Annotated in this window: 40 protein-coding genes and 2 pseudogenes (1 of these 42 running past the window's edge); 23 read left to right on the forward strand and 19 right to left on the reverse strand. The window is 60.1% G+C overall.

Annotated elements, in window-relative coordinates:
- The 5 genes in view from HNO79_RS11330 to HNO79_RS11350 are tightly spaced (at most 43 nt apart) and all read right to left on the reverse strand, a layout consistent with a single transcriptional unit that may run on beyond the window.
- Nucleotides 1-553: the 5' portion of a Rieske 2Fe-2S domain-containing protein gene (locus tag HNO79_RS11330; RefSeq protein ID WP_029329598.1), read on the reverse strand. Its footprint begins 728 nt before the window's first position; 553 of the gene's 1,281 nt are visible here — the first part of the coding sequence; it begins with the start codon at nucleotides 551-553; the stop codon falls past the left edge of the window.
- A 43-nt stretch (nucleotides 554-596) separates the two neighbouring features.
- Nucleotides 597-1,943 carry a metal-dependent hydrolase family protein gene (locus tag HNO79_RS11335; RefSeq protein ID WP_048856596.1) on the reverse strand — a complete coding sequence of 449 codons (1,347 nt, stop codon included), beginning with the start codon at nucleotides 1,941-1,943 and terminating at the stop codon, nucleotides 597-599.
- Complete coding sequence (locus tag HNO79_RS11340; protein WP_048856595.1) at nucleotides 1,940-2,800, reverse strand: alpha/beta fold hydrolase; 861 nt, start codon at nucleotides 2,798-2,800, stop codon at nucleotides 1,940-1,942. Before HNO79_RS11340 ends, HNO79_RS11335 begins: the two co-directional genes overlap by 4 nt.
- Nucleotides 2,797-3,558: an ABC transporter permease gene (locus HNO79_RS11345; RefSeq protein WP_214165267.1), complete on the reverse strand. Its 762-nt coding sequence runs from the start codon at nucleotides 3,556-3,558 to the stop codon at nucleotides 2,797-2,799. Before HNO79_RS11345 ends, HNO79_RS11340 begins: the two co-directional genes overlap by 4 nt.
- Nucleotides 3,555-4,331 carry an ABC transporter ATP-binding protein gene (locus HNO79_RS11350; protein WP_214165266.1) on the reverse strand — a complete coding sequence of 259 codons (777 nt, stop codon included), beginning with the start codon at nucleotides 4,329-4,331 and terminating at the stop codon, nucleotides 3,555-3,557. Before HNO79_RS11350 ends, HNO79_RS11345 begins: the two co-directional genes overlap by 4 nt.
- A gap of 220 nt (nucleotides 4,332-4,551) precedes the next feature.
- Here HNO79_RS11350 and HNO79_RS11355 point away from each other — a divergent pair, with 220 nt between their 5' ends.
- The 7 genes from HNO79_RS11355 to HNO79_RS11385 all read left to right on the forward strand — a co-directional run bounded on the left by HNO79_RS11355 (nucleotide 4,552) and on the right by HNO79_RS11385 (nucleotide 12,805).
- Nucleotides 4,552-5,604 carry an ABC transporter substrate-binding protein gene (locus HNO79_RS11355; RefSeq protein WP_214165265.1) on the forward strand — a complete coding sequence of 351 codons (1,053 nt, stop codon included), beginning with the start codon at nucleotides 4,552-4,554 and terminating at the stop codon, nucleotides 5,602-5,604.
- Complete coding sequence (locus HNO79_RS11360) at nucleotides 5,601-5,969, forward strand: hypothetical protein (protein ID WP_214165264.1); 369 nt, start codon at nucleotides 5,601-5,603, stop codon at nucleotides 5,967-5,969. The genes HNO79_RS11355 and HNO79_RS11360 overlap by 4 nt, the downstream gene beginning before the upstream one ends.
- On the forward strand, nucleotides 5,966-8,194 hold the full coding sequence (locus tag HNO79_RS11365; protein ID WP_214165263.1) for a N,N-dimethylformamidase beta subunit family domain-containing protein: 2,229 nt from the start codon (nucleotides 5,966-5,968) through the stop codon (nucleotides 8,192-8,194). Before HNO79_RS11360 ends, HNO79_RS11365 begins: the two co-directional genes overlap by 4 nt.
- Nucleotides 8,195-8,200: 6 nt before the next feature.
- Nucleotides 8,201-9,742 carry an aldehyde dehydrogenase family protein gene (locus HNO79_RS11370; RefSeq protein ID WP_214165262.1) on the forward strand — a complete coding sequence of 514 codons (1,542 nt, stop codon included), beginning with the start codon at nucleotides 8,201-8,203 and terminating at the stop codon, nucleotides 9,740-9,742.
- Nucleotides 9,739-10,461 (forward strand): GntR family transcriptional regulator, encoded by a 723-nt coding sequence (locus HNO79_RS11375; protein WP_048856589.1) that lies wholly within the window; start codon nucleotides 9,739-9,741, stop codon nucleotides 10,459-10,461. Before HNO79_RS11370 ends, HNO79_RS11375 begins: the two co-directional genes overlap by 4 nt.
- A 58-nt stretch (nucleotides 10,462-10,519) precedes the next feature.
- Entirely contained in the window at nucleotides 10,520-11,230 is a 711-nt protein-coding gene (gene tenA / locus HNO79_RS11380) for a thiaminase II (protein ID WP_214165261.1), read from the forward strand.
- Nucleotides 11,231-11,293: 63 nt separating this feature from the next.
- Entirely contained in the window at nucleotides 11,294-12,805 is a 1,512-nt protein-coding gene (locus HNO79_RS11385) for a type 2 periplasmic-binding domain-containing protein (RefSeq protein WP_214165260.1), read from the forward strand.
- Nucleotides 12,806-12,828: 23 nt separating this feature from the next.
- Here the strand turns inward: HNO79_RS11385 and HNO79_RS11390 are convergent, their stop codons facing one another.
- Nucleotides 12,829-13,758, reverse strand: a complete 930-nt coding sequence (locus HNO79_RS11390) for a beta/alpha barrel domain-containing protein (protein ID WP_214165259.1) — start codon at nucleotides 13,756-13,758, stop codon at nucleotides 12,829-12,831.
- Between the two features lie 185 nt (nucleotides 13,759-13,943).
- On the opposite strand from HNO79_RS11390, the gene HNO79_RS11395 reads away from it, so the two are divergent.
- The 5 genes from HNO79_RS11395 to HNO79_RS11415 are packed head-to-tail and all read left to right on the forward strand — an operon-like array spanning nucleotide 13,944 to nucleotide 18,837.
- Nucleotides 13,944-14,798: a creatininase family protein gene (locus HNO79_RS11395; RefSeq protein WP_214165258.1), complete on the forward strand. Its 855-nt coding sequence runs from the start codon at nucleotides 13,944-13,946 to the stop codon at nucleotides 14,796-14,798.
- A 21-nt stretch (nucleotides 14,799-14,819) separates the two neighbouring features.
- Nucleotides 14,820-15,821, forward strand: a complete 1,002-nt coding sequence (locus HNO79_RS11400; protein ID WP_010515297.1) for an ABC transporter substrate-binding protein — start codon at nucleotides 14,820-14,822, stop codon at nucleotides 15,819-15,821.
- 21 nt (nucleotides 15,822-15,842) lie between these two features.
- Nucleotides 15,843-16,430 (forward strand): hypothetical protein, encoded by a 588-nt coding sequence (locus HNO79_RS11405; protein ID WP_010515296.1) that lies wholly within the window; start codon nucleotides 15,843-15,845, stop codon nucleotides 16,428-16,430.
- A gap of 38 nt (nucleotides 16,431-16,468) precedes the next feature.
- The gene (locus HNO79_RS11410; RefSeq protein WP_214165257.1) at nucleotides 16,469-17,245 is read left to right on the forward strand and encodes an ABC transporter ATP-binding protein; all 777 of its coding nucleotides are present in this window, start codon (nucleotides 16,469-16,471) and stop codon (nucleotides 17,243-17,245) included.
- Nucleotides 17,242-18,837 carry an ABC transporter permease gene (locus tag HNO79_RS11415; RefSeq protein ID WP_214165256.1) on the forward strand — a complete coding sequence of 532 codons (1,596 nt, stop codon included), beginning with the start codon at nucleotides 17,242-17,244 and terminating at the stop codon, nucleotides 18,835-18,837. The genes HNO79_RS11410 and HNO79_RS11415 overlap by 4 nt, the downstream gene beginning before the upstream one ends.
- Nucleotides 18,838-18,858: 21 nt before the next feature.
- Here HNO79_RS11415 and HNO79_RS11420 read toward each other — a convergent pair whose 3' ends face one another.
- Nucleotides 18,859-19,830, reverse strand: coding sequence for a LysR family transcriptional regulator (locus HNO79_RS11420; protein WP_214165255.1), 972 nt, complete (start codon nucleotides 19,828-19,830; stop codon nucleotides 18,859-18,861).
- Nucleotides 19,831-20,314: 484 nt separating this feature from the next.
- On the opposite strand from HNO79_RS11420, the gene HNO79_RS11425 reads away from it, so the two are divergent.
- The 6 genes from HNO79_RS11425 to HNO79_RS11450 are packed head-to-tail and all read left to right on the forward strand — an operon-like array spanning nucleotide 20,315 to nucleotide 28,282.
- Complete coding sequence (locus HNO79_RS11425) at nucleotides 20,315-20,791, forward strand: hypothetical protein (protein ID WP_372380105.1); 477 nt, start codon at nucleotides 20,315-20,317, stop codon at nucleotides 20,789-20,791.
- A 10-nt stretch (nucleotides 20,792-20,801) separates the two neighbouring features.
- Nucleotides 20,802-22,058, forward strand: a complete 1,257-nt coding sequence (locus HNO79_RS11430; protein ID WP_110507268.1) for a TolC family protein — start codon at nucleotides 20,802-20,804, stop codon at nucleotides 22,056-22,058.
- Nucleotides 22,055-23,206: an efflux RND transporter periplasmic adaptor subunit gene (locus tag HNO79_RS11435; protein ID WP_214165254.1), complete on the forward strand. Its 1,152-nt coding sequence runs from the start codon at nucleotides 22,055-22,057 to the stop codon at nucleotides 23,204-23,206. Before HNO79_RS11430 ends, HNO79_RS11435 begins: the two co-directional genes overlap by 4 nt.
- Nucleotides 23,206-26,280, forward strand: a complete 3,075-nt coding sequence (locus tag HNO79_RS11440) for an efflux RND transporter permease subunit (protein ID WP_214165253.1) — start codon at nucleotides 23,206-23,208, stop codon at nucleotides 26,278-26,280. Before HNO79_RS11435 ends, HNO79_RS11440 begins: the two co-directional genes overlap by 1 nt.
- Nucleotides 26,280-26,951, forward strand: a complete 672-nt coding sequence (locus tag HNO79_RS11445) for a response regulator transcription factor (RefSeq protein WP_048856578.1) — start codon at nucleotides 26,280-26,282, stop codon at nucleotides 26,949-26,951. Before HNO79_RS11440 ends, HNO79_RS11445 begins: the two co-directional genes overlap by 1 nt.
- Nucleotides 26,948-28,282: a sensor histidine kinase gene (locus HNO79_RS11450; protein WP_214165252.1), complete on the forward strand. Its 1,335-nt coding sequence runs from the start codon at nucleotides 26,948-26,950 to the stop codon at nucleotides 28,280-28,282. The genes HNO79_RS11445 and HNO79_RS11450 overlap by 4 nt, the downstream gene beginning before the upstream one ends.
- A gap of 30 nt (nucleotides 28,283-28,312) precedes the next feature.
- On the opposite strand, the gene HNO79_RS11455 is transcribed toward HNO79_RS11450, so the two are convergent.
- The 12 genes and pseudogenes from HNO79_RS11455 to HNO79_RS11510 all read right to left on the reverse strand — a co-directional run bounded on the left by HNO79_RS11455 (nucleotide 28,313) and on the right by HNO79_RS11510 (nucleotide 46,363).
- Entirely contained in the window at nucleotides 28,313-29,875 is a 1,563-nt protein-coding gene (locus HNO79_RS11455; protein ID WP_244987524.1) for a sigma 54-interacting transcriptional regulator, read from the reverse strand.
- A gap of 105 nt (nucleotides 29,876-29,980) precedes the next feature.
- A complete protein-coding gene (locus tag HNO79_RS11460; RefSeq protein ID WP_214165250.1) occupies nucleotides 29,981-31,666 on the reverse strand; it encodes an alginate export family protein in 1,686 nt (561 codons plus the stop codon).
- Between the two features lie 130 nt (nucleotides 31,667-31,796).
- Nucleotides 31,797-32,252: a cyanase gene (gene cynS, locus HNO79_RS11465; protein ID WP_200409100.1), complete on the reverse strand. Its 456-nt coding sequence runs from the start codon at nucleotides 32,250-32,252 to the stop codon at nucleotides 31,797-31,799.
- Nucleotides 32,253-32,272: 20 nt separating this feature from the next.
- On the reverse strand, nucleotides 32,273-33,112 hold the full coding sequence (locus HNO79_RS11470) for an ABC transporter ATP-binding protein (protein WP_214165249.1): 840 nt from the start codon (nucleotides 33,110-33,112) through the stop codon (nucleotides 32,273-32,275).
- Nucleotides 33,102-33,962, reverse strand: coding sequence for a nitrate ABC transporter permease (gene ntrB / locus HNO79_RS11475; protein ID WP_010516947.1), 861 nt, complete (start codon nucleotides 33,960-33,962; stop codon nucleotides 33,102-33,104). The genes HNO79_RS11470 and ntrB overlap by 11 nt, the downstream gene beginning before the upstream one ends.
- 5 nt (nucleotides 33,963-33,967) lie before the next feature.
- A complete protein-coding gene (locus HNO79_RS11480; RefSeq protein ID WP_214165248.1) occupies nucleotides 33,968-35,245 on the reverse strand; it encodes a CmpA/NrtA family ABC transporter substrate-binding protein in 1,278 nt (425 codons plus the stop codon).
- Nucleotides 35,245-36,573: an FAD-dependent oxidoreductase gene (locus HNO79_RS11485; RefSeq protein ID WP_214165247.1), complete on the reverse strand. Its 1,329-nt coding sequence runs from the start codon at nucleotides 36,571-36,573 to the stop codon at nucleotides 35,245-35,247. The genes HNO79_RS11480 and HNO79_RS11485 overlap by 1 nt, the downstream gene beginning before the upstream one ends.
- On the reverse strand, nucleotides 36,570-37,691 hold the full coding sequence (locus HNO79_RS11490; protein ID WP_214165246.1) for an acyl-CoA dehydrogenase family protein: 1,122 nt from the start codon (nucleotides 37,689-37,691) through the stop codon (nucleotides 36,570-36,572). The genes HNO79_RS11485 and HNO79_RS11490 overlap by 4 nt, the downstream gene beginning before the upstream one ends.
- Before the next feature lie 42 nt (nucleotides 37,692-37,733).
- Nucleotides 37,734-38,276, reverse strand: coding sequence for an OsmC family protein (locus tag HNO79_RS11495; RefSeq protein ID WP_200409105.1), 543 nt, complete (start codon nucleotides 38,274-38,276; stop codon nucleotides 37,734-37,736).
- Nucleotides 38,277-39,610: 1,334 nt separating this feature from the next.
- Nucleotides 39,611-42,634, reverse strand: a complete 3,024-nt coding sequence (locus HNO79_RS17275; protein ID WP_244987525.1) for an autotransporter outer membrane beta-barrel domain-containing protein — start codon at nucleotides 42,632-42,634, stop codon at nucleotides 39,611-39,613.
- A gap of 312 nt (nucleotides 42,635-42,946) precedes the next feature.
- Nucleotides 42,947-43,729 (reverse strand): annotated as a pseudogene (locus HNO79_RS11505) (IS5 family transposase).
- 501 nt (nucleotides 43,730-44,230) lie between these two features.
- Entirely contained in the window at nucleotides 44,231-46,363 is a 2,133-nt protein-coding gene (locus tag HNO79_RS11510; RefSeq protein ID WP_244987526.1) for a hypothetical protein, read from the reverse strand.
- 806 nt (nucleotides 46,364-47,169) lie between these two features.
- Here HNO79_RS11510 and HNO79_RS17510 point away from each other — a divergent pair.
- The 5 genes and pseudogenes from HNO79_RS17510 to HNO79_RS11535 form a co-directional block, all read left to right on the forward strand.
- Entirely contained in the window at nucleotides 47,170-47,301 is a 132-nt protein-coding gene (locus HNO79_RS17510; RefSeq protein WP_408887044.1) for a nitronate monooxygenase, read from the forward strand.
- A gap of 496 nt (nucleotides 47,302-47,797) precedes the next feature.
- Nucleotides 47,798-48,445: a TetR/AcrR family transcriptional regulator gene (locus HNO79_RS11520; RefSeq protein WP_214165244.1), complete on the forward strand. Its 648-nt coding sequence runs from the start codon at nucleotides 47,798-47,800 to the stop codon at nucleotides 48,443-48,445.
- 150 nt (nucleotides 48,446-48,595) lie between these two features.
- Nucleotides 48,596-49,357 carry an SDR family NAD(P)-dependent oxidoreductase gene (locus tag HNO79_RS11525; RefSeq protein WP_214165243.1) on the forward strand — a complete coding sequence of 254 codons (762 nt, stop codon included), beginning with the start codon at nucleotides 48,596-48,598 and terminating at the stop codon, nucleotides 49,355-49,357.
- 31 nt (nucleotides 49,358-49,388) lie between these two features.
- Complete coding sequence (locus HNO79_RS11530; RefSeq protein WP_214165242.1) at nucleotides 49,389-49,841, forward strand: SRPBCC family protein; 453 nt, start codon at nucleotides 49,389-49,391, stop codon at nucleotides 49,839-49,841.
- Nucleotides 49,838-50,245, forward strand: a pseudogene (locus tag HNO79_RS11535) (SDR family NAD(P)-dependent oxidoreductase); the annotation flags it as partial. The gene HNO79_RS11530 and the pseudogene HNO79_RS11535, both read left to right, overlap by 4 nt.

Consider the following 50,245-nt stretch of genomic DNA (forward strand, 5'->3'; position numbering starts at 1 on the left):
GCTTGACCTGATGGGTGAACACCGGGCCCAGATACTCCTCCAGTGGCGGTGTCTCCTCGCAGAAGGTGCCGAAAATGGCGCCGTTCATCGTTTCCACCCGCAGGCGTTGCAGGTTGTGGCAGGCCTTGTCAAAATCGGCGGGCAGTCCGCCCACCCCCTTGATCCCCTTCTGGAACGGCACGCCGATCAGCTTGCCTGTCAGGTCAAAGGACCACTGGTGGTAGCAGCAGGTGTGCACCTTGGTATTGCCATGCAGGTTGCGCTGCACTTCCGCCCCGCGGTGGCTGCACCGGTTGACAAGGGCATGCAGGCTGCCATCGCGCGCACGGTTGACGATGACCGGCGTATCGCCCACCTCAATCAGGCGGTAATCACCCGGATTGGGAATCTCCGCTTCCAGCGCAAGGTAATTCCATATCGGGCCACGAAAGATACGTTCCTGTTCCAGTTCGAATACGTCAGGATCGCGGTACATGCCGTATGGTATGCGACTACAGTCAGCCGCGGGGAAAGTATAGCGTGACAGGGCATCAGCCCCGGCGGGTGCGGTCATGAAGGATACTCCGTATGGGTCGGTCCGGAATGTGGAAAGGGCACTATGGCAACTGCATTGGCGTATGGCCGGTGGACGCGCGGGTGTATGTCCGCGTCCAGTATCCCTGCGCGTTTTCACAGGGGTGACGTGGTATCTCCATCGGCATGTCAGGCAGCACGACACGCGCACCGCCAAGCCAGACATCCGTCATGCGTTTCCTGTCTTCAAGCTGCGTGATATCGGCCAGCGGGTCACCGTCAAACACAAGCAGGTCAGCCAGTTTTCCCGGTGCTATGCTGTCAAACTCCTGGCCACCACGCAGCAGGCAGCGGTTGCGGTGCGTTGCCGTACGCAGCACCTCGTCGGCCGGCATGCCAAGGAAGCTGACAAGGATCGACAGTTCCCGGGTTGCCCATTCGCCATAGGGCGTCATGGAGAAGCCGGTTTCGGATCCACTCAGGATCGGAACGCCTGCGTCATACGCGCGGCGCAGGTTATCGGTCGCTTCCGCCAGTTCCTGACGCTGCACGTTGGGCCACCAGTCATAGGACGGGTCATCGGGCTGGGCATACTGGATGTTGTTGACCAGCATGAGCAGGGAAGGGCAGATCGTGCAGCCTTCCCCCGCAGCGGCGCGCACGCCTTCGTCATCAATGCGGGAAGCATGATAGAGGATGTCCGCCCCGGCGCGCGCGGCATACAGCACGCCTTCGCGCCCGCGGGCATGTATGGCGACCCGGCGGCCAAGGCGGTGGGCCTCCCGGATCATGGCCGTCGTTTCATCCTGCGTGAAGGTTGCATACAGGCCACCCGAATTGCCGCCCTGTATCCCGTCCATCGCGATCTTGATGATATCGACGCCATCCTTTGTCTGCTGACGGATGGCCTCGATCGCCTCGGGAAGGGATGTGACCAGCCGGCCGGTCGAACATGGCGGGCAGCCGATCCATGATGGATAATAGTCATAAAGCCCCTGGCGGGCCGTCAGGGCCTGCCCGGCTGCGGTAATGCGCGGCCCCTGGAACATCCCGACATACAGGGCATTGCGCAGCGATGGCGTGACCAGACCCGCGCAGGCGGGGTCCAGCAGGCTGGTAAAGCCTGCGGCCAGCATGCGCTGGGCCGCCGCCAGGGCACGGATGGCACGGTATTCCAGATTGGGGTAAAGATCCACTTCCTCTTCCGAACGGGCATTGCCGTACGACAGGTGGGTGTGCAGATCGCTCAGTCCCGGCATGACCAGGTGGCGGCTGTAATCAACCACCACGTCATCAGGACCGGGAGCAGGCAGGGAGGCTGCGGGATAAAGGCCCACAATACGGCCATCTTCAATCACCAGTGCGTGATCATGGCGGTAGGTGGACTCCGTGCCGGTAAAGACACGCCCGCATTTCAGAATGGTTCTCATGCGGAATATCCGGTGGCTAGAAGCAGAAGGGAAAGCGCTGCGTCCACATCCGCTGCCCGTTCGGACATGATGGCATGACCGCAGTCGCCCAGAAGGGTCAGATCGGCATGGGGCATATGGTCCAGCACCAGTCGGGCCATGGGGCCAGGCGGACATGCCCGGTCCTGCAGGCCGTGCAGGATACGGACGGGCATGCGTATGGTGGATGCCTCCCTTGCCGGAAGGGAGGCCGCCTGCAGGCAGGCATCGGGATCGGCCAGCATGGCGGCAAAGGCGGCGCGGCGCGCGCTGTCGCCTGCGGCCTGCCAGCGGGCCTCCACCACCATGGATGGCGGGGGGGCGCAATCGGCTGTCATCGGGCGCATGGCCGCCGCCAGCGCCGCACGATCGGCTGGGGCGGACCAGAAATCACGCAGCGCAGGTGTTGCCTGCCGCTGCCCCGCCGGGGCGCCGATAACCATGACCCCACGCAGGGAAGGACGCCGTGCCGCCACGCGCAGCGACAGCGCGCCGCCGACCGAATTGCCAATCAGGTGGGCATCCGGCCCGGCATGGTCCAGCACCCGGTCAACCTGTTCGATCCACAGCGGCACATCGAAGGTACATGTCCTGCCGGGCGGCACGGCGCCGCCAAAACCGATCAGGTCGATAACATGCACGTCATGGCCGGCAGGCAACCGGGCCAGCAGGGGGGCAAAATTAATCTGCCCCGTCGTGCCCGGACCGATGCCATGAACCAGTACCAGTGGGGGAGCCCCGCCCGTGCCACGGCGGATGCGCCATGAAAAGTTGATGTCGTCCACCCTGTCATGCGCCTGGACCCACTGCTGGGCCGCGCCCTGTGCCGGGGCGTTCATCGGGCTGCCCCGCCAATGCCGGGCGCCCAGTACAGGATGCGGCGCAGGACCCGATCCACCACCGTCCAGATCAGGACCGTCATGACCGCCAGCACGAACAGGGCAGCAAACATGACATCGGTCTGTATGCGGGCATTGGCGTTCAGCATGACATAGCCCAGCCCTGCGGACGCGCCCACCCATTCACCCACGATCGCACCGATGGGCGCGATGGCCGTGGCGACACGCAGCCCGGACCCGAAGGCCGGCATGGCTGCGGGCAGCCGCACATGGCGCAGGATGGCACCCTGTTTCGCCCCCATTGTATGGGCCAGGTCCAGCCAGCCGGGATCGGTATGGCGCAACCCATCGGAAAATGCGGCGGCGACGGGAAAGAAAATGACAATGGTGGCCATGACCACCTTCGACATCATGCCGAACCCGAACCACAGCACCAGAAGCGGCGCCATGGCAAAGGCCGGGATGGCCTGGCTCAGCAGCAGCAGCGGCATGATCCAGCGCTGCAGGCGCGGGGAAAAGGCCATTGCCAGCGCACACAGGCTACCCAGAAGCGTGCCGATGGCCAGCCCGAGCGCCATTTCGGAAAATGTGGTGAATGTGGCTGACGCCAGCAGCATGCGCTGCTGCCACAATGCATGCAGCACGGCGGGCGGCTGCGGCAGCAGGTAGAACGGAATGCTGCCCAGACGTGTCACAGCCCACCATGCGCCGATCAGCACGACAAACGTGACAACGGGCCGGACCAGTGTCGGGATCATGCGCCATGTCCTTCCATGAGAATACGCATGAGGTGCCCCTGTATGTGGAGCAGCGCCTCATCATCCGGTGCGCGGGGTGTCGGTCCCGGCACTTCTATCGGGGGGCCCAGTCGCGCGGGGTGGCCGGTCAGAACCACCAGCCGGTGCCCGATGCGACAGGCTTCAAGCGGGTCGTGGGTGATGAGCAGGACGGTATGGTCCTGCAGCAGTTCGGCGGTCAGGTCCTGCACCTGCGCGCGCGTGAAGGTATCCAGTGCGGAAAAAGGTTCATCCATCAGGACAAAGGGATGGCTTTCATACAGCGTGCGCGCGATGGCGACGCGCTGACGCATGCCGCCGGACAGTTCGGAAGGCAGCGCCTTTGCCCGATCCTGCAGCGAGACACGTTCCAGCAGGTGCCGCGCACGATCGGGTTCCTGCCGCTCGCCACGCAGGCGTGCGCCCAGCATGACGTTCTCGATCACGGTCAGCCAGGGGTAAAGCAGGTCCTGCTGGCCCATATAGGCAATGCGCCCGGCCAGGGGCAGCCCGTCCGTCGCCGTGACCGTACCCGCGCTGGCGCGCGTCAGGCCGGCGACGATCTTGAGCAGGCTGCTTTTGCCCACGCCGCTCGTACCCAGCAGGACAACGAATTCACCGCCCTGAACAGTCAGGTCCAGATCGGTAAAGATGGCACGTGTGCCGTATTGCAGACCCAGTCCGGAAATGCGCAGTCCCGGCAGGTCGACCGGCTGGTGCGTGGACGGGCGGAGAGGGGCATCGTTATCGGTCATGTATACAAATTGCCAACGTCGAAACGATAACGCAACATGATTCGATGCTGATTCGAAAAAATTAATCCGTCATGTTCTGTTGTTTTCTTTATTTTACAAATAATTCTTAATCAGGACGCCACGCGTCGGTTTTCTTGTTGCGAACCCGAAATGCCTATGTATACATTTTGGTGAATGTTCTTTTTTGGCGACATGTCCGGATGAACAGAAAAGGCAGCACATGAAACAGCAATCAGGGAACGGCGCCGTACAGCGGACCACAGTGGCAGCGCCGCAGGCGGCCCGCCCGGCAGGCAGGGGAATGATCCCGCTGTCCCGGCGCGGCTTTATGGGTGGTGCGCTGGCCATGGGCGCGCTGGGAACGCCACTGGCCCCCGCGCGCGCCGCGGGAGGCGAGAAATTTACGGTCATTCTGGACTGGCTGCTCAATGTCAATCACGCGGTCCTGTTTGCCGCGCAGGAATGCGGGGCATTCACGCGCGCAGGGCTGGATGTCGAACTGATTTCCCCCTCCGACCCCGATTCCCCATCCCGGCTGGTCATGGCGGGTCAGGCGGACGTGGCGCTGGGTTACGGCACACAGATCAACCTGCTGGTGGATCGCGGGCTGCGGCTCCTGCGTTTTGGCACGCTGATTGACCGGCCGATCAATGTCATCGCGGCAATGGGAAACGGCTCCATCCGCAATCTGGCTGACCTGAAGGGCAGGCGTGTCGGCATTTCGGTCAGCGGGGTGGAAGAAAGCCTGCTGGCGGCAATGCTGCATTCCGTCGGGCTGTCGATTTCCGACGTGACGGTCACCAAGGTCAATTACCAGATGGTGACGGCATTGCTGACCAACCGGATTGACGCGGCCATCGGGGCCTACCGCAATGCCGAGGTGCTGGAGATCGAACAGACATCAGGCGTGGCCCCCGTCATTTTCGCACCCGAAGACCATGGCGTGCCGATGTATGACGAACTGATCGTCCTGACGCGACAGGACCTGCGCAATGATCCCCGCATGGCACGCTTCGTTGCAGCCATTGCACAGGGACGCGAAGCACTGGTCGCGCATCCCGATGACATGCGTCGTGCCTTTGTCGCCCGGCACCCTGAACAGGATACCCCGATCCTTGAAAAGGCGTGGGCCATGACAATCGGGTGGATACCCGAATCCCCCGGTCATCTGGACACGGCACGGTACGAAGCATTTGAAAAGTTCTGCCTGTCTTACGGCGTCATTTCAAAACTGGCGCCTCTGGACAGTTTTGCAATGGAAACCGGCGCATGAGAGCCAACGCCCCCCGGATCGATCCGGCCGACCTTGACCCGGTGCGTGAATTCCGGGCCTGCCCCATTGGTTTGCACAGCCCCGCGCTGGAAGCGATGCTGAATATCCTGCGCGCGGGAACAATGGGCGGGAAATACTGCATCATCTGCCTGGAACCCCACAGGAAATGGGCGCTGGGCCGCCTGTCGGGCATACGCGGCGTACCACCGGAGGTCGTGCCCGACGTGGAATATGACGACCTTGAAGAAGCGGAATGGGATGTTTTCCGCCGACGGTGGGAGGCGGAAACCGGCACGCGCCTGCCCCCCGAATTCGACGCCCCCCTGCGCGAAACGCCCACGAACACGGCGGGAGAAAGCCGATGAAAACCCTGCTTGGCTATGCCGACCAGATCAGCGTGACGGCAGGAGACGAAATTGCGTTCCGTGTCAGCAGCGAAACGGCCGAAGCGTATGACGCCACGATCGTGCGGATTGTAAATGGTGACCTGAACCCTGCTGGTTCCGGCTACCGCGAGGAAGAAGTGCCCGGCACCGCATGGCATATCCAGGGCCGGCCACAGAAGATTCACGCGGGTTCGTGCATCGTGGTTGACGCGGCGGTGCCGCTGGACCGCCTGGCCGATGGCTGGAGTGTCACGCTGCTGGCGCGTCCGACCCTGCCGGACAGCAGCGGGCAGGACGGGACCGGACAGGTCATGTTCAGCCTGCGCGATCGTATGTCGGGCGGCGGAATGGAAATTGGCATAAAGGGGGAAGCAGGCGCTTACGTCACGGTGCAGGGCAGTCAGGCACGCGTGACCTGTGCCGCGGGCGTGCCCATGCGCCGCCATGAATGGTACAGGCTCCGCGTCGCATTTGACGCCGCAAAGGGCGAACTGACCCTGTCGCAGGCGGCGCTGGAAAGCTGCGCCGGCATTGCCGACAGCGCGGACGTCACGGTTGCCTGCGCCGTTGAACCGGCATGGACATCCGCCGCGCGCATCATCATCGCGGCCCGCGCCACCGCCGAAGGCGAAACCATTTTCGGTGGGTTCTATAATGGCAAGCTCGAAGCGCCCTGCCTGCTGGACCACGCGGGCGCAGTGATCGGGCAGTGGGACTTTTCCATCGGGATCGACGGACAGGACATATGCGATCAGGGGCCATTCCACCTGCATGGTCATACCTGGCAGATGCCCGGACGCGCCATGACCGGCCACAACTGGAACGGCAGCATACGCGCATGGCAGGATGCGCCGGAACAGTATGGTGCCATTCATTTCCATGAAGACGATATTATTGACGCGGGATGGGCCACGGATTTTTCGTGGCAGGTTCCCGCAGGTCTGAAAAGCGGGCTTTATGCCGCCCGCCTGCGCAGTGCGACAGACGAGGACCATATCCCCTTTGTCATCCGTCGCACAGCGGGCACAGGGCATGCACCGCTGGTTTTTGTCCTGCCGACCGCAAGTTACCTGGCATACGCCAACGAACATCTTGCCATTGATGCCGCGCTGGCGGAGCGGGTGCACGACCACGTGCCCGTATTTGGCGCGTCGGACGTATTTCTGGCGGAACGGCGCGAATTCGGCGCATCGCTGTATGACCGGCACAGCGACGGGTCGGGCATCATGATATCCTCGCGCCTGCGCCCGGTGCTGAACATGCGCCCCAAATATCAGTCATGGCTTGGGGGAACCGGGTCGGGCCTGTGGCAGATGAACGCCGACACGCATATCATCGACTGGCTGGAACACGAAGGTTTTGACTACGACATCATTACCGACGAGGACCTGGACCGCGAAGGGATAAAGGCACTTTCCCCCTATCGGTGCGTCATGCTGGCCAGCCACCCTGAATATGTCTCGACCCGGATGCTTGATGCGCTGGCGGCGCACCGTGCGGATGGCGGGCGACTGGTGTCGCTGGGGGGCAACGCGCTGTACTGGCGCGTGGTCTATCACCCCACCATGCCCGGCGTGATGGAACTGCGCCGTTGCGAGGTCGGCAATGGCTGGATTACCGACCCGGGTGAAAGCTGCCATGCCTTTGGCGGTGAATATGGTGGCCTGTGGGAACGCATCGGCCGTCCGCCGCACGAAACGCTGGGATCCGGCTTTATCGGACAGGGTTTTGACAAATGCACCTATTTCCGCCGGCAGGCGGACAGCTACAACCCGCGCGTGACCTTCATATTTGACGGAATAGAGGGCGACATCATCGGGGATTTCGGGCTGATTGGCGGGGGGGCCGCAGGCATAGAACTGGACCGTGCCAACAGCGCGAAGGGCACGCCGCTGAACACGCTGGTACTGGCGCGGTCGGAAGGGCATACCAACACCTATCTTCCCTCGACCTGTGCGCTGCTGATCAATTACGCGGGGCAGGGGGCGGCGCAGTCCGACCTTGTCCGTGCCGAAATCGTATTTTTCGAGACAGCCGAAGGCGGCGCCGTCTTTTCCACCGGTTCGATCGCATGGAGCGGCAGCCTGTCCCATGCGGATTACGACAATTCCGTCTCCCGCATGACGGGCAATGTCGTGCGGCGCTTTATCGACCCGGCACCCTTTGAACTGCCTGCATCGGCAGCCAGACCCGTCTCTTTCTGAAAAAAAATGAAGATACATGATGAAAAGGATTTCGCGATGACGGCTTCCCGCATGGAACCCGACCTTGCAACCCTGCTGGGGCCGGATGCGTCCGCCATCCTGTCAGCGCCGCATCGTAATTTCATTGATGGCCAGTGGCGTGACAGCCTGTCGGGGGAAACCTTTCCCGTGACCGACCCGGCAACCGGGCAGGAAATCGCACGCATTCCCCTTTCGGGCAGCGCGGATGTCGACCTTGCAGTGGCCAGCGCGCGCCGTGCGCTGCAGGACGGACCATGGGCGCGCATGAACGGCGCGGAGCGTGGCCGCCTGCTGTGGCGGCTGGCCGACCTGCTGGCGCAGCAGACGGACGTGTTCGCCCGCCTGGAGGCGCTTGATACCGGGCGGCCGGTTTTTGAAACCCGCCTTGTGGACCTGCCCGGATCGATCGGCATGCTGGAATACATGGCAGGCTGGTCCACCAAGATAAACGGGGAAAGCATACCCGTATCCGCCCCCGGCACGTTCCATGCCTATACCGAACGTGAACCGGTTGGCGTGGTGGCGGTTATCGTGCCGTGGAATTACCCGCTGGAGCTGGCAATATGGCGCATGGCCCCGGCACTGGCGGCCGGGTGCACCGTGGTCCTCAAGCCCGCAGAACAGACGGCACTGACCACGCTGCATCTGGGCCGCCTGATCGCGGAAGCAGGCTTCCCGTCCGGTGTTGTCAATATCGTGTCGGGGGAAGGTGAAACCGCCGGGGCGGCGCTTGCCGGACATGGGGATGTCAACGCGATCTCCTTTACTGGTTCCACGCAGGTCGGGCGCGAAATCATCCGCGCGGCAGCGGGGAACATGAAGCGGGTCTTTCTGGAACTTGGCGGCAAATCGCCCATGATCGTGCTGGACGATGCCGATCTGGAACAGGCGGTGCCGGGTATTGCATCCGCCATTTTCTTCAGCGCGGGGCAGGTCTGTACGGCGGGGTCGCGCGTGTTCGTGCACGAACGCATATATGACCGCCTGCTTGATGGCATTGTCGCCTTTGCCCGCAACCTGGAAATCGGGCACGGTCTGAATGATGCCACCCGCCTTGGCCCGCTGGTTTCAGCCGAGCAGCGTGACAGGGTAGCCGGGTATCTGGCAGAAGCAGCGCGTACCGGCACACACTTCGCAACGGGTGGCGCACCGGTTGATGGCCCGGGCTATTTCATGCAGCCGACCATTGCGGTTGATGTCGACCCGCAGGCGGCACTGTACCGTGAGGAAATTTTCGGCCCGGTCCTGTGTGTCCGACGTTTTGGCGATGACCAGATCGATGATGTCGTGCGCATGGCCAATGACACGATCTACGGCCTGCACGCCAGTATCTGGACAACCGGCCTGTCACGCGCCCACACCCTGGCGCGGCGCATCAAGGCAGGCAATGTATGCATCAACACGCATAATTTCTTCGATCCCGCGTTTCCCATGGGCGGGTTCAAGCAGTCGGGCTGGGGACGCGCTGCGGGTTTCCCTGCTATAGAGCATTATACGGAACTGAAGGGAATTGTTGCGCGCCTATGACCGATGAAGATGCACTGACAGGAAACGTCACGCCGGCAACAGCCCGGGCGCGGGGCCGCCGCACCGCCCGCAAGGGGACGACGCGCGCGCCCACGCTGGCCAGTATCGTGCAGGAGCGTATCCAGAAGGCGATCGTATCCGGGGTCTTTACGCCCGGCATGTGGCTGGAGGAAGAAAGCCTGGGGCAGATGTTCAGTGTATCGCGCACGCCGGTGCGCGAGGCGCTGCGCCGCCTTGCCGCGCAGGGGACAGTTGAAATCCGCCCCCGTCAGGGCGTGATCGTCACCAAAATGAATGATGCCCGCGTATTGCAGACGCTGGAAGTCATAGCCGAACTTGAAGCAGCAACCGCAAGACTTGCGGCAGAACGTATGAGCGACGCGGAACGCGACAACCTGCATACGATCAACGAAGAACTGTCAGACATCATACGCAAGGGCAGCCGTGCCGGTTTCGACCGGCATAACGAACGCCTGCATGCCGCAATCAGGCAGGGCGCCCATAACGAGATCATGGCCGATTCCGTAGCGCAGATGCGCCAGCGCGTGCTGCCCTATACACGCGTCGAACGGATGGAATCAGTCGAACAGATGACCGTATCCCACGGCCAGCACCAGACGATTGTCTTTGCCATTCTGGAAGGACACGGCGAACTGGCCTACCAGACAATGCGCGTGCACGTCATGCAGACAGGCCAGCTGGCTGAAGACGGGGACTGAACCATCCGGCCGGCAATCCACCACAGCAGGGCACGCCAGATAGAGAAAGCATGCAGACATGAATATCCAGACAGGACCGGATACCACCCCCGAATGCATCAAGGGGACGTTTTTTGCACGGCTGCGCAACGCGGCGCCGGCCGCGTGGCAGGGTTACGTGAGACACCCGTTCGTACGCGGCATGGCGGATGGCACGCTGGATCCCGCGCGGTTCCGGGCGTTTCTCATGCAGGATTACCTGTACCTGCTTAATTACGCCCGGGCGTACGCGCTTGCGGTCTATAAAAGCGACAGTTTTGAAGAAATGCGGGAATCGGCCGATATCGTGGCGGGTATCCTGAATACGGAAATGGCCATGCATTTTTCGTATTGCGAAGGCTGGGGCCTTAGCCGCGCAGAAATGGAAGCCCATCCCCCAGCGCAGGAACTGCGTGCCTATGCGGGCTTCATCCTTGACCGCGCGCAGGCAGGCGACCTGCTTGACCTCCTGGTGGCACTTTCGGCCTGCCTGGTGGGATATGGCGAAATCGGTCTGGCGCTGGCGAATGATCCGGCGACCGTGCGCGAAGGCAATCCCTATTTCTCCTGGGTCAGCGTCTATGCCGATGAACCCTATCAGGACCTGATGCGCAGGGGCGTAAGCCGCCTTGATATCGTGGCCGCCCGGCGCGGGGGCGTGGCACGCCTGCCTGAACTGACGCGCCTGTTCACGACGGCCGTATCGCTGGAAACCGCTTTCTGGACCGCCGGACAGACGGAGATGACGTAAATATACAACGCCATCATGGCAGCATGACAGCACATGGCTACAGTACAACGACAGGATACCGGTATGTCTTCAGCAAGTAATCGCCAGCGTGTCATGCGGCCACACGATGCGCCGGTGCGACAGGGGGCGGGGCTGTGCGCCCTCATGGGAATGCTGGCGCTGCCGCATGCGGCGCTGTGCGGTGATCTGGTTGTCCGCAATACAGGCGCGGCGGATGCACAATGCCACATCGTGGACAGCGGCAGGGCGGATGCCGTCTTTACCGTAAAGGCGCAGGACACGGCGCATGTGGGCGCCCCGGCTGGCGGCATGATCAACAGTGTTGAATGCAACGGCCTGAAAACCCGTGAAATGCACATAACCCCAAAGGGAATGGACGGGTACGTCGTGCTGAACGGCAGGCAGAAGCGCGTGCTGAATGTATCGCTCTATCCATTCATTCCCAGCCTGCCAAACGGCAATTTCCAGACACTGGTCCAGCATGTCATCACCACCTATCAGGACAGCAACCCGGACGTGCTGCTGAACGCCGTAATGAGCGAGGACGTGGATATCTATAATCCCGCCCGTCTGCTGCGGCTCCTGTCCGGCAGGGGGTATGATGTCGTCGAACTGGATACATTATACATCGAATTCCTTGCCGCCCATAAACGCATCGCGCCGGTACGCATAAGCGGGGACGCCCCATGGCAACCGGGCCACGATGCCGTACTGTACCATGGCGTGACCTATGCCGTGCCAAGCTGGCTGTGTCTCGATTTCCTCTATTCCTATTCCCCGGATATCAAGGATATACATGGACTGGACCAGTTCATGTCCTACCTCAATCGCGAACCGGCGGGAAAACGCCATATTTCCGCTGATTTTTCAGGCACGACACGCCTGCCGTCCCTTTATATAGACGGATACGTGCAACGTTATGGCTATGACCATATCCGCGGTGCCTTCCGTATGCCGCCCGACCCGCAGGTCGTGAACAGCCTCATGCGCCTTGCCATTACCTGCACGGATGGGAAGGAAAACCATTGTGTTGACGGGACGCTCAGCCGCGCCGCGGATGGTGATGTCGACAGGATCTTTGCCGAAGGAAAAAGCGGTTTTGATATCGGTTTTTCTGAACAGAGCTTCTATATCAACCTGTTCAACCCCACCCATGCCGCATCCCTTGCCATGATCCCCGTGCCATGGGGCGAAAATGGCCAGACCATGCTGTACAGCGATGCCTTTGTCACGAACAGGACATCATGTTCCAGTGCGTCATGCCAGGCCGACAGCACCGCATTCACGACCATGATGACGGGAAAGGAAATAAAGACATATATCGCCTTTTCCCAGGATTTGCCGCAGGGAACGCCCGCACGACACCTTCTGGTTGGCACCCGTCCGTTCTGGGATCAGCAGCAGGTTCGTGACGATCCCGTCTACAGCCAGGTCAGGACTGTTATCGAAACGGGTCAGGCGTTTCCGCATGACCTGAATGAATCCCTGCGCGACCGGATGGCGCGGGATGTATGCCTCATGCTCAGGAAAGATATTCCCCAGTATGACTGCGACATGACGAAGGGACCTATGTAGGAGACGGGCCGGACGCAATCGCGTCATGACATGGCCAGTGCATCCTGTTCATGCTGGAGCAGGCTGCCCGCCAGGGCCCTGACCTCATCCGCCTCCCGACCGGTCAGGCTTGCGAAAAACGGTCCCATGACGCCCGTATCGGCAATCCCGGCCAGACGCACACCGTCATGCAGGACCGGGATGGGGGATATCCGGGCACGCAGGGCTTCAAATGGTGCGAACAGCGATGCAATGCGCTCCGCTTCCTCCATCTTACCAGCGCGGATCGCGGCATGGAGCTGCACTGACAGCCGTGGCGCAATGACACCGGACCCGGATGTGTAGTTCCGGACGCCATACCCGGCCGTGGCGACGATACTCTTTTCCCCGGCGCCATCAATGATACGCTCAGGACTGCCCAGCACGTCGACCAGCTGCGCAAGGTAGGGATGCGTCCCGTCGTCGTCCGCCGCTATGCCGTATTCGATCGTGCACAGCACACCATCGCGGATCAGGGCCGCGGCATCCGTCACGCACAGATAAGCCGGATCCTTGAAGAACACCATCAGCGGCTTTCCCAGCCGGTCTGTCAGGCGACGCAGGCCGGTTGCGACACCGTTGCCATTGACAGGAGCAAACGGCAGGAGGATGGCAGTGGGAAAATCCCGTTCCCGCAGGATCGCGACCTGATCCCATGCCTTGCCAAAATCAGCGCCGATGGAGGGGATGACCCACTCATCCGGCTGCGCCATGTCCTCGATCAGGTCCAGCAGCGCCCCATAGGTGCTGAGCGGCTGGTTGAACAGGTTGGCCACGCCGCCATACATGAATGAACGGACGCCGCCATCGCGCAGCCATGCGTTCAGGCGCCGGTTTTCCGTCAGGTCGAACGACCCGTCCCCATGCCGTGCAACCGGGGGCAGGGCCATGATGTCGGCGTTGATATCATTGGGGCTGATCTCGGTGGTTTTCATCGCGTATCCAGGGCTCCATGCAGATATGTCGGTATCGCCACGTCTCCATTGAGCGTGCGCCCGGCATGTCAGGCAAACATCAATTTGATGTCGTTTCGGCATCAAATTGATTGTTTGATACGCATTGCAGTGCGCTATCGTGTTTCCGAACCCACTGCCACCCTTACCCGCAGGGATATGCCGTAATGCTTCCTCCGTCTTCGGATGACATTCTGTACGAGGTCCGTGGCCCCAAATCATGGGAATGTATGACATCGGCCGAACTGGCGGGCCAGCTTGCCATGACGGACTGCGCCATCGTGCCCGTCGGCGCGGTGGAACAGCACGCCGGGCATCTGCCGCTGGGTCAGGACAATTTCCAGATCAGCGAAATTGTCCGGCGCAGCGTCCTGCAGCTTGCGCATGAAAACCGGCATGTCATTTTCGGCCCGACAATTCCGTTCGGGCCCGTATCCAATGTCCGGTTTGCGGGCTGCATCAACATCCGCCCCTCGACACTTGCGGTCCTGACCAAGGAAGTCTGCCTGAACCTGCACCGCGACGGCGTGAATACCATCGTGCTGGCCATGGGCCATGATCTGTCACTTGGCGCACTGATGGTCGCGGCACGTGAACTGACCGAGGAAACCGGGGACCGGCTGCGTGTTATCGTCGCAAACTGGCTGCCCTATGTTGTCTCCCTCCTGCCACAGGTCTTTACGGACTTGCCGCCCGGCGCGCGCGACGGGCATGGCGGCGCGGGGGAAACCGCCCGGATGCTGGCACAGCATCCCGCGCTGGTCCGCATGGACCTTGCGCGCGACTACCATGTTGCCGCCACGCGCTCCGCCACGCCATTCGCCCATCCGGTCACGGCCGGGGGCGGGGTTTACATACCGCGGGCCACCACGATCAGGGATGAGGCATTCCAGGGCATTCTGGGCTGTCCATCGCTGGGGACGCCGGAAATTGGTGAGACGCTTTATGACGCCCTGAGCAGCTGGCTGAGTGACATCGTGCGCGAATACTGTTTTGGCGCATCGGAATCCTATAATTACTGAAACGGGGGAAGTAGTCGGATCATGAATCGTCGCGGCTTCATCTCGTCATGTATCGCAGGCTCGCTTGCCATAAGCACACGCGCCTTTGCTGAAACGCAGTTGCGACCGTGCAGTTACCAGCTCAGCTGGATCAAGAACTTTCAGGGCGCGGGTGAATATATTGCGCTGGCAAAGGGATTTTTCCGGGAGCAGGGGCTGGATGTCACACTGCTTGCAGGTGGACCGACCATGCCGCATGAGCCGGTCGTCATGTCTGGCAAGGCGCTTTTGGCCCAGACCATGCCCGATAACACCGTCATGGCGAACATGCACGGCGCCACGCTGAAAGTCATCGGGGCGGGATACCAGAAAAGCCCGTTCTGCATCGCCTCCCTGCTGTCGGGGCACCCGATGCGCACGCCGCAGGACATGATCGGTCGCAGGATCGGCGTCCAGAGCGTCAACCTTGTCGTATGGCGTACTTTCCTGCGCCTCAACCATATCGATCCGGCGTCCATTACGGTCGTGCCGGTCCAGTTCGACATGGCGCCCCTTATCGCGGGCGACGTGGACGGGTTCTTTGGCTACCTGAATGACAACGTCGTGCACCTTGAGGTCGCGGGGCACCAGACGGCGGTCGTGCCCTTCGCCCGGTTCGGCTATACCGTGATGGGCGCGACACTGGTGGTCCGGGCGGACAGCCTGCAGGACCCGGCCCGGCGCGCCATGCTGGTATCATTCATGCGCGCGGACATTCAGGGATGGCAGGCCGCGATTGCCGATCCCGCGCTGGGGGCGGACCTGACCGTCAACACGTTCGGAAAGGGCAATGGCCTGGACCTGAAGGCGGAAGAACAGTCCTGCCGGGCCAGCAACGACCTGATGATGGACGCAAATACGGACAGCAAGGGCCTGTTCTGGATGAGCGATGCCAGCATAGCGGACACGGTGCGTATCCTGCGCCTGGGCGGGCTGGCCGCAAGCCCGGACATGTTTACCAACGAAATCCTTGTCGAAGCGCGCCAGGGCGCCACGACACGCTGATTGTTCCCGAAAGGAATGCCGATGGCCGAAAATTACCAGAGTCAGGATTTATGGAGCCGCACGACTACCCGCAACGGCTATGCTGCTGATGAACTGCGCTCGGTGCTGCAGAAATCAATCCGGCGCGGAATGGTGGAAGAAGCCATTCTGGCCGGATGCGAACTGTTTTTCGACAGCACGGAAACCGAGGAGATGCTCTGGCGGCGTCTGGAAATCATCACGACGGAAGATGTCGGCATGGGCTTCCCCGATGGACCAGCGGTGATCGAGGCGCTGTACCAGCAGGCGAAACGGATGGCTGATCCGGGTGATCGCTGGATGTACGGCGCCCATGCCATACGGATACTGGCCACCGCGCGGAAGGACAGGCTGAGTATGGAACTCGCCTGCTGGGCACGCGAAAGTCTGGCGCGGGGTGAACGCCGCATAGAAATCGAGGACTACCACCTCGACATGCATACCCGCCGGGGCGTGGAACGCGGCAACGGGCCCGAACACTGGTGGCGCAATGGCGCGCGACTGGACAACCAGATCAATGAGGTCCCCTCCAGATACAACGCATACCTGCGCAGACTGTACCTCGGGGACGGGGATGGAGAAGGCAGCTGAACGCGCCCGCACCGGACAGCGCGGGTGCCGCGATCATAGTGCGTGGCGTCACACGCACGTTCGCGCTTGGCGTGACACCCGTCGTCGCGCTGGAGGCCATGGACCTTGATGTCCCGGCCGGGACGCTTGTCTCCCTGCTCGGGCCATCGGGGTGCGGCAAATCGACGCTGCTGCGTCTTTTCGCAGGACTGGACGTGCCCGATGCCGGTTCGATCCTGATCGACGGGCGTCATCCCGGTGACATGCGCGCCAGCCACCAGATCGGTATTGCGTTTCAGGATGCGTCCCTCCTGCCGTGGCGTTCCGTCCGGTCGAATATCTGCCTGCCGCTGGAACTCGCACGGCGGCCGGCAGACCGCCATCAGATCCAGGGACTGATCGACATGGTGGGACTTTCGGGTTTCGAGAATGCCCTGCCGGCACAGCTGTCAGGCGGCATGCGCCAGCGCGTGGCGATCGCCCGTGCACTGGCCGCCATCCCGGCCGTTCTGCTGCTGGATGAGCCGTTCGGCGCGCTGGACGAGGTGGTGCGGCTGCACCTCCATCTGGAACTGCAGCGCATCCGTGCCGCGCGTCCGGTCACGACGGTTCTGGTCACCCATTCCATTGCCGAAGCCGTGTTCCTGTCGGATCAGGTGGTGGTCATGGCGTCCCGCCCGGGGCGGGCCGTCAGTACGATCGCGATCGACCTGCCATATCCACGCACGCCCGCCATGCTGCGTAGCGCGCGTTTCCATGAACTCTGCGATCGCTGTAGCGAGGTCCTGTTCACGAACGTGGCGACCGCGGCAGGGTCCGCCGGAATGCGGGAATGACCATGCGGCGGTACAGTAACCTACGGCCTGCCCTGGCGTGGGGCGGCAGTTTCGGGGCGGTCGTACTGTTATGGCAGTGCGCAGCCCTTGTCGTGGCGCTGCCCGGGCCACTTGCCATCATGCGCCGTATCGGAACCGACGGGCCGGCACTTTACTGGAATGCGGGACTTGCGACCCTGCGCTGCGCACTGCCGGGATGGGCAGGGGCCACCGTGGCTGCCGCCCTGTGCGCCCTGCCTGCCACGATGTGGCCCGTCCTGGCGCCCGGCCTGTTCCAGCTTGGCGTCATGTCCTACTGCCTGCCGTCACTGGCCATCGGGCCTGTCCTGATGATCGTGCTGGACGGCGACGGGCCACGCATCATGCTCGCGGCCCTCGCGTCATTCTTCACGATGCTGGTGGGATCGATGACAGGGCTGCGCGCGTGTTCGCCATCGCAGACGTTACTGGTCACGGCATTTGGCGGCACTGCGCTTCAGGCCCTGTTGCGGGTGCGGTTGCGTGCTGCGCTGCCTGCGTGGTTCGCGGCACTGCGGATCTCGGCGCCCGCTTCGGTGCTGGGGGCGATGGTCGGGGAATTCCTTGGTGCGGAACATGGACTCGGGGTGTTGCTGATCAATGCCCAGCAGAGCCTCGATCTGTCGCGGACATGCGCCGTCACACTGGTTTCGGCGGCATTCGCGGGGGTGCTTTATGCCGGCGTCGGCATTGTGGGACATGCCTGCACGCACTGGGCACGCGACATGCCCCTTGATCTGGCACGCGACAGCGAGGCCCTGCGTGCCGGCTGGACGGCAGGCCCGAACCGCATGCGGGTGCTGCTGCATGGCGCGGGACGGCTGGCCGGGACGACGGTACTCGCGCTGGGCGCATGGTGGCTGGTGCTGCGCATGTCCGGGGTAACGCCCTATGTGGGGCGGTCCCCGTATGATGTGCTTCTTTACCTGACCGATGGGGCGGAAGGACCGCCGCGGATCAGCGCGATTGCCGGGGAACTGGGGATAACCCTGCAGGACATGGCGGCGGGGCTGGTCGGCGGGATCATGGCCGGGCTGGTTCTGGCCATGTGTTCACAGCTCTGGCCGCCGCTTCACCGGCTGCTTGCCGGGCCGGTCTTCATCATGCAGGCCATACCGCTCATCGCCACGACGCCCCTGCTGATCCTGCTGTTCGGCCGCGGGGAGGCAATTGTTGTGACTGTCGGCACCATCGTCACGTTCTTTCCGGTGTTCGTCACCGTTTCCCAGTCTTTTGCACAGACGCCCCGCACGGCGCTTGCCCTGATTGCAGCCAATGGCGGGGGGCGTGTGGACGCGCTGCGCAGGGTCCAGTTACCGGCGGCCCTGCCGTCCATATTCGCAGCACTCCGCATTGCCGCCCCGCTGGCGATGACGGGGGCGCTGATCGCTGAATGGCTGGCAACTGGGCGCGGCATGGGGTACATGCTGCTCAATGCCGTATCGATGTCGGATTATGACGGGTTATGGGCGCGCGTCACCGTGACAACCACCGTTTCCATGATCCTTTACGGCCTGGTCGGGCTGGGCGAGGTTGTGGCCATGCGTACCCTGACGGGGGGACGTGCCCGGTGATTTTCCCGCACATGTGCACGATCATGCAAGCGCGCCATCAAGGATGCCCAGACCGTGGTCAAGGAAACCCCGGCAGGCATCCGAAAGGCCGTCATCTGTCATGATACAGCACCCCATCAGGCTGTACCGCGCCAGGGGTTCCGCAACCCGCACGTAGGACAGGGCCGGGTTACGTGGGCACAGTTGTGCCGGCAGCGGCGTCTGTAGCGAGACAAGGTCGCTCCGGGCTGCGAAATCCCGCATGATCTGGAAGGAATTTGTTGTCAGGAACGGCAGGCATCCCGACGGTTCGCGCATGGCAAGCCGTTTCCGGAACGCATTCAGGTAGGCGGCATCATCCGGCAGGGCCAGTGGGTAGGCGCTGCACTCGTGCAGTGTCACGAAATCCCGTGATGCCAGCGGGTGGTCATGACGCATGACGGCACAGGTTTCGAGCGCGTATTCCCGCACAACCCTGATATTGATGTCTGTCGGGGCATCATAGACAAAGACCATATCAAGACGTCCACCGCCAAGATGCGCCAGCAGTTCGGGCGCGCGTCCTGTCCGGATGGTGAAACGGACATGCGGATCACGTGATGCAAAGGACAGGATCAGGTGCGGCAGCATTTCACGTGCCAGCGCGTCATGGGCACCGATCCGGACATGCCCGGGCGACAGGTGGTGCAGGTCGGCCAGTTCCTCGCCCGTCATCGCGACTTCATCAAGGATCCGGGTCACCCTGCGCAGCAGCGTCTCACCCGCATCGGTCAGCGTGAGCGCGCGGCTACGGCGTTCAAACAGCGGCAGGCCGATGGCGGCCTCAAGCTGGCGCACATGACGGTTGACCGCGGATGCGGCGATATTCAGCTTCTCCGCTGCCGCACGAAACGAACCGGTCAGGGCGACCGTATGAAAATAGCGCAGGGCTGGCAGGTTCTGCAGCACGCGCGTCAGCCCGGACTGCATCTGGTCGGCTTTTCCCATGGCGTTGGTAGGTGCTGTGCCCGACACGAACGTACTCCTGCAGATAACCTGACGTCTGATAGATAACAGGTCAGGGGCTGGTGCAAAGAAACTCGTGGTGATCGACGCATCATGGCGGGATGCAGGCGCTTCGGGTGGCAGGCCCCGGCCCGTGACGGGCCACCACGGATCATGCGGGGACACCGTCATGCACGGCAATGGCCATCGCTGCCGGGGCGCGCACCAGCCAGACAAACTGGATATTATTTGCAAATAGTTCACTGACATGGATGACAGATGGTTTCGGGTGTCGCAGGCCAACTTTTCAAACAGAATTCAAAGTAATGACACATCGACATGCGCCATGGAGAACGATTTTTATTTAAATGATAATCATTTTCATAATAGAATTTCATATAAATTCCTTCCCTGAACCGGATATTCAGGTTCGCGTCAGGTTTTCCTGTTATCAGCAGGGTGTCATCATCACGATGACCGGCACTTTATATATGACGGGGAATAGACGCATATCATGCGAAGGATGTTGCTGGCCTGCCTGTATGCCGCGTGTCATGTCGTCCTGACCACGCAGGCCGCCCGGGCAGAAAGCGGGCCGGAAAGCATATGCGCGACAGACCGGGGCGGTATCCGGCTGCATGTGGATGGCATGTACGGGGGCTATCCGCACTCGGTGTTGCATGATGCCGTGGTGCGGGGCGTATCCTGCCCGTCCGGTGCGGCGCAACTGCATGCGTTCAGCCTTATTGCAGACCCATCGCCACACCTGCGCATTTCCGTTACGCGGCCCATAGGCCAGGGGCAGCAGGGCGCGATTTCCACCCGGCTGTTTTCAAAAGGGCATTTCGTGATCGGGGAGCGCATGTCCCTTTCCCCGCTGGCGCGTTCCCAGTCCCCGTTTTCGGTCACCTCCGACATCAATCTGACAATGGCGCGGCTGTGGGAGGATCTGGCCGCGCGGATCGGCCACGGCGGTCCCGTCATTCCATGACGGGAAAAGCGTGAACACTCCCATGCCGCCCATGCGCCTGCCTGTTGCCATGACCTGTATCGTGATGTGGTTCTCTCCCGCATGGGCGCAGGTGCCGCAGTCCGGCCCGTCATTCCATGATGCGGTCGGCATGGCATGGGCCATCGATCCCGTCCGCACCGAACTGCAGGTCGGCCACCATTCCGCCACGGCGCGCGCCAGCGCCGCCGGGTCATGGTTTGCCGGCGGGCCGACCCTGTCGGGGGAATACATGGATGACCACATGCTGGGCAGTAATGAAGGCTATACGACCTATCAGGGCGGGGTGTCCGTGCCGCTATGGCTGCCGGGGCAGGGCAGCGCGACCCGGCAGGTGGCCAGCGCGGAAGCGGCCTCCATTACTGAACAGCTCAATGTCGAACACATGGCGCTCTCCATCCGGGTGCTTGATGCCAGCGCCGCCGCCCTGATCGCCCGTACCCGCATGGACACGGCCCGCACCCTGTACGACGCGACGGCACGCATGGCCACCAGCGCCACGCACGCGCTGCGCGGGGGCGAACTGGCCCAGGCCGATACCCAGATGGCACAGGCGGCCATGGAAAACGCCCGGAATGAACTGGCACTGGCACGGGAGGAGGCAGAAAACGCCACTTCCACACTGGAGGCACTGCTGGGCCGCCCGGTCATGCCGGATCTGGCGCGTTATGGGGACGGTGATGTCACCCATGCCCGCTTCGTCGCACCCCGTGACATGGAGGACAACGACCCCCGCATAAAGGTTGCGCACCGGAATGTGGAGGCCGCGGAAGCCAATATGACGCTGGCACGCCGTTCCTTCATGCCCAACCCGGAAATTGGCGTGGATGCGATTCATGAAAAGCAGTACGGCAGCCCGTGGGATGATCGCGTGGGGCTGAATTTCAGCATTCCCCTGCCCAGCGAGGTCCGCAACACCCCCATCATGTCCGAAGCGCGCAACCGGCTGGCCACGGCCACCAGTCAGGAAACACAGGCAAGACGCATGGTACACCTGGAACTGATGCGCGTGCGTGAACGCCTGATCGCAGCCACCACGGCGCGACAGGCCACCCGCACCGCCGCCGAAAGCATGGAACGGCGCGCCGCGGCACAGGAACATGCATGGCGCGTGGGTGAGGCCAGTCTGGACACGGCACTGGCCGCCCGACAGGCGGCTGCCAGCACCCGGCTGGCCAGCACGCGGGCCGAGGTGGAATGGCATGTCGCAAGCATCCGCATGCTGATCGCCACGGGCATCGTGCCATGAAACGCATTGCCCTTTCCCTGCTGCTTCTGGCGCCCGGCTGCCTGCAGGCCCGGGCGGATGAGGGAACACTGCCCCCCGTCGTGAAGCTGGACGCGGCGGCTGTCACCAATGAGGGCGTGACCATCGCCACGGCTACACCCGGCACGGTTGCGCCCGTGCTGCCGGTCATAAGCCGGATCATGCCCGATACGACGCGGGTCGTGCATATATACCCGGCGGGAAGTGGCAAGGTGCTGTCGGTTCTGGTCCAGCCGGGCACGCATGTGGCACGCGGGCAGGCGCTGCTGCGGTACCAGGATCATTCCCTGCATGTCGCCCGCCTGCAGGCCATCCAGATGCATGCGGCGCTGACAGCCGCCATCGCGGCCAGGAACGATGCCGCCGCCGCCGTGCAGCGGGCCAGGACGCTTGTCGGGGAAACCATCTCCGTAGCCGAACTGCGCCACAGGCAGGATGCACTGGCACAGGCGGACGCCACCACGCGCGCGCGACAGGCGGATGTGGACACGCTGGGCCACCGTTTCGCGGAGGAATTCAATTCCACGTCCGAACAGACCGGACACGCGGGACAGGACGAGACATCGACCCTGATCTCCCCGGTAGATGGCATGGTACAGGCGCTTGATGCCGCCGTAGCGGGCGACCTGACGCCAGCCACGGACGTCGCGACGGTGGCGGACCTGTCAACCGTATGGATCGTTTCCGACATTCCGCCCGATCAGGCGGCGCTGGTCCGGCCCGGAGGGCAGCAGGTCACGCGCACGGCGGACGGGATGCTAACGTCGCGGATCGACACGGTCGGGGGGATGGCCAGTCCATTGACGGGACTGGTGCGGGTGACAGGACACGTGGCCAACCCGCATGGTGTCCTGATGCCCGGCATGGTGCTGGACAGCACACTGGCGCAGCGCGACAGCGTGGCGGGGATCGTCATACCGTCGGGGGCCATACAGCACATCGACAGACGCAGCGTGGTGTTCGTGCGGGAAAGCGAGACGGATTACCGGCCCGTCGTGGTCGATGTCGCACTGGATGACGGGACGCAGGCGGTCATACGCTCGGGGCTGAACGGGGGCGCAGCGGTGGTGGACCACGGCAGCTTCGCCCTGCGCTCGGTCATCGGACTTGCCGGGATGGATGCGGACTGATGGCGCGCAGGTATCTTGAAGCCCTGCTGCGTGCGCGCATGCTTGTACTGGGCGGGCTTGGCCTTCTGCTGGTGGCCGGACTTGCGACAGTGCTGGGCCTGCCGGTGGAGGCCGTGCCCGATATTTCGCCAAAACAGGTGCTTGTCTCGGTCGTCGCACCTGGCCTTGCGACGGAGGAAGTGGAAAAGCTCATAACCTTTCCTGTCGAGGCCAGCATGACCGGCATTCCCGGCATGACCGACCTGCGCTCGGTCTCCCGCGGGGGGGTATCGGTCGTGTACGTGCAGTTTGCCGATGACACCGACATCAACCTTGACCGCACGCGCGTGAACGAACGCATACAGCAGGCGCGCGCCAGCATATCCGTGCCCGGCATTACGGTCAGCATGGGACCGCTGGCCACCGGTATGGGCGAAATCATGCAGTTTCAGATTCATGGCGGCGGCCGGTCTCTCATGGATCTCAACCGCATCATGAACTGGACCGTGGTGCCGCAGATGCGCCTTGTGCCCGGCGTGGTTGATGTCAACGTCAATGGCGGGGCGGAAGAAACCTATGAGATCATACTGGACCCCGCGCGGCTGATCGGGGCCGGCCTGTCGGCAGGTGACGTCTATCGCGCCGTGGATGCGAACAACGCGGCATCCGGCGGCGGATGGATCGCCCACCATGCCGAACAGCAGAGCGTGGTCGGACGCGGGCTGGTGGCCAGCCTTGCCGATTTCGGCAATATTGCCGTGCGGACCAATGCCGATGGCTCGATCGTGCGGCTGCGTGACCTTGGCCGCGTCACCACCGGGGCGCGTACCCGGCTGGGCGCCGTGACCCGGGACGGGCAGGGGGAAATCGTGATCGGCGTGGTCATGATGGAAAGCGGGGCCAGTTCCAATGCCACCCTTGCCGCCATCCAGCGCGCCCTGCCGGGCATAAGGCAGGCGCTGCCCGCGGGGGTTACGCTGGAACCTTACTATACCCGTGCCACCCTGACCGGGCAGACCATCGCCACCGTGCGCGACAACCTGATAATGGGGGCGGTGCTGGTGGTGGGCGTGCTGGTGGTGGTGATCGGCAGCTGGCAGGCGGCTCTTGTCATTGCCTCCGTCATTCCCGTGGCCCTTGTATGCGCCATGGCCGGAATGCGACAGTTCGGGATTTCGGCCAACCTGCTCAGCCTTGGCGCGATCGATTTTGGCATGATCGTCGATGGATCGCTGGTGGTGATCGAACACGTGCTGTCGCGGCGGGAGACGGAACCGGAGGTGGAATTCGCGCCCCTCGTCATTTCGTCCGTGCAGCAGGTCATGCGCCCGGTGGGGTTCGCCATACTGGTCATCGTCATGGTTTACCTGCCGATCCTGACCCTGCAGGGGATCGAGGGACACATGTTCCGCCCCATGGCACAGACGGTCATCATGGCATTGCTGGCATCGCTTGCGTACTGCTTCATCTGCATGCCCGTGCTGGCCAGCGTTGCGCTGGGACGCATCCGGCCCGTGGGCGATACAAGGCTGATTGCCCTCATGCGCCGCCCCTATACACGCATGATGGCATGGGGGGAGGCGCATCCACGCATCCTGTTTGGCGGCACGGTTGCAGTGCTGGCCATATCGGCAGGGCTTGCGACACGGCTGGGGGGCGAGTTCATACCCCAGCTTGACGAAGGGGCGCTGGCGGTCACCACCACGCGGTTGCCCTCGGCCTCGCTCGATACCGTGCTGACGTCGGTCACGAAGCAGGAGCAGATCCTGCGCCGCTTTCCCGAAGTTCGCTCCGTGATCAGCAATACGGGCACGTCCGCCATTCCCACCGACCCGATGGGCGTGAACGAGACCGACAGCTTCATCTTCCTCAATCCACCCTCCACATGGAAAACCGCACGCACGCAGGCAGGCCTTGTGGCCGCGATGGATGATACCCTGCGGCGCGAACTGCCCGATGCGCTGTATTCCTGGAGCCAGCCGGTGCAGATGCGCATGGATGACCTGCTGTCGGGCGTGCGCACCCAGATTGCCGTCTCGATCTTCGGCGATGATCTGACCACGCTGGCCGATCTGGGCGACCGGGTCGTGGCCACCATGTCGGGGGTGAAGGGGGCAGCGGATGTTGCGGCAGCGGGTGATGGCACCGTGCCGCTGATCGTGGCCGACATCGACCGCACGCAGGCGGCCAGCCGCAACGTGGCGGTGCAGGACATTCTGGACACGGTGGAGGCCATAGGCGGGCATATCGGCAGTCGGCCGGTGACTGTGGATAACGCCATCATCAGCACGCAGGTGCGCCTTGATCCCCGCATTGCCGGTTCTGCCGCCGCCATTGGCGCGCTGCAGGTCCGGCGCATGGACGGGCAGGGCAGCGTCATGCTGTCGCAGGTGGCGCATGTGCGTGAAGTCGATGGCCCGCCGCGCATAAGCCGCGACAGGGTGCGCCGGCGCATGGTGGTGCAGGCCAACGTGCGCGGACGGGATCTTGCGTCCTACGTGGCCGAGGCACAGGCGCGCGTAGCGCGCGACGTGAACCTGCCCGCAGGCTATACCATGCAGTGGGACGGGCAATTCCGTAACCTGCAGTCGGCCATGCAGCGGCTGGAAATCGTGCTGCCCATGGCGCTTGGCCTGATCTTTGCCCTGCTGGTCGTGGCGTTTGGCGCGGTCCGGCCCGCGCTGCTGGTATTCGTCAACCTGCCGGTGGCGGCAACCGGGGGGATTGTGGCGCTGACGGTGCGGGGCATGCCGTTCAGCATCTCCGCCGGGATCGGCTTCATTGCGCTGTTTGGCGTGGCGATCCTCAACGGCGTGGTGCTGGTCAGCGCGATCGCGGCCCTGCGGGCGCGGGGCATGGTGGTGGCGCAGGCGGCCTTCGCCGCTGCCCAGTCCCGCTTCCGCCCGGTCATGGCCACTGCACTTGTGGCGAGCCTTGGTTTCTTTCCCATGGCGTTTTCCGACAGCGCCGGGGCGGAGGTCGAACGCCCGCTGGCCAGCGTGGTGATTGGTGGACTGGTGACCTCCACGCTGCTGACGCTGCTGGTGCTGCCGTCACTTTACGCCCGGGTCATGCGTGAAAGGGTTCAGGACTGATGCGTATCCTTATTGTGGAAGATGAACATGACCTTGGCGCCGCAGTGCAGGAACGCGTGCGGCTGGATGGCCATGCCGTGGACTGGTTCACGACGCTGGAGGATGCGCGTGCGGCCGTGGCGACGGTGGATTATGATTTCATGCTGCTTGATCTTGGGCTGCCGGACGGGAACGGGCGCGACCTGCTGCGCGAAATCCGCAGGACGTCATCTGACATTGCCATTCTCATCACCACCGCGGAAGACCAGATCAGCGACCGCATCGCAGGGCTGTCCGATGGTGCGGATGACTATATCGTCAAACCCTATGACCTGAATGAACTTGTCGCCCGCATCGCCGCCGTGGCGCGACGCTATGCCACCCCGCGCAGGCGCGCGCATTACCGGGCTGGCGACATCATGATCGACCGGGAAAGCCGCGCCGTCCTGCGCAACGGGCAGGTACTGGACCTGACCGCGCGGGAATGGGCCATCATGGAACTGCTGTCGCGTCATCCGGGCCGGATCTATTCGCGCCAGCAGATCGACACGGCCCTGTACGCGCTGGATCATGATGTGGACAGCAACACGGTCGAGGTGTTCATAAGCCGCCTGCGTAAGAAGGTGGGCACGGCCACCATCCGGACCGTCCGTGGCCGGGGCTACTGCCTGGCCGATGGCACGCCAGCATGAAAAGCTGGAGCCTTGCCACCCGCATCGTCAGCAGTGTCCTGAGCGCGGTAACGCTCAGCCTGCTGGCCCTCAGCCTTGCCGTCGCGGGGTTTACCCGCCACGAAATAACGGAACGGCTGGACAATTCCCTGCAGGAAGTGTCCGAACGGCTGCAGGCCACCGTCGCCGCGCAGCCACACGGGTCGCAGTCGGACAATGTGGCATGGGTTCCCGATGTCGGGCCACGGACGCTGGCCTATCAGGTGGTCGACCAGGCGGGGCATGTGGTGCTGCGGTCCCAGAACGCACCCGTCCGGCCCTTTGTGTCCGACATCCGTACGGGTTTCACCAGCACGCCGCACTTCCGGGTCTATGTCGCAGCCCCCACCATGACGGCCTATCGCGTGCTGGTGGGTGAACCCACGCTGCACCGGCGGGGTGCGACATGGCGGGCAACGGCAATCGCAGTCATGCCGGTGCTGATGTCCCTGCCTGTCATCTGGTGGCTGGTGCGCCTGATCGTCCGACGCGCCCTGCGCCCGCTGGACCGCCTGCATGACGAAATGCAGTCCCGCGGCAGCGGGAACCTGCGGCCGGTTCCATCACTCGACCTGCCGGTTGAACTGGTCCCCATCCAGCATGCGGTCAATACCCTGCTGTCGCGGCTGGAAACGGCGCTGTCTACCGAACGGGCCTTTGCTGCAAGTGCCGCGCACGAACTGCGCAACCCGCTGGCCGCCCTGCTGGCGCAGGTGCAGATGCTGGGCCGCATGGTACAGCCGGACCCGGAAGCGGGCAGACGGGTGGACATTATTGCCGAGCGTACCCGCCGGCTGGGCCGGACGGTGGAAAAGCTGCTGCAGTTTTCCCGTGCCACCTCCGGCATTGCCTTCCGGCGTAACCGGTTCGACCTGCTGACCGTTGTGCATGTGCTGGTAGACGACCTTGGCCACAACCCGCATGACGGACAGGGCATTATCCTGACACCCAACGGGATCAGCCATATATTCGTGCATGGCGACATGGATGCGACGGGCATCATGCTGCGCAACCTGCTTGAAAACGCCCTGCTGCATGGGAAACACGGCACACCCGTGCGTGTGACCGTACTGCCTGATGGCGGCATCGACATAACCAATGACTGCCCCGCACTGCCGCCGGACATGCTGGACCGGCTGACCAGCCCGTTCGTGCGCGGCGGGACAGGCACGCATGGCAGCGGCCTTGGCCTGGCCATCGCCAGTAACATCGCGACACAGATGGATGCGACACTGCGCCTGCGCTCCCCGCTGGACGGGTCCGGCAGGGGGTTTGGCGTGTGCGTCACCTTTCCCGGCTCCGACATGACGTAATCATGCGGAGCTCATGATTACATCCGCGCCCTACGCGACATCAAACAGCTTCAGGCGGTAATGAAGCTGCCGTGCCGTCATGCCCAGCTGCTGCGCGGTGCGTGACTTGTTGCCGCCATTCAGCCTGAGCGCATGCAGCAGTTCTTCCTTGGAATGGGACGACGCGGACAGGTACGGCCGGTACGCGCGTTCGCCCTGCACCGCCTGCAGGGGCACCGACTGCGTACTGTCATGCAGGAACGCGCGCAGGTCCCGCGCCGCCATGACCGGCTGTGGGGCCAGCAGCACGACACGTTCGATCACGTTAGACAGCTGGCGGATATGACCCGGCCAGTCCTGTTCGATCAGCAGGTCAACTGCCGAACGGGACAGGCTGATGTTGCGTTCATGCCGCTGGTTGAACAGGCTGAGGAAATGGCTGCACAGCAGGGGAATGTCCTCCCTGCGGGCGGCAAGGGTCGGCAGCGTGATGGGAATGACATTGAGATGATAGAACAGGTCATAGCGGAACAGCCCCATCTCGACACGCTTGCGCAGGTTCTGGCTGGTCGCGCTGACAACCCGGATGTCGATCCTGCGCGCAAGACCCGTGCCGGCACGCGTGAACGTGCCCTGTTCGAATACATGCAGAAGCCGCCCCTGCATGGCCAGGGGAAGTTCACCGACCTCGTCAAGGAACAGCGTGCCGGTATGCGCCTGCTCAAGCTGTCCCGTCCGGCGTGCCCTTGCACCGGGAAACGCCCCGCGTTCATGGCCAAAAAGCTCGGTTTCAAAGGCGTTTTCGGGAATGGCGGCGCAGTTGACGCGCACGAAGGGCTGCGTCCGCCGCGGACTGGCCATATGCAGTGCGCGCGCAAACAGTTCCTTGCCCGTTCCCGCAGCCCCGCACAGCAGCACGCTGGATGACGCGTGCGACACGCCCTCAAGCTCGGCAATCGCCTTCAGCAGGGCAGGGGAGGTGCCAATGATGCCATACCGCATGGTGGCGTTTTCCAGCGCGTTTTCCAGCAGCTGGTTATGCTCATGCAGGGCGCGCGTCTGTTCTTCCACCGTATCGCCCAGTTTCATCAACTGCCCGATCAGGGTGGATATGATCTGCAGGATCATGATGTCATCGGACAGGTTCCTGTTCCGGTGCCGCAGCCGGTGGCACGCGATCAGGCCGACCCGGTTGTGCCCCAGGTCAATAGGCATGGCGATGAAGGCCACCTTTTCCGATGGCAGGTGCTCGCGCAGGACGGCACGGCCAAGGAAAAGGGGTTCCCTGTCGATATCCTGCACGATAATCAGATGCCGGTTCTTCAGCGCTGCCCCCGTTATGCCCTCACCCAGCCTGTAGACACCGCGTGTGATCTCGGCCGTTGTCAGGCCATAGGCATGGCGGATGCGGTAGGTGTCCCCCTCCGGATCCTTGAAAATGATACGCGCGCGGTTGAGCCCCAGCAGTTCCGACAGCAGGTGCACGACCTCACGTAGGACGCCATCAAGGTCAAGCCCCCGCCCGACAAGGGCCATGACGTTCTTGAGCAGCAGGATTTCCTGTGAACGCCAGAACTCGGCAGGGAAACCATCATGGGTGTCGGGAGCGGACATATGCGCCAGCAAGCCTGATAAGAAAAAGGAACCATCTGGCTGGCTGCCCGCGACGGAACGCCGGCAGCCAGATCGCAGCCTACATAGACAGAGTGCTCCTGTCAGTCAGAATACGAACTGCATGGTCTGCATGTAATAGGCGCCCGAGTTCAGCCCCGCCTCACGCACCCCGCGGGAGGCCAGGATACCGGCAATGTCATGCGTCCAGACCCAGTGCGGGGCGAAAGACCAGCTGACCTGGAACTGTGGTATGGCACCTACGTACCCCCCATGCAGCCCGTCACGCGGGGTATAGACGCGTCCGATCCCGTATAGCGCGTCCTGCGTGCTGTCACGCCAGAAGAATGGCGCGTGCAGTCGTAGCGAGACCTTTTTCGCCGCCGCAAATGTCATGACCGGGCCCACGCCAACCAGGTTCTGGTTGTTCAGGGTCATGGTCACGTCATTGTAGTAGGGAAGCGGAAAATAGGGCGTGCCGAACGTCCCCACCGATCCCGATGTCTGGTTGTAATTTCCCCCCGAAAACAGGTCCGCCTGCACGCCGAATGTCGGTGCGCCCGTAACCTTGGGAATGGTATAATTGATACCGCCATTGACCGCGTAGGCGTCTACCCGCCGGTGCGCACCGTTATTGACAGGATGGAACGAGCCGCCCTGATAGATGCCATCCAGATTTACGGTAAAGGGGCCGACCTTGCCCCACAGCCGCCCGCCTATGCCATCCCGACGCGTGGTGCCCGCCGTGGCTCCCCCGACCGTTGCCGTGGGAACCGACGCCAGCGGGCTGCCATACAGGTAGCCCATGAAGAACGCATCAAGGTAAAGCTGGGACCGCTGCCCCATGAACCGGAAGGCGGGAAGGGCGCCGGACGCATAGGCCCCGTACAGCCGGCCGGAATAGTTCGTGCCATTGGAAAATATGCCGACAGGCTGTTTGTTCGTCTGGAAGAAATCAAAAATATCAATACGGAAATTCTTCCATAACGCATAACCGCGAAACCCGTCCCATGTCTGCTGCACGTTGGGGATATCGCGCGCGGACTGCATCATGACCGGTGCATCAAGGAACAGCTGCCGTCCCCCCATTACTCCCATATGCGCACCAAGAAATTTGCCCCGCAGTTCGACAAAGCCCTGCTGCATGTCGAGCCGTTCACGTTGCAGGCCGGTCTGGTAGCCATATGTATTCGACCCGCCAGCCACGGCATCAAGCAGTTCGGCATAAATACGGACATGCGACCCCAGATGCAGGTCGGCCCCGTACTGGTTGCGCAGCAGGACACGGCTGGCATCCGTCACCCCGGCCTTGCCCAGTGCCGGCTGGTTTTCAAACACATAGCGCAGACGTTCTTCGCCGCTGAAGCTGACCCATATGGAGCCACTGTCGTTCAGCCGCACGTATTTCAGGCGGTTGAACCAGTCCCTGCGCCGGACATCGGCGGGTTCATGGGCAAGAAAGCTCCAGTCCTCGGCCCAGCGGGCCTGCCCGTACGGGCCAACCGTACCGAAGCCGGATGCCGCACCATTGGCCGCGGTGAACCGGCCAAGCCAGGCAGGCATGGGCACGGTCTTTTTAACCTGTGGCGCACCCTGCACAGGCCGGGTTGTGACCACCTTTGGCACCAGTCGCGCCGTATTGGGTGGCGGCAGGCCGCCGCGTGTACTGTCCGTGACAGGGGTCGCCCCGTATGCGCCCGATGAACCCAGACCTGCAAGCGTGATGGACAGGGCGGCAGCCTTTCTGAACGACTGCGCCTGTCCGGGAAGAAGAGTCCTGTAGGCATGCGACATGGTCTGTACTCCTTGTTACGATGTCGGACCGTAAAGAGCGCAAGAAACCGTACCGTCCTGGGACGATAATTTTATTTTATGTTATTTTATTGTGGTGGGCAGAATGTTGAATTCCGCCCATTTTATACTGTCAGTATTTTTTGTAAGGTAGGAATTTACCGGAAATATTGACATGGACCCGGTCACCAGCGGGATCAGGCTCGCGTTCAATATGCATCTTGAAGTCGATGGCGCTCATGATCCCGTCCCCGAACTCCTCATGGATCAGTTCCTTGATGGCGGGACCATAGACGCTGATCATTTCATACCAGCGATACAGCAGCGGATCATCCGGCGCGCCGCCACCCAGCGTGCCCTTGTAGGGCACGGTCTGCAGCCACGGCAGGGCGGAGGGATCAAGCTCAAGCAGTGCGACGAGGGCTTCGGCCTCCCCGGCGCTGAAGGTCATCTGGCCAAAACAGGCCGCCGTGGTCCATTCCTTGCTCCGGCCCACGGCCGTCGCCACATCCGCCCAGCGGATGCCCCTGGCAACGCGCGCGGCAATGATGGCATGCGTGACCTCTTCACGGCTTTCAAATACAGGCATGGTATTCTCCTTTCATTACGTCAGTTTTCGCCTTTACCGACCAGCGCGGAGCGGCGGACCAGAAAGTCGACAAGGTGGTTGCGCAGGTCGTAAAACCCGGTTTCATGATGCATGCTTTCCCGTGTCCGGGTGCGGGGCAGCGGATTGTCGATGCTTTCCGCCAGACGGGCATCGGGCCCGTTGCTCATCAGTAAAACACGGTCCGCCAGCAGGATGGCTTCATCAACATCATGCGTGATCATGAAGACGGTCTGCCGTGTGCGGGCACAGATCTGCAGAAGTTCCTCCTGGATCAGCCCGCGCGTCAGGGCATCCAGCGCGCCAAAGGGTTCGTCCATCAGCAGCATGCGGGGCTGCGTGGAAAACGCCCGTGCAATCCCCACGCGCTGGCGCATGCCGCCCGACAGTTCGGCCGGCTTCTTGTCCAGCGCATTATGCAGCCCGACCAGATGCAGGTAATGTTCGGCCTTTTCCCTGATTTCGGCGCGGGATAAGGTTGGAAAACGTGACCGCACGGCAAAGGCCACGTTCTGCACCGCACTCAGCCACGGCAGCAGGGCATGCCCCTGAAAGACGACGCCGCGTTCCAGTCCCGGGCGGGTGATCTCGTGCCCATCCATGATGACCGTGCCACCCGATGGCTGTTCCAGCCCCGCCAGGATATTGAGGATGGAACTCTTGCCACAGCCGGAATGACCGATCAGGCAGACGAATTCAGCCGGCTGGATGGTGAACGAGACATCGGAAAATACCGGTGGCCCACTCTCACCATACCGTTTTTCCAGCATGGAGACCTCAACCAGCGGTCGGGAGACGGCATGGGCCGCAGCCGGTGCTGCATGTGCGCTGTCATTCGGCATAGGTCACGCTCCTCTGCAGGGCCGCCAGCGCGCCGTCCAGCACCATGCCCGTAAAACCGATCAGCAGGACCGCCAGCAGCACGTTCGAAAGGGACAGATTGTTCCACTGGTTCCACACGAAATAGCCAATGCCCGAACTGCCCACCAGCATCTCGGCCGCGACAATGGCAAGCCACGCGATCCCCAGCCCGATCCGCATGCCGGTGATGATGGTTGGAGCCGCCGCTGGCAGCAGCACGAACAGGATCCTGCGTGTCCAGCTGACTTCCAGCGTGCGGGCGACATTCAGCCATTCCCGGCGCACACTGCCCACACCAAAGGCCGTGTTGAGCACAATGGGCCACAGGGAACAGATGAAGATGACAAAGATGCCACAGCCTTCCGCATTGCGGATCGTGTAAAGCGCAAGCGGCATCCATGCCAGGGGCGAGATCGGACGCAGGATCTGGATGAACGGGTCAACCGCACGACGGATGACGGGATGCAGCCCGATCAGGAACCCGAACGGCACGGCAACTACAACCGCCAGCCCGTATCCGATCGCGACACGCAGCAGGGACGCGCCAACCTGCCAGCCAATGCCCCGGTCGCTGGGGCCATTATTGTGAAACGGCGCATGCAGGGCCTGCAGGGCGGACGCGGCGAAGCGGGCCGGGCCGGGAAAGCCTTCCCGGGTCTGGGTGGTTCCGGGGGCGTGGCCCATCAGCATCTGGTATTCCGCATTGCCCTGCGGGATACCATACGGGGACCGGGGGGGCGCAGACGCGGTGGACAGCTGCCAGACCAGCAGCAGACCCGCGAAAAGGGCAAGGAAAAGGAAAAAGGCCCGACGGCTTTCCACTGAAATCATGGCGGCTATCCCTGATTGAAGAAAGACGGATGGTCAGGATCGAAATGCTGCCCCATGATATTGAAGGAGGGCCAGTTATCGCCCCCATCCGCAGGCTGGGGGAGGTTCATGGCCTGCGCCTGCTGCCTGACCGCATCGATCAGGAAGACCTGCTGGGCCACATCGCGGTAATCCACCGGCCCCTTCAGGTACCCCCACCGTTCGAACTGCGACATGATCCATACCGCCATGGACGGATAGGGGTAGGGCGAATAAGCCGCCCGGCGCGGGTTGTCGCGCACCACGCCCAGGCCATCCGCGTAATGCCCGGTCAGGCTCTGGCGAATGACCAGTTCGGGCTGGTTCAGGTAGCGCGGCTGGGCCATGATCCGGGCTGCCTGCGCGCGGTTGTCTGGCTGCTGCATGAAATCGGCAGCGCGGATCATTGCGCGTTGCAGGGCGGCGGCGGTATTGGGGTTTGCGTCCATGAACGCCGCCGTCATGCCAAAGGCACAGCACGGGTGGCCGTCCCATATCTCCGCCGTCAGGATATGCACGAAGCCCACTTCCTCGATGACCGCGCGCTGGTTGAAGGGTTCCGGCCCCAGAAAGCCGTCAATATTACCGGCCCGCAGGTTGGCGACCATGTCCGGCGGGGCTGTCACGCGCAGGGTCACGTCATGATCCGGGTCCAGCCCGTGCCGCGCCAGATAGGCACGCAGCAGCAGGTTGTGCATGGAAAACTCGAACGGGATGGCGAAGGTCATCCCCTTCCACTGCCGCGGGTCGCGCCTGTCATGGTGGCGCAGGGCAAGGGTGATGGCCTGCCCGTTGAGGTTCTGCATGCTGGCCACGCGCACGGCATGCGGCGCATTCCCGCCCAGCCCGAGCGACAGCGCCAGCGGCATGGGCGAAAGCAGGTGGGATGCATCCAGATGGCCATCCAGCAGCCGGTCGCGGACCAGCGCCCAGTTGGCCGTTTTCTGCAACTGCACCCGTAGCCCTTCCTGCGTGAAGAAGCCCTGTGCTTCCGCCATGATCAGCGGTGCGGCGCAGGAAATCGGCACGAAACCGATGGTGACATCGGGCCGTTCCAGCGGGCCCGCCGGCACTGCCGCGCGCAGCGGGGATGGCAGGCTGCCCAGCACCGTTCCCGCCGCCAGCGCGCCCAGCACCGCCCGGCGGCCGATCCGCACGGGCGTGGCATGCACGACACCGCAGCCACAGACAGCCCCTGCCGGAACAGCGGGGGCACACCGCAGCAGGGCGGCACGGGGGGGACGCAGGAAGGAAAATCCGCTCATCACGATACCTCCAGCCGCGCTGTCGTGGCGCCGCCACAGCGTTGTTGCATGACAAGGCGTTCGGTCGTGTCCGTCACGATTTCCCATGGCGCGGCCGGATCTGGCGTGCCGGTCAGTTCCAGCGGGGCCACCCTGCTTTTCAGCCGGACCTTCGGGGACTGGTGGGCATATCCCTCATGGCGCAGCCCCAGGATTTCATGCGCAACTGCATCCGCCTGCGCGGCAATCGGGCCGATATAGCGACATGGCTGCCCATGGATGCTGATGCAGTCACCCAATGCGTAAATATCGGCCTGGCTGGTACGCAGTGTTGCCGGATCAACCACAATGCCCGCATCCGTATCGAGCCCCGCCGTATGGGCAAGATGCAGGTTGGTTTCCAGCCCGATGGCGGCAATCACGATATCCGCCTCATACAGGGCAGGGCGACCTGATGTCACAACATTCACCTTCATCGTACGTTCTGACTTCGTAACATTATGGACAACAGTATCATTCATGACATGAATCCCGGCATGCTCCAGTCGCGCGCCAAGACGCCGTCCCGCCGCGGGCGGCACAAGACCATCCAGTGGATAGGGGCCGCGACCAATCAGCGTGACCGTATGCCCGGCCTCGGCCGCGTCTTCTGCCAGTTCGCATCCGACCAGCCCGGCCCCGACCAGCACGATGCGCCGTGGCGTGTCACCAATGCTCCGGCGCAGCCTGAGCCATGCCGACAGGGAATTGACCCGCCACACCAGATCCGCCGGCAGGCTGGGCAGGCGCACGGGCTGTGCCCCCTGCGCCAGTACCAACGCGCCATATCGCAGCGTGCCCCGCGTGGTGCGCAGCCGGTGCGCGTGCGGGTCGATGCCAGAGGCGAAGGTCCCCCCCATCAGCGTGATCCCCATGCCCGCGGCCGTATCCGTACCCTGGCCCCGGCACAGGCTGGCTGCATCCAGATTGCGTGACAGCGCCATGGACAACTGGGGCTTGGCGTACAGATCACCTGCACACCCGGTGACCAGCGCGATCCGTACGGACGGACTCAGGGCACGCAGGCGCTCGGCAACTGCCCAGCCTGCCGTGCCCCCCCCTACGATCACGGCGTCCCAGACGCTGCGGGCGGTGACGGATGTGTCGGGTGTCGCCCTGGTCGCAACGGCGACAGCGGGCAGGACATAGGGTTCAAAATCCGCCTTGGTCACGCCGCACAGGGGGCAGGCCCAGTCATCAGGGATATCATCAAACCGCGTTCCGGGCGGCAGGCCGCCATCGGGGTCCCCCAGTGCCTCGTCATAGATCCAGCCACAGACCCGGCATATGAATTTGCGGTAGGGGATCATGCTGGAAGTTCCTCCGTCATGAGCCGCGCCATTTCCAGACGCAGATGCTTGATCGCGGGGGTTACGATCGCCACGAACTGCGCCTCCCGGACGCGGCGCTGCGGGGCGGCGGTGCTCAGATATCCCCGTGCCCCCTGATGCAGCAGGGCTGACTGTGACGCGCGCAGCGCCAGTTCAGACCCGTGCGCCCGCACGTCCAGCACATCCAGCAGGTAGGACGTGTCTGTCTCACCCGGTGTGCGCGCCAGTTTCAGGGCACGTTGTGTAAAGGCATCCAGTTCGGCCTGCATGGTGTCCGGCCGGTCCTCGAGGAATCGGTTCACATGACCAAGCTGAGGTTCCACCTCCAGCATGGAATCAATGCATCCCTGCACGATACCGGCCGCCATGCCGGCCTGCAGCAGGATGAAGGGCGCCTTGATGACGCTGACCAGCGGCTGCGCGGGAACGGCAATGACGTCGCGGGCGGGCAGGAAGTAATCATCCAGCCGGATGCTCCACGTACTTGTACCTTCCATCCCGGAAAAATGGGGGCAGGGGCGAAGTGTCGCCTGTCCATCGAAGCGGAGCAGGAACAGGATCTCGCGCCCTTTCTGTCCGTCTATCCGGGCCATGGCGCCACAATACTGCCCCGGCGCAATATGACTGACCCATGGCAGCACCCCGCTGATACGGTAGCCACCCGGCGCTGGCGTGGCCTCAAGCGCCATGCGCTCGATCCCGGCCAGGGCCTTCATGGGGTTGGACAGCGCCGTGCCACCAAAACTGTGCCCAAGGGCATGAGTGGACAGCAGGTCCGTATTGAGGGCTCTATCGGGCGCTTTTTCCAGATAAAGGCCACAGACCATATGGCACCACATAAGGAAGCCGGTCGCGCCACACTGGCGGCTGACGGTGGCCATGGCCTGAATGGCCAGGCCGAAATCCGCCCCATTGCGCTGGAGATGGGGGGCCAGCGCCCCCGCTTCCCCCAGCGCACGCAGGATTTCGAGCGGATAATGACCGTTCAGGTCAATATCCGTCACGATTGCAGCCAGCGGCCCCCGTGCGATCCCTTCAACACGCTGGAGAAGAGACGTATCCGCCTGAACGGCCTGTGTCATGTTCCGGGCTGGCATGGAAAGACGGTCTCCTTTTACCGGCGTGCGGTGCCATAAAACTCAGTCTGCAAGGCTGATCGTCATGGGGACGGGATTGCGCATCGTATTGGCGACGGGGGAGAAATAATTGGCATGCTGCACGATGGCATCCAGCGCTTCACGCGATGCATCGCCTTCCACCGCCACCTTTACGCGAATGCGCTGGAAGCCCATTTCCTCGGGCTTGCGGTCAGCCCCACCAGCGCCCCATGCCGCCGTATTGCTGATGTCGCCTTCCAGCCAGAGTTCCAGCTTGCTCAGCTTTACTTCGCGGTATGTGGCAACCGCTGTAATACCGACGGCCAGACAGCCACCCAGCGCGGATAGAACGATTTCGCCCGGAGCCGGAGCCGTGTTCTGGCCGAACAGATGAAGCGGTTCATCCACCACCACCGGGGCGTGCTGCCCGACATAGCTAAGCGTGCGGTACTGGCCTTCGCACACGGTATGGACCTTGTTCGTACCGAAGTTATCAGGGTTGTTACGCCCCTTTTCCGCAAAACCCAGCAGTCCGGTCCGGTCGATGGGACGCAGATAGGTGGAAACAGTTTTGGTATCGGACATGATATTTGCAACTCCTGTTAGGAAACACTTCATCCGGGTTGACGAAATGACCTTCCGCAGTGGCGGGAAACGTCTCAAGAAGTTTTTTTGCGCTTTCTAGTGCGCTCTTTTTTATAGGTATTTTTTCATGACATCGGCGCACGGCACATGAATTGTCGACATTGTCCACATTGTCATATGGGCGGGATCGGGTCATGCGCCTGTCATAACGTGTCGCCCGATCCTCCCGTTCCGATCAGCACGAGGCGAAGCAGGGAAACAGGCAGCCAACCCGGCGGATGTCGTAGGCACAGGCGGAAACAATCTGATAGGCGTAAGGATAAAACTATTTCTCATAGTGGATATCATCCGTTAAAAACGCTCGAACTCCGTTAAATATGTTAAATCACATAAAACCACATTATGGTAGGTTTTATATCGTGAATTATTAAAATATCATATTTTGTGATTAAATTTTTGATATTCCTACGTTTAAGTGTGGATAATCATTTTTTCTACAGGCCCGGAAGGCAAGAGATATGGCAGATTTCCAAACCTTGAGGTCGTGACCAGAGGCACACCGTTCCATCTGAATGAGGCGAAATATCCACACAATCTATTGAAAATCAGCGAGGATGCTTGCTCCAGGATACGCCACCCAGTGCTAACCGGATCAGAATTCCACGAAAATATATGTAATATTTTTTTCAATATCACACACGCTCTTCACTCCAGCCCGTCAGCCTGGACCGGATAACCCGACCTCCTGAATATTCTTGTTTTGTTCTATCCTGCGTGGATGGTAAAAGATTCCATGATGCAGTTCCGCAGGATCAAACACCCATACAATGACCTGAATTCAAAGCGTCACGCTATCCGCAATGGCATGGGGCTCTCATCAGATCTGCCATAGAGCAGCGCAACCGTATGCCTGCTGCAGAACCGGATGGTCCAGACGTGACCCGCTATGCCTGTTATCATTTAACGCCACATGAGCAGACAGGGAAGAAAACAGCCTTCTGACGTCACCTGTGGCAGGAACGATGCCCGATGGCAATCAGTGCGTCATCCCCGCCCACGACGGCGTAGGGTGTCCCCATCCGCTCATCGGGCATGCACGCACCATCAGCCAGCGGTTCCTTGTGGCATCAGCGGGGCAGGGGATAGCAAAAGCTATGTGTCTGAGATTGAGAACAACAATAAGCAGGGCAGCACAGTTGAAGTACGCCATATTGCACATGCGCTACATATTCACATTGAATATCTTCTAATGTGATTTTTTAAATAAAGTGGATACAGGAGCCTTTCTGGAAAATCGTCATATCGAACCTCCAGAAAGTCATCCCGAAATGGCGTTAGAACGTCACCTTTATATTTCCACGAAGCCCCGATTCAACAGACTGGTCACCATATTGGCCAATATAATTTACGCCAACATTCACGCGGTCACTCAGGTACGCCTTAAGGCCAATATTCAGCACAGCTGCATTGGTTGAGAGGGGCACGCCAGAAATATCCATCGTCGCATTGCTGTTCGCAAATGCTTCATGGGTGGTTGGCACTGGCGATCCGAACGTATGCCGGTAGGCGAATTCCGCTCCCGGCACCAGTATGAAATGCGCGGCATGAAAAGCGGAGGAGGCCCTGACCCCGAAGGTCGAAAAAGTAGTCCCTGTATCCATGCCATGACCATTCAATGCGGCCGCAGTGCCATGTTCGTTAAACCTGTCCGTATCCAGATTAACATACGCCACATTGGCAAATGGTTCGAACGATGCCTGCCCCAGATGCATGCGATACCCCAGATCGCCAAATGCCTGCGCAGTACCTGCATCATACTGACTATTGGCCTTGCCATTATTCATAGACGACAGGGCAATTGTCCGACCGATGGACAGCATGTTCCAGGTGTAAGCAGCACCCATCCTGAAGGCCAGACGCCCCCAATGTGTTCCCGCATAACCGCCAATACTGACGTTATTGCTATGACCGTAGGAATCCACTGCGCGGGAATTAAAGGTGGAGTGACCATAACCCACCATGCCACCGACACGCCAGTTTCCGGCAACCGTCGTATCTGCGCCCAGCACAAATCCGCCAACTGAATGGTTCATGCCCGAAGCATTGCCGTCACCGGAATTACGGCCCCATCCACCGTATGCTTCCATCCACATGGCGCTACGGTTTGATTGACAGAGGCCATCTGTCAGATGCCCCTGCATAGTCGCAGTTTTGAGTGCTCCATTCCCAGCACCCGGATCACAGGCAGCGTCACGCAACCGATCGACCGCCGCATTCCGCACATAAAAGCTATCCTGGACCAAATCTGTCCGCGCGGAAGCATGGATCTCCCCCGACAGAGCATTGAAAGCCCTGCGAGCCTGTGTCGCATCCATGTTGGTAATAACAGACGACAGGGCAGCGCTCCCCGCATTGTCCAGGGCATTCGCGACACCGAACTGATTGCGGGTCTGTGTAACAGAAGAAAATTTACTGTCGTTGCGACGGATGGCTACGTCCACACTATCTTCGCCATATTCAAGATAGGGCGAGATGAACGGGTAAATCGAATCTATATTGGTAACAAGATTTGCAGCTTGCCCCGTGACAACTTTCTGGGCAGTCAGAATTGTATAAACCTGTCCGGATCTTATCGACGCCCCAGATGCAATATCGGTAAAATCAACGGTTCCGCCGTTTAACGTTGCCGTTCCCCCAACCTGGACAGAATCATTTTTCAGGCTACTGGTATCGGCTTTGATCGCGAGTACGGACGTACTATCCATGGAAAGGTTATTTGCAATCGTCAGGGTACCTATTGACGTTGCACTGCCAGGGGACAACGTAGCATGGTCCGCAATCGTGGCAGAATTGATACTTCCGTTACCTGACAACGTGGCAGTAGATCCATGTGCGTTCACATCGATCTGGTTATCCGTGCCGTCAATATACAACTGACCACTATCGTCGACAGTTCCGCTAATGCTGCCCGCACCAGATACGGTCAGGGCACTTCCTGCATCAATCTGCACGTTTGAAAATGTATTGGTTCCATCAATCTCGGACGAACCTTCTACAAACAGATTGTCCAGACCGGTTGACGAACCAAACTTTGCTCCATCTTCCAGATATAGCGAATTGATCCCGCCACCGCCTGCCGCAACAGTTCCGTCTATGACCGAACCTTTTTCTATGTATAGATTACCACTTCCGGCAAGAACAAGGGAATTAGTTCCACCACCGATATAACCTGAATTGTAAATATTATATGACGACCCGGGAAACATATATATGCCAGCATCCGCGCCATATATATATCCAGAATTGTTTATATTTGCGGCAGTTCCCGTGGAGGAGACACCGAGGTAATCACTCTTGATGGTCCCAGAATTGGTTAACTCCAGATTCTGATAGTCCCAGATGCCAGTACCACCAGCCAGAACGGTTCCCATATTATTGACAACCGCAATCGTGCCCGGATCACCGCCTAGCGTCATTGCATTATCAACGCTTTCAATGACGCCACCGGCATAATTGTTTACTGTGGAATTTTCACTTAGTGCCAAGCCTTCAGACGCATTTGGTGAGCCTGTCTTATCGACACCAGCAGCACCCAATGCCTTGATTGTTCCCCAGTTATTGACAACGGCGTCTCCGTCAATGTCGACGCCATCACCGTCTCCTGTTCCCGAACCATCATAGGCACCGATAATAGTACCGTAATTGGTCACCTGACCGGTGCCGTCAGACCCGACACCTGATCCGTTACGGCCTATTATGGTGGCACCCGCCTCATTTATAACGTTTACGAACCCGTCAGTGGTAATCCCATGCCGATGCCCGGAAATCAGCCCCCCGGTTTCATTGATTACCGTGCCCGTCGGCGCACTCTGGAAATCAATGCCATCATGGCTGGAGGCAGCAGGACCATCTGCGTAAATCAGACCACTATTGATTACGGTAGCATTTGTTCCGGGGCGAATACCGTCAGCATTGTCAGAAACAATCTTACCAGTCGCCGTGTTGGTGATCGTGGTCGTATTGCCGTTGCCCGACATATCATTGAGATCTATGGCCTGCCCATCAGATGTGCTGGTGATCGTCCCACTGTTGGTTATTGATATCTGTCCCGTGGATGCAGCCTTCGCATGCACGCCATCACCTGCGGCGGTAACGGAACCATCGCTTGCAATATCTACGGAAACATCTGTCGGCGTCTTGATGGTAATGCCATCATCATCTGTATTTATCGAGCTGGATGCATCAATATTCGTAGAATCCTGGCCTGATATGGTATTGGTTGCTGCATGCGCAAAAGAAATGGTACATACTGCGGTAAAGCAATATAAAAATATATCTCTTTTATATTTTACATTCATAATTTTGCACTTTACCGAGCCGATTATTTTTATGTTATATTTTTTTATTAAATATCAGAATGATACACAAAAAGGCAATAGACTTTACAAGATAATGCATTACAAAACATTTCTTGATTTTATTGCAATGTGTGTCTGCATCTGGTGAAATGGTTAACTCCTCTACCATTCAATACCATGACCATGCAATTCCTCGGTCATGCAAAGAATATACAGCACAAGCTGAATCGTAACCTGCAGCCCGATGAAAACGACAACGCCGTCCGCACCCTCCAGCGCTCTGGACTGGCGGCAATAATGCTCTAGGGCCTGTTAGGCCTTGATGTAGTCTGCTGTAGCAGCGAGGAGAATGACGGCGAGAAAGGACGCTGCCGTCTTTTCATAGCGTGTGACAACGGCCCTCTATTCCTTTAGCCTTGCCCACAGGTTTTCGACCAGATGCCGGTGTCTGTATGCCCATCTGGGACAGGCAACTTCTGGATCATTTTTCCTTGGCGGGGTGACGGGACGGGACGGGACCCGTGGTTCCAGAGATATTCACGGAATTTCTGCGAGGCATACCCGCGATTGCAGACGGCATGGATCGGTGGGGGTGGCAGCTCATCAAGCAGGGCATAGGCACACGGCAGTTCGTGCGCCAGTCCGAAAGAAAGCGTGAAGGAAAGAACCCTGCCATGGCCTTCTGCGACTACACAGACCTTGGTGCCAAAACCTCCACGTGAGCGGCCAAGCGCCTCACGATCTCTGCGGCGTCCATTCTATCCCTTTTTTGGCGGCACCGGCCGCCTTGTGATGGGCACGGATCGTCGTCCCATCAAGAAAGACGATGCCCAATGCCGGCTCGGGCTGCTGACCTTTTCAAAGAGGCTCTGCCTCACCCCACGCTTCGACCAGCGAATGAACAACTGTGCGGCAATCCACCAGGGACCAAACGCAGAAAGGCAGGGTGCTCCATTTCGCGCCGTTCTGATGGCGCCAGAAAATCGCGGATATCGTCCGTCGAAGGTTCTTCGGCGGGGTCTTTCCCTTCGGACGGACTTCCTCGATCAAGGGCGCCCAGACGGACGATGCGGTATCGGAAAAGACAGACCGCATCATGCTCATCATAAACAGCGATGCAGTCCGTTCTGTCGTTCAAGGCCCAACAGACCTTAGGCCTACATCCGTTCCAGTACGGGGGCAGCCGGATAACGCCTCGGATAACGCCTCGCAGATCGCCTCGGCATAGGCAGCATCAATAGGGCTTCACGTAAATCGCTGGCATCATGTTCACCGTATGCCCGGATGCTGCAATCTCGTGCGTCCAATAATGCGACGCGCTGCAAGATTCCATGCCAACCAGACACGAGAGAAGTGTTTCAAAGAAACGGGAGACCTCGCCACGTCGCAAATGACGGTGCACAAAAATATTTCTCTTACTGTCGGTCCCCTGCAACTAAAAAAACATTCGTAGTCAATTACAGACCAATTTTCGAAATCGTTTCCATAGTTAGCTCCCGACATTGTAGACAGCAATAATTTTATCCTCGCACATCCCGTACAGGGACTGTCCACAACATCACATCTATCCACATCTTGCCATTTTTATACAAATATTTACGATGAAGAAACAAACCTTTCAATCAGGTCTTTCAAACCATGGTCTGATATTTGTACATAGTCTTTCTGAAGAGCAGGTTTCAATACATCCAGCGGAATGCTCTGCCTCAGGAATTCCATGTCAATGGCAGCAGATTGCTGGAGGAATACGTCACTTTCATAAAATATGGTCTGGGCAAACCGGTGCCAGAAAGGTCTGTCCTGATAATGGGTGGAAAGTACCGGGTCCCTCATGATTTGTAAAATCAAATCTTTACCATCGAATGCCCGGGCAACGGCTGTTGCGCGACCGGCAAAATAACGATCTCCTACCCCTTCGATCCAGTATGCATGCGGGTCATAATCACAGATCGCGACGTCTTCCGATGTTTGATGTACAGCTTTCTCGATCATCTCGATAATGGACCCGCCACGAAAAAGAACATCTGGCCTCATCAGGGCCATATTGCCAATCGGTTGTGCAGTTTTCTGTGTAGCCTGCTTCGCCAGGCCATAAAGGGCCGCGATGCGATGCCACATACGTGCCTGATTTTCTATGCCAACACTGACCCTTTTATAAAAAGAACGGAATTCCTTTCCGATATCTTCCAGATATTGATCTTCGGTTTCAATGTTGATGAATATATCTTGATCATGAAACCCATTTTGCGAGGCAATACTACGAATTATGCCCTCATCGACCATATTATTGGTGCAGGAGGCCTTCTGTAATGCATCTGCCGTATGCGGTAAAATATGCCGCAATTCCAATAGATTTTTGATATGATTGGTGGATATGATCTTCTGCAGGCACCGGGGTATACGAGATAAAAATTCCCCCACCAGTGTGCCATCTTCAATCTTTTTCTGTCCCGTCAGGTTCCATGTCGCAATACCAATACTCAGGCGTTTGCCTGCGGCACGGTATTGGGCAGTATCTGCATGCAGATATTTCATAATTTTTGAGAAACTGCCTTGCGGATCACGCATCTGCCCGAAAATTCCAATAAAAGTATGATTTTCTCCCCCTGTGCGCAGAAAAATGTCATGTCGTGGCTGATTGAGAAAAGGGATACCTCGTATCCCGCCCCCGTTCAGCCGGGCGCGGTACCGGGACAGGACTTCCGTGGCCCATACGGGAGTGCTGTCGAGCACACTGAAAGAAAACGCATTCAGGTTGCCATTGCGGAAATCCAAACAGAATGATGATTGAAGAAAAGCATTAAGGCATTTTAGAAATATCCCTCTAATAGAAATATTTTTTTGCGAGAAAATATCGAAATATTTTATAAACAGAGGGTGCAGCGACAATGTTTCAGACACAAACATTTTTTGCGACAGAATTCGCTGGATATCCGCCTGTTTGTCAAAAGAAACAGCCAGATGAAAGACGGTAGCAGCCCTATCCGCATCAAGATCAGTTATATGGTCACATAGAAAGGAAATCACCAGACCACCGACATCAATGCCGGGTACAGGCGTATTCCATATGACACGCTCAATATCTCCCTTAAACCCTTGGGCACTTCCCGCCTGGCGACTCAGCAATCCCGATATAAGGGGTCGCAGCGCCTGTGTATCAGGAGACCATCCTTTATCAGGGAGAGACTGCCTGGCGAGGAACTGCTGGTTCATTTCCATCATGTAGCGCGCCAGTCCGCGGGTAAGTTCTTCCCATAATGGCGTAAATGGCCACCAGCTTTCCCGGATAGGCACCTGATTGTAGAGGATCAGTGCGCGATCAGACCGCCCCGTCTGCCGGAGCGTTTCAGCTTCAATCAGTTGCATGACGGGATCATTTCGCAAATATCTAGGAAGATTATCCATATATCTGATCTGCAGAGGCAAATCGATATTACGAGAAATATTCAGGAGGCTGATTTCAATGCAAAGACGAAGATTCAGCCCGAAGAAAACAGGTAGCCTGTTCAGAATATCAAATATATCCCGATAATTTTCGTCATTGATCTTGCGAACCAAGGCCTCGATAATCTGTTCCTGCAATATCTTTATGGAATCCGGACAATCTGGATCTTCGAATTTGCAGACATGCCTCCCCGTATTCAGGATTTCAATAACAGCATGCGTTTTATCTTCATTGATGAAATTTAGCACAGACTGTCTATTTTTCAGTGCAAATTCGTAGTTCATTCTAGTTTCCTTCATATTATCAATTTATTATTTTAAGTAAATACTTAAGATCAACAGCAATAAGTTCGTGGCATTAATTCGAAAACTCACAGAACCTCATGACCTGTGGTATAAGAAATTCATAATGAATAATTATGACATGTTTAATAAGATAATTATAAAGGGACGTCACATACAGTTCGGGCAGACGCATGACCGTCGCCAAATCAGCTTCCTTTTTCGCATAGGATACGAAGGGGTCTGCAACCGTAAGAATATCATCGAGATCGATAATGGGTCTCTTCACCTTGCTGACGTCTCCATCTGACCATAGCCCCAGCGTCAAGGTTGTGGCTTCCTGCTGAAGGTCACGAAGGAGGATGCAACTTTGCCGCTATTTGTCTCAGTTGAAACACATAGAAAGGTAAAAAGGTGAGTATTCGGTTAAAAAACCATGCAGGCTCAGGATCTATCAGAGGATGTTACGTACCGTAAGCGAGTATAGCGGCGTTTCTGAGTATGAAACATGCGAAAACGACGACAAGGAGACTTGCGAGCGTTGAAGCGGAACGCTCGTAACCCTTGACGAGCCTACGGCATAGTGTGGCTCATGCGAAAAACCGTTCTACGACCTGCCAGCGTGGCTGCAGAACAAAACCGCGTCAGGCTTTCTTCAGCCGAACAGATTTCGGCCCTGAAGGCGACAGGTACGCTTTTGCTGGCAACAGTAACCAGTCTGGAGGAAGCCCATGCTCCCGAGAACACAGGGACGGATGCATATTGTGGCACAAGGGATTGAGGCGGGCGGCATCATGGATGGAGCAGGCATGGCGGCTGCCTTTGCCCTGAGTGCCGTCGCCGCACAGATGGGCACGGCCTTCATTCTCTGCCCGGAGACAGACGCGGATGAAGCTTACCGAAAGGCTTTGGCGGACCAGCCGCGTTTCATACATGCATGACCGATCTTGTTTCAGGACGTCCTGCGCGCTGTCTTCAAAACCGGTTTACTGGCCTGAGTGGCAGTATCGGCATTCCACCGGTTCCCGATTACCCCATTGCTTATGATGCGGGGAAAGCGCTCAACAAAGCTGCCAGAAACTGTGGTGAAAATGGTTTTGGCGCTTATTGGGCAGGTCAGGGGGCCCTCTGGCGCGGGCCATGCCAGTAAATCAGCTCATGGACAAACTGAAGGAAGAATTGCGAGAGGCACGCTGTTTTATGACGTAATTGCCAAGGTATGTCGTCAGTTAGGTTCCGTTGGCAAAAGGTCTTTTCAGACTGGCCTATACGTGATTCAAAGCTGGTCTTTGCGGAGACCTGTAGATGCGTGACGACCTGTCGGACGAGGAACGGGCGACAACATATGGATCGTTTGATACGCCTATAAGGCACCAGCGGCCTTGGCAATCACTTATGGATCACTTAATATGGAAGTCTTTCGGAAGGAACGATGACATGGCGCGGACCGGGCGGCCCCGTGAGTTTGACCGCGACAGGGCGATTGATGCCGCCACGGCGCTTTTCTGGGCGCAGGGGTATGAGCCGACTTCCCTGACGCAGCTCAAGGCCTGCATGGGCAACATTTCGCCCGCGAGCTTCTATGCCGCGTTCGGCTCGAAGGAAGCCCTGTTCCGCGAAGTCGTGCAGCGTTATCTGGCCACATACGGGCAGGTGATGGCGCCGTTATGGGATGAAAGCCTGCCCCCGCGCGAGGCCATCGAACGGACGTTGCGCAGTTCGGCGCGCATGCAGTCCGCCCACACACATCCAGCCGGGTGTCTGGTCGTGTGCGGTGCCAGCAACTGTTCACCTGAAAACGAACCTGTCCAGGCGCTTCTTGCGGCGGAACGACAGCGCACGCGCACCGGCATCAGGGCCTGCGTAGAACGCGCTATTGCCAATGGTGAATTGAACGCATCCCCGGCGACAGATGTGCTGCCCGAAATTCTCACGACTTTTTTCCACGGCATGACATGCGAAGCCCGGGACGGGATGCGTCCGGACACTCTGGATGCGGCTGTCACGTCGCTGTTGACATTGTGGGATATCAACGCGGTGAAACGGGGAACAGCAAAGCGGCCCAAGAAAAAGCTGACAGACTGACAGCGGCGAAACGATCCGGACCCGGCCCGAAAATTCCATATCGTTCGGTCCACAAATCCTTGACCCTGCCTCGTGCCCCTATTATGGATCGGTCGATATGGAAGTGGTGTCTTCGGAACCCGACGCCATGCCTTTTCAGGGAATCCGATCATGAGCCCATCAAAAATCGCCCTCGTCACGGGTGTCAATCGCGGCATCGGCTACAGCATCGCCAGGCATCTGACGACCGCCGGCATCAGCGTGATCGGCACTTATCACACCAATGAAGACGAGGCGAAGGCTGCTGAAACCGCCCTCAGCCATGAGAACGCGAAGCTGCGCATGCTGTCACTGGACATCGCGAACCACGCGTCATTCGGGGATTTTGCAGAGCAGGTCAAAACCCTTCTCGCAAACGAGTTCGAGCAGCAGACACTGAATTACGTTGTCCAGAACGCTGGCAACATCATTCACACACGCTTCGATGCCGCGACATCCGAACAGCTCGACAATCAGTATAACATTCACTTCAAGGGCCCTTATCTGCTGACGGTAGCCCTTCTTCCACTGATCCGTGATGGTGGCCGCATTCTCAACATCACCTCTGCCACGACGCGCTTCTACCTGCCGGATCATGGGCCCTACGCAGCCATGAAAGCTGCAACCGAAGTCATCTCGCTCTATATGGCAAAGGAACTGGGCGCGCGGGGCATTACCGTCAATGCGGTCGCCCCCGGCGCGGTGGCATCAGACTTTGGCGGCGGTCTGGTCCGTGATGATGCCACGGTCAACAGAAGCCTCGCAGAGATCACGCCGCTGGGGCGTGTCGGCCAGCCCGACGACATCGGGGCTGCAGTCCGTGCCCTCCTGTCTGACGACATGCACTGGGTGAATGGCCAGCGCATCGAGGTGACGGGCGGCCAGTCACTTTGATCCCACACAGAAAAGGGCAGGGGGAGTCCGTATGATCAACGTTATGGCCAGCAGTGTCATCAATGCACCCGTTTCGTCCGTCTGGGGGCTGATCCGTGATTTCGGCACCCTTGGTCGCTGGTTGCCGGGCGTGAAAAGCTGCGTGATCGAAGGCGATGATCCCGGCGACCGTGTCGGCGCAATCCGACGTCTTGAAATGGGCGATGTCGGTGTGATCCGTGAACAGCTTCTGGCGCTGTCCGACGTGGAGCATGCAGTGACATTCTCGATCATTGAATCGGCTCTCCCGATCCGGAACTACCGCTCGACCATCACGCTTCTGCCCATAACGGATGGCGATCGCACGTTTATCCGATGGCACGGTCAGTTTGAAGCATCAGCCGAACACGCAGCCAGCATGCAGACCCGCATGCCGACACACATCTACCAGCCAGCATTTGACAGACTGGCAGAAATTCTGGCATTGAGGAAAACGCGGTCATGACCAGATTTCATGGACAATCCGTTCTTGTGCTGGGCGGCAGTCACGGGATTGGGGCCGCCATCGTGTGTCGCTTCGCAACAGATGGCGTGAAAGTCATTTTCACGTATTTTTTCTTCCCCTGACGACGCCCAGGCATTGGCGGCCGAGACCGGAAGCAGGGCCCTGCGCGCCGACAGCGGTGACAGGGACGCGCTGATCGCCTCGCTCGGCCCCTTGGATGTGCTGGTCGTCAATTCCGGAATTCTTGGCGCGGGTAACCCGCTGGACATGCCGCCGGATGCCATCGACCGGCTCGCGCCTTATCACGCGGCTGTTGCCGCCGCACGGACCATGCCCGACGGCGGCCGCATCATCCTGATCGGCTCCGCCAATGCAGACCGGATGCCGATGCGTGGCCTTGCTGC

This window comes from Komagataeibacter oboediens (genome assembly GCF_018491655.1).
Lineage (GTDB): Bacteria > Pseudomonadota > Alphaproteobacteria > Acetobacterales > Acetobacteraceae > Komagataeibacter > Komagataeibacter oboediens.

Bases quoted from the DNA above. Each gene is read 5' to 3' on its own strand.
- HNO79_RS11335 (WP_048856596.1), bottom strand. From the start codon at position 1,943: ATGAGAACCATTCTGAAATGCGGGCGTGTCTTTACCGGCACGGAGTCC.
- HNO79_RS11340 (WP_048856595.1), bottom strand. From the start codon at position 2,800: ATGAACGCCCCGGCACAGGGCGCGGCCCAGCAGTGGGTCCAGGCGCAT.
- HNO79_RS11345 (WP_214165267.1), bottom strand. From the start codon at position 3,558: ATGATCCCGACACTGGTCCGGCCCGTTGTCACGTTTGTCGTGCTGATC.
- HNO79_RS11350 (WP_214165266.1), bottom strand. From the start codon at position 4,331: ATGACCGATAACGATGCCCCTCTCCGCCCGTCCACGCACCAGCCGGTC.
- HNO79_RS11355 (WP_214165265.1), top strand. From the start codon at position 4,552: ATGAAACAGCAATCAGGGAACGGCGCCGTACAGCGGACCACAGTGGCA.
- HNO79_RS11360 (WP_214165264.1), top strand. From the start codon at position 5,601: ATGAGAGCCAACGCCCCCCGGATCGATCCGGCCGACCTTGACCCGGTG.
- HNO79_RS11365 (WP_214165263.1), top strand. From the start codon at position 5,966: ATGAAAACCCTGCTTGGCTATGCCGACCAGATCAGCGTGACGGCAGGA.
- HNO79_RS11370 (WP_214165262.1), top strand. From the start codon at position 8,201: ATGAAGATACATGATGAAAAGGATTTCGCGATGACGGCTTCCCGCATG.
- HNO79_RS11375 (WP_048856589.1), top strand. From the start codon at position 9,739: ATGACCGATGAAGATGCACTGACAGGAAACGTCACGCCGGCAACAGCC.
- tenA (WP_214165261.1), top strand. From the start codon at position 10,520: ATGAATATCCAGACAGGACCGGATACCACCCCCGAATGCATCAAGGGG.
- HNO79_RS11385 (WP_214165260.1), top strand. From the start codon at position 11,294: ATGTCTTCAGCAAGTAATCGCCAGCGTGTCATGCGGCCACACGATGCG.
- HNO79_RS11390 (WP_214165259.1), bottom strand. From the start codon at position 13,758: ATGAAAACCACCGAGATCAGCCCCAATGATATCAACGCCGACATCATG.
- HNO79_RS11395 (WP_214165258.1), top strand. From the start codon at position 13,944: ATGCTTCCTCCGTCTTCGGATGACATTCTGTACGAGGTCCGTGGCCCC.
- HNO79_RS11400 (WP_010515297.1), top strand. From the start codon at position 14,820: ATGAATCGTCGCGGCTTCATCTCGTCATGTATCGCAGGCTCGCTTGCC.
- HNO79_RS11405 (WP_010515296.1), top strand. From the start codon at position 15,843: ATGGCCGAAAATTACCAGAGTCAGGATTTATGGAGCCGCACGACTACC.
- HNO79_RS11415 (WP_214165256.1), top strand. From the start codon at position 17,242: ATGACCATGCGGCGGTACAGTAACCTACGGCCTGCCCTGGCGTGGGGC.
- HNO79_RS11425 (WP_372380105.1), top strand. From the start codon at position 20,315: ATGCGAAGGATGTTGCTGGCCTGCCTGTATGCCGCGTGTCATGTCGTC.
- HNO79_RS11435 (WP_214165254.1), top strand. From the start codon at position 22,055: ATGAAACGCATTGCCCTTTCCCTGCTGCTTCTGGCGCCCGGCTGCCTG.
- HNO79_RS11440 (WP_214165253.1), top strand. From the start codon at position 23,206: ATGGCGCGCAGGTATCTTGAAGCCCTGCTGCGTGCGCGCATGCTTGTA.
- HNO79_RS11445 (WP_048856578.1), top strand. From the start codon at position 26,280: ATGCGTATCCTTATTGTGGAAGATGAACATGACCTTGGCGCCGCAGTG.
- HNO79_RS11450 (WP_214165252.1), top strand. From the start codon at position 26,948: ATGAAAAGCTGGAGCCTTGCCACCCGCATCGTCAGCAGTGTCCTGAGC.
- HNO79_RS11455 (WP_244987524.1), bottom strand. From the start codon at position 29,875: ATGTCCGCTCCCGACACCCATGATGGTTTCCCTGCCGAGTTCTGGCGT.
- HNO79_RS11460 (WP_214165250.1), bottom strand. From the start codon at position 31,666: ATGTCGCATGCCTACAGGACTCTTCTTCCCGGACAGGCGCAGTCGTTC.
- cynS (WP_200409100.1), bottom strand. From the start codon at position 32,252: ATGCCTGTATTTGAAAGCCGTGAAGAGGTCACGCATGCCATCATTGCC.
- HNO79_RS11470 (WP_214165249.1), bottom strand. From the start codon at position 33,112: ATGCCGAATGACAGCGCACATGCAGCACCGGCTGCGGCCCATGCCGTC.
- ntrB (WP_010516947.1), bottom strand. From the start codon at position 33,962: ATGATTTCAGTGGAAAGCCGTCGGGCCTTTTTCCTTTTCCTTGCCCTT.
- HNO79_RS11480 (WP_214165248.1), bottom strand. From the start codon at position 35,245: ATGAGCGGATTTTCCTTCCTGCGTCCCCCCCGTGCCGCCCTGCTGCGG.
- HNO79_RS11485 (WP_214165247.1), bottom strand. From the start codon at position 36,573: ATGATCCCCTACCGCAAATTCATATGCCGGGTCTGTGGCTGGATCTAT.
- HNO79_RS11490 (WP_214165246.1), bottom strand. From the start codon at position 37,691: ATGCCAGCCCGGAACATGACACAGGCCGTTCAGGCGGATACGTCTCTT.
- HNO79_RS11495 (WP_200409105.1), bottom strand. From the start codon at position 38,276: ATGTCCGATACCAAAACTGTTTCCACCTATCTGCGTCCCATCGACCGG.
- HNO79_RS17275 (WP_244987525.1), bottom strand. From the start codon at position 42,634: ATGAATGTAAAATATAAAAGAGATATATTTTTATATTGCTTTACCGCA.
- HNO79_RS11510 (WP_244987526.1), bottom strand. From the start codon at position 46,363: ATGAACTACGAATTTGCACTGAAAAATAGACAGTCTGTGCTAAATTTC.
- HNO79_RS17510 (WP_408887044.1), top strand. From the start codon at position 47,170: ATGGCGGCTGCCTTTGCCCTGAGTGCCGTCGCCGCACAGATGGGCACG.
- HNO79_RS11520 (WP_214165244.1), top strand. From the start codon at position 47,798: ATGGCGCGGACCGGGCGGCCCCGTGAGTTTGACCGCGACAGGGCGATT.
- HNO79_RS11525 (WP_214165243.1), top strand. From the start codon at position 48,596: ATGAGCCCATCAAAAATCGCCCTCGTCACGGGTGTCAATCGCGGCATC.
- HNO79_RS11530 (WP_214165242.1), top strand. From the start codon at position 49,389: ATGATCAACGTTATGGCCAGCAGTGTCATCAATGCACCCGTTTCGTCC.